The following is a 57,671-nucleotide window of genomic DNA, read 5'->3' on the forward strand; positions in this document are numbered from 1 at the left end:
GGTCTGGTTGGGGTGGAGGAGCTGGGCGAGGCGGTGTGCCATGCCTGGTCGATCAACGCCGGTCAGCTGGACCGGGTGGTGCAGTGGTTCACCGCCCCCCGGGTGGAGTTCGTGGGCAAGCACTGCAGCGAACTGATCCGGGCCGGTCGCATCGGTCCGGTGCTGACCATGGCCCGCGAACACGCCTTGCTGCGCCATCGCTGAGCGCCAGCAGACCCGAATCTGGCCGGGCGCTTTACGCTGGACGGCGTAGCGGCAATACTCGTTGACCCGCCCAACCTTAGTTTCGTCAATGCGCCAGGTTCCGCCAGCGTCACCCTCTGCCGCCGCCAAAGCCCAACTGCTGGAAGAGCTGCGCAAGCTTGAGCAGGAAGAAGCGCAGCTCAAATATGCCCAGACCCTGGAAGCGTTCGACCAGATCGTCGAAGCGCTCACCCAGTTCGGTAGCCGGTTCAACGCGAAGCAGAAGTCCCAGATCGCCTCGCTTGCCATGACCGGCAAGACCAAGGGGCCACTGTCGTCCACCGGCGAGGTGGTCGCCAAGTACTGGCTTCCCCATTCCGGAGAGACCTGGTCCGGGCGTGGCCGCACGCCGCGCGCATTCAAGGCGTGGGAAGGCACCAGCTCCTATAAGGAATGGAAGTCCAAGCATCCGGACAAGCGTTTCCCGCTCTATCCGGGGTGAGGTGTCGCCGGTTTGGCGTGTGCGTGGGGTTTCCCGAATTCGAGGTGTGTTGAGTAGGCACGTGGTCACATAAGTCATGCGTGCAGCGTTTCGCCCTGCGCGACCGTGCGTTCGTCTGCCTGTCAGCGTGGCGACAGTGGATGCCTGATTGCGGCCGGATCGTGATGCGCATTGCCCTGGCAGGAGTCGGTCGCGGAACCAAAATGTGGATGCGTCTGGCCAGTGTCGAGGCATTACGCCAACTGGCTGATCGCCAGGCGCCGATCACCAAACGTGTCGATGCGCCGCTTGTAGCGTGGCTTGGGTGCCTGCCGGCTGCTAAGAGATGCGTAAAAAAACTCAACCGAATGCAGCTCTCGCCTGCTTGGCGCATTGGCGAAGAAACGTTTTAACGTTGCCTTCCTGAGTGATGTCGGCAGCCACAATGCGCGAGTACCCGGCATCTGATCAACGCATCACGCATGCCGTTGCCCAGCGAGCATCCCGGCACCGCATGACAAAACTCGCTGCCCGCCGTGGCGGTGGACAGCGAGCCTATCGACCGCTCAAACGTTACTGATCGCTCTTGCACTCGAACACCGACACGCTACGCGGCGGTGCCAGGAATTCACTGGCGCCAGCAGGCATCATGTCCACTTCCAGCGCCTCGTCGGTCGATAGCACCAGCTTCCAATGCACCGGCTCATCGGTGGTGGGAAGAGTGAAGCTCACGCCCTCGTGATAGGCATTGATGACGATCAACAAGGTAGCGTCGTTGGCCAACTCCTTGACGCCCGAGGTCTGCGCCTTGCCTTCCAGCAACAGCCCCACCGAGCGCGCGCCTGCATCGGTCCAATGCGCATCCTCCATTTCGCTGCCACCGGGGTTGAGCCAGGTGAGGTCACGCACGCCCGCCTCCTCGTTGTATTGCCCGTTGAGGAAGCGGCCACGCGACAGGATCGGGTAACGCTTGCGCAGCGCTGTCAGTGACTTGACGAAGTCAGTCAGGCGGCCGTCGGTGGGATCGTTTTCCCAATCGAGCCAGGTGATCTCGTTGTCCTGACAATACGTGTTGTTGTTGCCCCCCTGGGTCTGCGCGCGTTCGTCACCGCTCAGCAGCATCGGCGTGCCTTGCGAGAGCAGGAGCGTGGCAAGCAGGTTCTTCATCTGCCGCTCACGGATCTGCAGGATGTCGGCGTTGTCGGTATCGCCTTCTTCGCCGTAATTGCACGACCCATCGTTGGACGAGCCGTCGCGATTGTCTTCGCCGTTGTCGATGTTGTGCTTCTCGTTGTAGCTCACCAGATCGCGCAGGGTGAAGCCGTCATGTGCGGTGATGAAGTTGACCGAGGCCCACGGTCGACGGCCGCGGCGGTCGAATAGATCCGCAGAGCCGGTAAAGCGCGTGGCGAATTCGGCCAGTTTGCCGTCCTCGCCTTTCCAGAACTCGCGCGCGTTGTCGCGGAACTTGTCGTTCCACTCCGACCAGCCCGGCGGGAAGTGACCCACCTGATAGCCGCCCGGGCCGCAGTCCCAGGGTTCGGCGATGAGTTTGACTTCCGACAACAACGGATCCTGGTTACAGGCGTCCAGAAAACCGCCGCGCTGGTCGAAACCGCTCGGCTCACGCCCCAGGATGGTGGCCAGATCGAAGCGGAAACCATCTACATGCATTTCGCCGGCCCAGTAGCGCAGCGAATCGTTGACGAACTGGATCACCCGCGAGTTGCTCAGGTTGAGCGTATTGCCGGTGCCGGTATCGTTGATGTAATAGCGTTTGTCCTCGGCTAAACGGTAGTAGCTGGCGTTGTCGATGCCCTTGAACGACAGGGTTGGCCCCAACTCGCTGCCTTCGGCGGTGTGGTTGTAGACCACGTCCAGGATCACTTCCAGCCCTTGCTTATGCATGGCCTTGACCATGTCGCGGAACTCGTCGCGATGGCCGCTGGAGAGATAGCGCGACTTCAGCGCAAAGAAGCCGATGGTGTTGTAGCCCCAGTAATTGCGCAGCCCCTTATCCAGCAGATGCTGATCATCCAGGTACGCGTGTACCGGCAAGAGCTCGACGGCAGTGATGCCCAGATCCTTGATGTACTGCAGTACCTGCGGCTGGGCCAGACCTGCGAAGGTGCCGCGCTCGGCCTCGGGCACCTGCGGGTGACGCATGGTGTATCCACGCACATGGGTTTCGTAGACGACGGTTTCGTTCCAGGGCTTGAGCACGCGCACATCGTCGCCCCAATCGTAGGTGTCCTCGACCACCACGCATTTGGGCATGAAGGGCGCACTGTCGCGCTCATCGAAGCTCAGGTCGCCGTCCGGATGGCCGACGGTGTAGCCATACAGTTCGTCGGCCCAGATCAGATCGCCTTCCAGCTCGCGTGCATAGGGGTCCAGCAACAACTTGTTGTGGTTGAAGCGGTGGCCTTCGGTCGGCGCGTAGGGGCCATGCACGCGGTAGCCATACCGCTGCCCTGGCTTGGCGTCGGGCAGATAGCCGTGCCAGATCTCATTGGTGTACTCGGGAAGATCGACACGGGTTTCGTTGCCCTGCTCGTCGAACAGGCACAACTCCACACGCGTGGCATGCGCGGAAAATAGGGCAAAATTGGTGCCCTTGCCATCGAAGACGGCACCGCGGGGAAACGGGCGTCCCTGACGGATGCGGGAGGGGTTGGCATAGGCCGCGCTTGCTGGACGTCGCATGGAGAGTCTCGGGTGCGCCGGCATGCCGGCATTAAGGGGGCTCAAGCATCGCGGTTTCATCTGTGCAAAACGCGTTACGGCAATCCCGGTGCGGCGTGAGGGAGTGACGCCGCGACGCTGGTTCGCGCTGGCAGTGGCGCTCGCTTGCGGTAGCACCATGGCGGCACAGGACGCGCCAACGCCGCGATGCCCGGCCGAGGCAGGCGTATCTGCTCTCGCGGCTGCCGTCTTCGAAGCATCCGCTGTGTCTTGAGCGCCGCGCGGGCGCCCTGCTAGCATCGCTGGTGTTGAGGCTGGGTTGCGTGTGCGCTGTTGCAACACGTGCCGATGCGTCATCGCATCTTCGTCCTCGGGACCGTCGCACACCGGTTCGATCGTCGCGTACAGGGTCTGGCAGCCCTGACGCCCTGACGACCGGCAGACCTACGGACTTGGCTCACTCCGTCATCAGACTCCGACCATGTCCAGGCCGCGCCGTGTACCTGCCGCGATGAAAATCGCCATCCTTTCCCGCAACAGCAAGCTGTACTCGACGCGGAGACTGATCGAGGCCGGGCGCAAGCGCGGACACACCGTACGTATTCTCGACCCGCTGCGCTGCTACATGCGCATCGCCGCCGACGGTTTCAGCCTGCACTACAAGGGCAAGCCGATCACCGGTTTCGATGCGGTGATTCCACGCATCGGCGCATCGGTGACCCGCTATGCCACCGCGGTGCTGCGCCAGCTCGAATTCATGGGCACCTACACGCCCAATCCCTCCGACGCCATCCTGCGCTCGCGCGACAAGTTACGTGCGCACCAGTTGTTGGCCGCGCAAGGCATCGACATGCCGGTCACCGTGTTCGGCGACAACCCCGACGACACCCAGGACCTGCTCTCCATGCTCGGCCCGCCGCCACATGTGGTGAAATTGAACGAAGGCGCGCAGGGGGCCGGAGTGATCCTGACCGAGAAGGCCAGCGCCTCGCGCGGCGTGGTCGAAGCGCTGCGTGGGCTGTACGCCAACTTCATCGTGCAGGAGTTCATCGGCGAGGCCGAGGGCGCCGACCTGCGATGTTTCGTGGTCGGTGACCACGTCGTGGCGGCCATGCGCCGGCAGGCGGCCGAGGGCGATTTCCGTTCCAATCTGCATCTGGGGGGCAGCGCCGCGGTGGCCGAGGCGACCAGGCAGGAACAGGAGGTCGCGGTGCGCTCGGCACGTGCGCTTGGTCTGGCGGTCGCCGGCGTCGACCTCATCCGCTCCAAGCGTGGGCCGCTGGTGCTGGAGGTCAATTCCACCCCGGGCCTGGAAGGCGTTGAGGGGGTCTGTGGCGTCGATGTGGCCACCCACATCATCCAGCATCTGGAGCAGGCCGCCCGCCGATCGGATGGCTGAATGCCTTAGCGGAAAATTAACGAAAAAATAATCTCTAGCTCGCTAGCCTCTTCCGACCGTAGCTCCGCTCTCGGCAGTGACGGTGATCGGGATGAACTTTTGGCCCGGATGCTTCGCGGCATCCGGGCCTTTTTATGGCAGCTTGTTGGCGGCCTTGTTCAGGTCTACATTTCGGGCGTCAGGGCGAAGGAACGAGCGCGGCACGTGGAAGGATCAGGAACACATAGCCTGCGGAGTGCTACCACTTACATGGCGGCAGCGGCCGCCAAGCGCGGCGTCGGCGATCAGGGAGTGATCGGATCCACGACCGCCACGCCGGCACATGGGCCGGGCGGGCGGGCAGCTGTTGCCCACGCATTTGGACGCATCGATGTCCTGGTCTGTATGGGACGATGCAGCCAACTCACGTCCGATTTCAACGCTGCGGTGTTCAATGGCGCTCGACCGATCCCGGATAGGCCGGGTAGAGCGATTAGACACTTCAGCGGAACTGCCGACGTGCTTTGCGTGTCTACTGATGCCGGTCCAGCAAAACAACGTGCAGTGGCAGCCGTATGGCGCCAACACCAGTTTGATCAAAGCAACATCGCGCGGATGTGGTTGCCGTCTGGCAACGCCTCCGGGTACGTGACTCAACCATAGAGGTTCCAGTGCGCATCCTAGTAATTGAAGACAACAGCGACATCGCCGCCAATCTCGGCGACTACCTCGAAGACCGCGGCCATACCGTGGATTTCGCCGCCGATGGCGTGACCGGCCTGCACCTGGCAGTGGTGCACGAGTTTGACGCCATCGTGCTCGACCTCAACCTGCCCGGCATGGACGGCATCGAAGTCTGCCGCAAGTTGCGCAACGAAGCGCGCAAGCAGACCCCGGTGCTGATGCTGACCGCGCGCGACTCGCTGGACAACAAGCTGGCCGGCTTCGACTCCGGCGCCGACGACTACCTGATCAAGCCATTCGCCTTGCAGGAAGTGGAAGTACGCCTCAACGCACTGTCGCGTCGCGGCAAGGGCGTGCACACCCGCGTGCTGGAAACCGGTGACCTGGAATACAACCTGGACACGCTGGAAGTGCGTCGCCGCGGCAAGTTACTGCAGCTCAACCCCACCGCGCTGAAGATTCTGCAGGCGCTGATGGAGGCCTCGCCCGCCGTAGTGACGCGCCAGGAGCTGGAAACCCGCGTCTGGGGCGAAGAATTGCCGGATTCGGATTCGCTGCGCGTGCATATCCACGGCCTGCGCGCGGTGGTCGACAAGCCCTTCGATGTGCCGATGATCCAGACCCGTCACGGCATCGGCTACCGCATCGCCTCGCCCGATGCCTGAGAGTGCTGGCGGATCGCGGCCCGCCCGCAGGCGTGGCCGCTACCGGCGGCGCCTGCGTAGCCGCATCATTCTTTCGTTCGTGTTGTTGGGCTTCTGCCTGACGACATTGTTTGCCTTCGCCACCAACTGGGCGCGCGCGCGCGTGGAAAACCAATTGGTCGAAGATGTGATGAATCGCAACATCGATGCCTTCGCGCAGCGATTTTATTCCGACCCGCTCCGCAATCCCGATCTGCCGGTGCAGCAGATGCGTGGGCGCGTGGTCAAGCGCGACAAGTTCGAAGCACTGCGCCTCGAACAACCGGAGTGGTACCAGTTCCCGGACGGCATCCACACCATCTCCGGCGTGGACGAAAGCGGCAATGCGTACTCGTACAAGCTGGCGGTGCGCAAGACGCCCAGCGAGTGGTTCTTCCTTGCCTACGACATGACCCAGACGCTCAAGGGCGAGATCCAGCTCAAGCGCACCTTGATGTTGTCGGTGTTGGTGTTTAGCGGCTTCTCGCTGCTGATCGGCTGGTGGTCCGCCTCCAAGGTCATGCGCCCGGTCTCGGATCTGGCCGCGCGTCTGCGCGCCTACCGTGGCGGCACCAGCGAGCCCAAGCCCTTGGCCGCGCATTTCCCGGATGACGAAGTCGGCCAGCTGGCCGAAGCGCTGGACGATTACTCTGCGCGGCTCACCGAAGTGGTGCAGCGCGACCGCGAATTCAATGCCGACGTCAGCCATGAACTGCGAACTCCGTTGGCGGTGATCCGCGGCGCCACCGAGCTGCTGCTGACCAAGCCCAATCTCGACGAAAAGGTGCTGCAACGCCTGCAGCGCATCCAGCGCGCCGAGCAGCAATGTAGTGACTTGATCGGCTCGCTGCTGTTGCTCTCGCGCAACGAGCGCGGGCAGGGCAGTAGCAACGTGGCCAAGGTAGCCGAGCAACTGATCGACTCGCACCGCGCCCAGCTCGGCGGCAAACCGCTGGAGTTGCTGCTGGAGGGCGAGCGCGACCTGGTCATCGACGCGCCCGAATCTGCCTTGTCGGTGGCGCTGGGCAACCTGATCGGCAACGCGGTCAAGTACACCCAGGACGGCCAGGTACGCGTGCGCGTGCTGGGCGATGCGGTGGAAGTGATCGACTCCGGCCCCGGCCTGAGCGAGGAAGACGCCGCCAAACTGTTCCAGCGCGGCTACCGCGGCACCCACGCCGGCCACTCGCAAGGCGGCGGCATCGGCCTGTCGATCGTCAGCCGGCTGTGCGATTTGTATGGCTGGCGGGTTAGCGTGCGGCCAGGGCAGGAGCGGGGCGTGATCGCAACATTGGCCTTCCATCGCTAGTAGCGTTAGCGGTGGGCCGTGTGTTGGTATTCCTCAGCGCAGCGTGCAACAGACTGCGGAAACTACGAACCAATCGCGTTGGAGCGATACCGCGCATCGAGATTGTGAGCCGCGCGGACCAGATGCGCCGGTTGGTCATCGTTGACCACGACATCATCTGCGAGCGCCAGACGCTGTTCGCGCGACGCCTGCGCGGCAATCATCTGATCCGCCAACTCCGGCGTGCTTCCATCGCGTCGCATCAGTCTGGCGTGCTGCAATTCAACCGGCGCATCGACGACTAGAATTCGATCCAGCCACGGATAGATCGCGCGGCCGCCGGCTTCGGTGAGTAAGGGGATCGCAACGATGACATACGAGCTTTCAGTCGCCTGTGCGGCGCGCTGCAGCTCTGCACGGATAGCGGGATGGGTAATCCCTTCTAGCGCTTTGCGTTGCTGTGGATCGGCGAAGACCACTTTGCGTAAGGCCTGCCTGTCCAGGGTGCCATCCGGCAACAAAATGCTTGGCCCAAAGCAATCCACGATGGCATCAAGAATAGGGCCGGGCGCCACCACCTGCCTTGCAATGACGTCGGCATCGATGACCGGCACACCCAGCTTCTCGAACTCGGCGGCAAGGGCACTTTTGCCGGAAGCAATGCCGCCGGTGAGGCCGACGATGAAGTCGCTCATCGCCGTGCCCCGGTCAACGCAGGCCTGCGAAGTGCAGGTAGCCGTCCACCAGGTCGTTGCCCCAGAAGAACACCACCCAGCCGGCGATGGCCAGGTAGGGGCCGAACGGGATCGGGGTGGCTCGGTCGCGACCCTTGGCCACCAGCCAGATCGAGCCCAGGATGGCACCGACCAGCGAGGAGATCAGGATGATCGGCAGGATGCCTTTCAGCCCGCACCAGGCACCGAGCGCGGCCAACAGCTTGAAGTCGCCGTGGCCCATGCCTTCCTTGCCGGTGAGCTGCTTGAACAGCCACCACACCGTCCACAGCGAGACATAGCCAACCGCCGCGCCCAGCAGGGCGGGCTTGGCCGGCATGTAGAGGTTGTCCATCGAGCCGACCAGGCCCAGCCACATCAGCGGCAGGGTCAGCTGGTCCGGCAGCAGCTTGTGGCGCAGGTCGATGCCCGACATCGCCACCAGGAAGCAGCTCAGCACGATGGCGCCGAAGCCCTGCCAGCCGAAGCCGAAGCGCCAGACGCTGGCCGCGCACAGTATCGAGGTCAGCAACTCGACTAATGGGTATTGGATGGAGATCGGCTTGCCGCTATAGCGCGACTTGCCGCGCAGCATCAGCCAGCTGAAGAGCGGAATGTTCTCCCACCACTTGAGCTTGTCGCCGGTGACTGGGTCGTGCGATGGCTCCACCACGATGCCCGGCGGCGGCGGTTCATAGATGTCCGGCAGCTCCAGGATCTCGCGCGCGTCGCGCCGCCACTGCCACTCCATGCGCTTGGGCAAGCGCAGGATCACCACGTTCAGGAAGCTGCCGATCAGCAGTCCCAGTCCGGCCGCGGCGGGAAAGCCGAGACCGGGATGCTGGTCGAGAAATGCCATTACGTCTTATCCAACTACTGCGCCGAGTTTGAAGATCGGAAGATACATGCCGATGACCATGCCGCCTACGATGGTGCCGATGAACACCATGATCATTGGTTCAAGCAAGCTGCTCAGCGCATCCACGGCATTGTTGACCTCCTGTTCGAAGTACTCGGCAACCTTGAATAGCATGGCATCCAGTGCGCCAGCCTCCTCGCCGATTGCCGTCATCTGGATGACCATGTGCGGGAATAGATTTGTCTGCTTCATCGCTGTGTTGACGGGATAGCCGACTGATACGTCATCGCGCATCCGCAGAACTGATTTCTCGTAGACCGTGTTGCCTGTCGCACCCGCCACGATGTCAAGCGCCTCAACGAGCGGCACGCCAGCACGGAAAGTCACCGCCAACGTGCGCGAAAAACGCGCGATCGAGCTGTTATGCATGATTTGGCCAATGACCGGGACCTTCAAGATCAGCCGGTCCATGGCATGTTGCATCGAAGGAGATCGCTTGTAACTGAACACGAATCCCACCACGGCGCCAATTGCGGCCAGCAACATCAACCACCACCACGCCACCATGAAACGCGACGCGTTGACGATCAATTGAGTGAATGCGGGCAATTCGGCGCCAAAGCTCTTAAACACATCTTCAAATTGTGGAACAACCCAGACCAGCAGAATCCCGCTGACAAGAATAGCTACAGCCATCACCATCGCCGGATAGAAAAGTGCCTTTTTGATCTTGCCTTTCAGGGCCTCTATGTTTTCTTTGTAGGTCGCCACTGTTTCGAGAACCGTCTCAAGAACACCGGCACCTTCACCTGCCTTGACCAAGTTGCGGTAAAGTTCGTCGAACTGCACTGGATGCTTACTGATCGACTCGTACAGCGAAGAGCCGCCCTCGATATCGTTGCGGATCTGTTCGACCATCTTGCGCATGCGCGGGTTCTTGTGTCCGCTGCCAATGATTTCCAGTGCCCCAACAATGGGTACGCCGGACTTCATCATGGTTGCCATCTGGCGACTAAAGAACGCTATGTCCTTTGGTGTGATCTTGCTGCCTGCGGCTCCAAAGAGCGGCTTGGGCTTCACTTTCACCACTGATGGAGTGATGCCTTGGCGTCGCAACTCGGCTCGAAGCAGGTTTGCATTCTTGGCGGGCTGCTCACCCTTCATCTTGACGCCGCGCTTGTCCGTCCCCTCCCAAACAAACGCAACCGTTTGACTGATATTGCGGGCTGCCGGGCCCTTTTGAATTGTACTTCGCGTTGTGGACATATTGATCGCTCCCGTCCAGCCATCCCCAGGTGGACTGAACGCATTGTAGCGCTTTAGCGGGCACCGGACATCTATGGAATCGTGGCCATGGGTCGCAAGCGGGACAGCGGTACGGGAGATGCGAAGGTGACAGTTGTTGTCACTTTCTGACCCAGTTTGGCGGGACTGAAATTTCATCGCAAATTTGCATTTCCGCGCTTTCTTCCTGTCTGCGATGCGGCATGATGTCGATGGGGAGTATGGAGGCGCGTCGGGAGACTTGGCACGTATCCTGCTTGTACACCCATTACGCGGCAGTCGCCGCGCAAGCGTTGAAGATATCAACGTGATCCAATTTCTCTCTCGTCTCTAGGGGATTCACAATGAAAAAGCAGCAGGGCTTCACTCTTATCGAATTGATGATTGTCATCGCGATCATCGCGATTCTGGCGGCAATCGCTATTCCGCAGTACAACGACTATACGGCTCGCGCGCAGTTGGCCGAGGCTTTTACGCTGGCTAGCGGCCTGAAGACGCCCATTGCTGAGGCGTATTCGCAGGATAATACTGACGCTAATTCTTGCGTTAAGCCAGCCGGCACGATTAGCACTGGCAAGTATGTAGCCAGTCTTGAAGTGGCAACAAGTGGTACTGGTTGTACTATCACTGCCACGATGAAGGCTGCAGGTGTGAATGAGAAAGTCAACGGCAAAGCTGTTGCGCTCGCTTATAACAAGACCACGGGCGCTTTTACCTGCAGTAGCACTGCTAACTCAGAGGTCACGCCAAAGGCTTGTAAGTAACTTCTCTTAAAGCAAGAGCCCCATCCGGGGCTCTTGCTTTTTTGGGGCGGGTAGAGGCTATGAACAGAAACTCAGGCTTCACGCTTGTAGAGTTGATGATCGTGATCGCTCTGATTGCGATTCTTGCAGCTATTGCAATCCCGCAATATAGCGACTACACGGCCCGTGCCCAATTGTCGGAGGCTGTTGTACTTTTAGGTGGCTTGAAAACGCCCATAGGTGAGCAATTTGCTGACGACAACGCTGCTTCTTCGTGCTCGATTCCTGCGAATTCTGTAACCACTGGAAGGTATGTTTCCAGCGTCACCGCTACTCCTGCTACTCCCTGCGTTCTTGTGGCTCGTATCCCCTTCGATAATGTAAGTAAGCAAGTAGCGGGCGCCACTTTGACTGTTACGTATACTCCAGCAACCGGCGAATGGGCTTGCGTAACAAGTGCACCTGTGCAAGTTGCGCCGAAGGCTTGTCCTCACCGTTGAGTTGAGTGTCGCCTGAAGTATTTCAAGTAGGAGTTTTGCAATGAGCTCAGTAATGACAGTCAACCTTGTCGGTATTACTGGCATTGCCCGTAGGTTGGTTCAGGATGGTGCGCTCGACGAACTAGCTGCGCGAAATGCGATGGAGCAGGCATCGTCAGCTAGAATTCCTTTACCGCAGTGGTTTGCCGACAAAAAGCTGGTTTCGGCGTCTCAACTCGCCGCCGCCAATGCGGTCGAGTTCGGTATGCCACTGATGGATGTGTCGGTATTCGACGCTAGCCAGAACGCCATCAAGCTGGTCAGCGAGGAGTTGCTCCAGAAGTACCAGGTGCTGCCGCTGTTCAAGCGCGGCAACCGGCTGTTTGTGGGGGTGAGCAATCCGACCCAGACCCGGGCGCTAGACGATATCAAATTCCATACGAACCTGGTGGTCGAGCCTATCCTCGTTGACGAGGACCAGATCCGGCGCACTCTGGAACAGTGGCAGGCAAGCAATGCGGCACTTGGTTCGTCGTTGGGGAGCGACGATGACGAGATGGGCGACCTGGACGTCTCGGCCGGGGACGAGGACATGGGCGCCGGCGGGGATTCCGGGGTCGATGCCAAGGGCGACGACACGCCGGTGGTGAAGTTCGTCAACAAGGTGCTGGTGGATGCGATCCGGCGGGGAGCCTCCGACATCCATTTCGAGCCGTATGAAGACGACTACCGGGTGCGCCTGCGGATCGACGGCCTGCTGAAGAACGTGGCCAAGGCGCCGGTGAAGCTGAGCCAGCGCATCGCGGCGCGCCTGAAGGTGATGTCGCAGCTGGATATTGCCGAGAAGCGGGTGCCGCAGGACGGGCGCATCAAGCTCAACCTGTCAAAGACCAAGCAGATCGACTTCCGCGTGAGCACCTTGCCGACCCTGTTCGGCGAGAAGGTGGTGCTGCGTATCCTGGACGGCAGCGCGGCCAAGCTGGGCATCGAGAAGCTGGGCTACGAGGCGGACCAGCAGAAGCTGTTCCTGGATGCGATCCACAAGCCTTATGGCATGGTGCTGGTGACCGGCCCGACAGGTTCGGGCAAGACGGTGTCGTTGTATACGGCGTTGGGCATCCTCAACGATGAGACGCGCAACATTTCAACCGCCGAGGATCCGGTCGAAATCCGCCTGCCCGGCGTCAACCAGGTGCAGCAGAACAACAAGCGCGGCATGACCTTCGCAGCGGCCCTGCGCTCGTTCCTGCGCCAGGATCCGGACATCATCATGGTCGGCGAAATCCGCGACCTGGAGACGGCCGAGATCGCGATCAAGGCGGCGCAGACCGGCCACATGGTGTTGTCGACGCTGCATACCAACGATGCGCCACAGACCATTGCACGTCTGATGAACATGGGCATCGCGCCGTACAACATCACTTCGTCGGTGACCCTGGTGATCGCGCAGCGTCTGGCACGTCGGTTGTGCAACAACTGCAAGCGCAAGGCGACCTTGCCCGAGCATGCGTTGCTGGCCGAAGGCTTCACACCGGCGCAGATTGCTGCCGGTATCGAGCTGTATGAGGCGGTCGGTTGCGACGAATGCACCGAAGGCTACAAGGGCCGTACCGGTATCTATCAGGTGATGCCGATGACCGACGAGATCGGTGCGATCGTTCTGGAAGGCGGTAATGCGATGCAGATCGCCGAGGCGGCGCAGAGTATCGGCATCCGCGATCTGCGTCAGTCGGCGTTGGTCAAGGCGGCGCATGGGGTGACCAGCCTGGCCGAGATCAATCGGGTGACCAAGGACTAGGGGCCGGGAATCGGGAATCGGGAATCGGGATTGGGGAATCGGAACAGCTTGGGGCCCGTACGTTACAGGCTGTTTTGTTGGACAACGGCGTCAAGCATTGCGGCCGACTGCCGGAAACTGACGCATGAGCCAGTCCATCGCGGTGTCTCCCACGAAGGCCATCGAGCCCGCGACAGCGCTTTTTACAATTCCCGATTCCCCACTCCCGATTCCCGGCTCTTCTACTCCATCCCCAGCTTCTTCAACTTGTAACGCAACGCCCGAAACGTGATGCCCAGCTGCGCGGCGGTCTTGGTCTTGTTCCAGCGGTTTTCTTCCAGCGCTTTCTGGATCGCGGCACGTTCCAGTTGTTCGATGTAGGAGGGCAGGGCGGCCGAGGCGGGGTCGATATCGACCACGGCTTCGCGCGGTTCAACGGCGGCGCTGCCGGGTGTGGCGGCCAAACGGTGGCCGCCGTGGGCGGGCAGGCGCAGGTCGCTGGCGCTGATCTGGTCGTCTTCGGCCAGGGCCAGGGCGCGTTCGAGGATGTTTTCCAGCTCGCGGACGTTGCCCGGAAACCCATAGGTATCGAGCGCGTCCAGGGCTGACTGGGTCAGCAGCGGAATCGGCCGGCCGTGGCTGCGCGCCAGCCGCGCGATGATGGCGGCCGCCAGTTGCGGCAGGTCGCCGCCGCGCTCGCGCAACGGCGGCACGCGCAGCTCGATCACGTTGATGCGGTAGTACAAGTCGTGCCGAAAGCGCCCATCGGAGACCAGGTCGCCCAGGTCCTTGTGGGTGGCCGACAGGATGCGCACATCCACCAGGGTTTCGCCGGAGGCGCCGACCGGGCGCACCGATTTTTCCTGGATCGCGCGCAACAGCTTGACCTGCATCTGCAGCGGCAGTTCGGCGACCTCGTCCAGGAACAGGGTGCCGCCATGCGCAGCCTGGAACAGGCCAGGCTTGTCGGCATGCGCGCCGGTGAAGCTGCCTTTCTTGTGGCCGAAAAACTCGCTTTCCATCAATTCTGCAGGAATGGCGCCGCAGTTGACCGGCACGAAGGGGCCGGCAGCGCGGGCGCCCTGCTCGTGGATGGTGCGCGCAACCAGCTCCTTGCCCACGCCAGATTCGCCCACGATGTAGACCGGTGCCTGGCTACGTGCGACCTTGCCGATGGTAGTGCGCAGGCCTTCCATCGCGATTGAATCGCCGAGCAGGCGGCTGGCCTGTTCCGGCGGAGGTGGCGGAGGGGCGGGGCGGTCGCGGTTGTTCAATTCCAGCGCATGCTTGACCAGGCCACGCAGCACGCCGATGTCCACCGGCTTGCTGACGAAGTCGAAAGCGCCAGCCTTCAGGGCCTCTACCGCCAGGTCCATGCTGCCGAACGCGGTAATCATCGCCACCGGGGTCTGCGGGTAGTGCCTGGCGATTTCGGTGACCAGTTCGATGCCGTTGCCATCGGGCAGGCGCATGTCGGTCAGGCACAGATCGTAGGGATTGTTGGCCAGCAGCTCGCGCGCTTCGGCCAGGTTGGCGGCAGTGCTGATGCGCAGGCCCATGCGGCCCAGGGTGAGAACAAGCAACTCGCGGATATCACGCTCGTCATCGACAACCAGGGCGCTTTTGGGTTCGTTCATGCTGCGCACGATAGCCCAGCGTGATGACACTCGACAATTACCGCTTGGGTCCAGGCCCAATGGTTCACCCGCGGCGCAGGCGCATCAACGCGGCTTTCCACCGGTCTGCAAGGGCGGTTGGTGGCGGGAAAAAAGGAAGTGCCGAGGTGCTGCGCACACGCGTATTTGCCTAAGGCAGGCTGACATCTAGGTGTCCAGCGCACTGAGCAAACTGCGTGTCCTACGACAAGTATGCGTTCGGCTATCGCGACGTGCTGCGTTCGGCCCTGTCGTGTTGCTCACCTGATGGGCCGCATTCCCGATCCGCGCCAGCGGCCGCGCACTTATTTCCCGAGTAAGCCGTTTGGCCCCTGCAGCGAGATCCGGAAACACGCGCCGCCGCCGGGAACCGACACATATTCCAGTTGTGCCTGGTTGGCACGGCACAGCTCCTGGGCGATGTACAGGCCGAGCCCGGTGCCGTGTTCGGAGGTGGTGTAGAAGGGGCGGAACAGCTGCGCAGCAACGGTGTCGGGGATGCCGGGGCCGCGGTCGATCACATCGATGACGGCCATGCGGTGCTGCCGCTCGACCCGCAGCTTCACCCGCGCTGGCTCGTCCATGACCCGGCCGTACTTCAGGGCGTTGTGGACCAGCGCGGTGAGGATCTGGTGCAGGTGTTTCGGGTCGATCAGGGCATTGACGGCGCTGCCCTGGATGCTGGCCTCCAGGATGTCGGTCTCCATCGACAGGGTCTGCCGATACTCGACCACGAAGCGGCGCACGAAAGCGGCCAGATCCAGGTTTTCGGGGTTTGCGCGTTCGCGGCGGGCCAGGCCCAGCACGCTCTCGACGATGCCGTTGGTACGCTGGCACTGTTGGTTGATGATCTGCAACAGGCGGCGGTCGGCATCGCCGATGTCCGGTGATTCTTCCAGCAACTGCGAGGCGTAGCTGATCGCGGCCAGTGGGTTACGGATTTCATGCGCCAGGCTGGCCGAGAAACGGCCCATGGCCGACAGGGTCAGCGACTCGGCACGGCGCGACACCACCGTGGCATCGTCCAGAAAGACCAGCACCAGGTCGCTGTCGGCCAGCAGACGCACAAAACGCGGCTGCACTTCCGGGCGGTCCGCACCGAGTTGCAGCGGGGCTTCTTCCTGGCGCCATCCACTGCGCCAGCGCTGCAGCCGGCGCGCCAGTTCCGGGGTGAGCGCCACTAGCGAGAGGTCCACCGGCGCATTGCGCTGGTCGCCATCGCCCAGCAGGGCCAGGGCCGCTTCGTTGGCCAGCGAAATGCGGTTGTGCGCATCCACCACCAGTACGCCGGTGCGCATGCGCCGGATGATCAGCTCGTTGATCTCGTACAGATTGGCAACCTGCGCGCCACGCTCTTCCGCCAGCACCTGGTTGCGCCGCGCGCGCGAGGCGATCTGTTCGCAGATGAAGGCCACCGCGATATAGCTGGTGGCGAACATCGCCAGTTCCGCCACCGGCCGGGTAGCGCCGCCGCCTTCCAGCAGCGTCCACAGGTACTCCAGCACGATGGCGGCGCTGGCCAGCAGCGCGATGCTCATGCCGTAGCGCAGCCGCAACAGGATCGAGGCGGCGGCGACGTTGAACAACAGCATCATCGCGATGCCGGCGCTGGCGCCGGGCAGGGCGTGCGTGGCCAGGGTTGCGGCCAGGATGTCGGCGACCACGGCGCACAGCACGGTGGCGGTGAGCCGGCGCTCGCTGCGTCCCCAGAACAGCAGCGGGATGGCCATGCACAGGTAGCCGATCGCCACTGCGGCAGCCAGCCGCGGGTAGCGCGGCTCGGGAATGGCATCGGACAAGGGGCTGAACACCAGGGCCGCGATCAGGCCTGCCACCAGCACCCGGTACAGCGAAAAAAAGTACAGCTCGCGCTGCGGCGCGGACTGGACCCGGGCAATGAGCGATGCGATGGATGTCAAGCCGATTTCCCGCCGGAACAAGCCGCGAGTATAGGCAGGTGCGGTGCCGCGCATAGTGCGTGCGCACAGTGTCGGGCGGCGCGCAAGCCTGGCGACGGGGCGGCCAATCCCGGCCAATTTTGCGCCGCGGGGCGTGGTCGGCCACAATAGGCGGCCCGTTCGCGTCCCATGACGTGCCGCCCCGGCGGTCTGCGTTGCACGCAGCGGTCGTTTCCTTTTCCCACGGTGACGCATGAATTTCCACGAATACCAGTCAAAACAGCTGCTTGCCGAGTACGGCATCCCCGTTCCGGCCGGCAAGGTCGCGGCGACCCCGGACGAAGCGGTTGAAGTCGCCAATTCCCTGGGCAAGGGCCCCTGGATGGTGAAAGCGCAGATCCACGCGGGCGGCCGCGGCAAGGCTGGCGGCGTCAAGTTCTGCAAGACCACCGACGACGTGAAGGCCGCAGCGGCCAAGATGCTCGGCACCAAGATGTCCACCTACCAGACCGCCGGCGTCGAGCTGCCGATCAACCTGGTGCTGGTGACCACGGCCGGTGAGATCGTCAAGGAACTGTACCTGTCGATCCTGGTCGACCGCGGCACCAAGACCATCACCTATATCGCCTCGTCCGAAGGCGGCGTGGAGATCGAGCAGGTTGCCGCCGAAACGCCGGAGCTGATCCACTCGCTCAACGTTGATTTCGTCGAAGGCGTGCAGGGCTACCACGGTCGCGATTTCGGCTTCAAGCTCGGCCTCAATGCCAAGCAGGCCGGCCAGTTCGCCAGCATCATGGTGAACCTGTACCGCCTGTTCAACGAAAAGGACCTGGCGCTGGTTGAAATCAACCCGCTGGCGATCCTGGACGACGGCAACCTGTATGCGCTGGACGGCAAGTTCGACAGCGACGACAACGCCGCGTTCCGTCAGAAGCAGCTGGTCGCCATGCGCGACAAGACGCAGGAAGACGAGACCGAAGTGACCGCGTCGGAGCTGGACATCAACTACGTCACCATGGACGGCAACATCGGTTGCATGGTCAACGGCGCCGGCCTGGCCATGGCCACCATGGACGTCATCAAGCTCAATGGCGGCGAGCCGGCGAACTTCCTGGACGTGGGCGGCGGTGCGAACAAGCAGCGCGTCATCGAAGCGTTCAAGCTGATCCTGTCCTCGGACAAGGTCGAAGGCATCTTCGTCAACATCTTCGGCGGCATCGTTCGCTGCGACATGATCGCCGAGGGCATCATTGCCGCGGTCAAGGAAGTGGGCGTCAAGGTTCCGGTCGTGGTGCGCCTGGAAGGCACCAATGTGGAAGAAGGCAAGCAGCTGCTGCGCGACAGCGGCATGGCCATCATCCCGGCCGACAACATCAACGACGGTGCCAAGAAGGTCGTCGAAGCTGTCAAGAACGCCGCCTGATCCACGACACCGAAGGAACTATCCATGTCCGTTTTGATTAACAAGAACACCAAGGTGATCGTGCAGGGCTTCACCGGCCAGCAGGGCACCTTCCACGCCACTCAGATGATCGAGTACGGCACCCAGGTCGTCGGCGGCGTGACGCCGGGCAAGGGCGGCACCACGCATATCGATCTGCCGGTGTTCAACACCGTGGCCGATGCCGTGCAGAGCACCGGCGCCGATGCGTCGGTGATCTACGTGCCGCCGCCGTATGCGGCCGACGCGATCCTGGAAGCGGCTGCGGCCGGCATCAAGGTCATCGTCTGCATCACCGAAGGCATCCCGGTGCTGGACATGCTGCGCGTCAAGAACGTGCTGACCCGTTCGCATCCGGACACCGTGCTGATCGGGCCGAACTGCCCCGGCGTGATCACCCCGGGCGAGTGCAAGATCGGCATCATGCCGGGCCACATCCACAAGCCGGGCAAGATCGGCATCGTGTCGCGTTCGGGCACCCTGACCTATGAAGCGGTCAAGCAGACCACCGAAGTGGGCCTGGGCCAGAGCACCTGCATCGGTATCGGTGGCGACCCGATCAACGGCCTGAACTTCGTCGACTGCCTCAAGCTGTTCAACGAAGACCCGCAGACCGAAGGCATCATCATGGTCGGCGAAATCGGTGGCGACGCCGAGGAAGCCGGCGCCGAGTACATCAAGAACCACGTCAAGAAGCCGGTGGTCGGCTTCATCGCCGGTGCCTCGGCTCCGGCCGGCAAGCGCATGGGCCACGCCGGTGCGATCGCATCGGGCGGCAAGGGCACCGCCGAAGGCAAGTTCGCGGCGATGGAAGCTGCCGGCGTCAAGACCGTCCGTTCGCCGGGCGATCTGGGTGCGGCGATTGCTGCGCTGGTGAAGTAAGTACGCCGCGCGCGCAAGCGTGCAAGCGTCCAGAGAGGCCGCCTTCGGGCGGCCTTTTTTGTTGGTGCTTGGGAGCTTGCCCTCATCCGCCCTTCGGGCACCTTCTCCCGCAGGCGGGAGAAGGGAGTGGTAAGTGGAGGTGTGAGTGTCGTAGTGATAGGAGCTGCAGCTGTGCAGCATCAGGAGCATCAGGAGCATCAGAAGCATCAGAAGCAGCAGAAGCAGCAGAAGCAGCAGAAGCAGCAGAAGCAGCAGAAGCAGCAGAAGCAGCAGAAGCAGCAGAAGCAGCAGAAGCAGCAGAAGCAGCAGAAGCAGCAGAAGCAGCAGAAGCAGCAGGAGCAGCAGGAGCAGCAGGAGCAGCAGGAGCAGCAGGAGCAGCAGGAGCAGCAGGAACAGCAGGAGCAGGAGCAGGAGCAGGAGCAGGAGCAGCAGTAGCAGGAGGGGCAACAGAAGCGGGAGCAGAAGCAGAGGATCAGACGCACACTGATCCACCGTCTGCCTTTCGCCTTGGATTCCCCCTCTCCCGCTTGCGGGAGAGGGGCAGGGGTGAGGGTAGCTTTCCTTACACCCCGCAACGGCCGCAGCCGATAGCGGGCAGCGGCCCGCCACACCAAGCTGTGAGCTCCCCAGACCTGGGAGCTCCCGATGCGCACCGGTGAAAAGATCCGTTTTGCAAAAATCCTGCGGCGCGAGATGACTGCCGCCGAGCGTTTGCTTTGGTCTCGCCTGCGTGATCGGCGCTTGCTGGGCTTCAAGTTCCGCAGGCAGTGTCCGGTCGGCCCGTATGTCGCCGATTTTGCTTGCCTGGAATGCACGCTGATCGTGGAACTAGACGGTAGCCAACATCTGGATGCGCCCTCCGATGCCACGCGCGAGGCTTTCCTGCACCGCAAGGGCTTCCAGTTGCTGCGCTTCTGGAATAATGAGGTGCTGGTGCGCACCGACGCTGTCTGCGACGCGATTGCGCAACGGCTGTGCGTTGCCCGCTTGTCTCTTCCTCCTTCCGGCGTTCGGTAGGAATCTGCAAAAGGTTGCCGATATGTCCCAGACCCTCCGCATCGCCATGGCCCAGTTCGACTTCCCGGTTGGGGCGGTGGCAAAAAATACCGATCGCATCATCGCGTTCATTGCGGCTGCGCGCGACGAGTTCGATGCCGACATCGTGCTGTTTCCCGAGCTGACGATCAGCGGTTATCCGCCGGAAGACCTGTTGCTGCGGCCGGGTTTTCTGGCCCATTGCGAGCAGGCGCTGGCGCGGATCGCGGCGGCCACGCGCGGCATCGTGGCGGTGGTGGGTTGGCCACAGAGCGCCGGCAGCGTGGTGTACAACGCCGCCAGCGTGCTGCGTGATGGCCGGATCGAGGCCACCTACCGCAAGCGCGAGCTGCCCAATTACGCGGTCTTCGACGAGCGCCGCTATTTCGACGTGGATCCGGATGGCGACAACTGCGTGGTCACGGTCAAGGGCGTGCAGGTGGGCGTGGTGATCTGCGAGGACCTGTGGTTCGCCGAGCCGCTGGCCAAGACCGTGCAGGCCGGCGCCGCGCTGGTGCTGGTCCCCAATGCCTCGCCGTACGAGCGCGGCAAGCATGCGCAGCGCGATGCATTGCTGGCCGAGCGTACCCGCGAAAGCGGAGCGGCGATCGCCTATCTCAATGTGGTTGGGGGCCAGGACGCGCTGGTGTTCGACGGCGCCTCGGTGGTGGCCGACGGCAATGGCACCGTGCATCCGGCTGCCGCCGCCTTCGTGGACCAGTGGCTGGTGGTGGACTATGCCGCTGACGAGCGCAGCTTCACCCCGGTGGTGTGGGTGGACGATGGCGACGAAAGCATGGATGCGCTGGCCTGGCGTGCAGTCGTGCGCGGCCTGCAGGACTATTGCCGCAAGAATGGCTTCGGCAAGGTCTGGCTGGGGCTGTCGGGCGGGATCGACTCGGCGCTGGTGCTGGCGATGGCGGTAGACGCGCTGGGCGCGGAGAACGTCACTGCAGTGCGGCTGCCCTCGCGCTACACGGCGAACCTGTCCAACGATCTGGCCGATGAGCAGTGCCGCGCATTGGGAGTGAAGCTGGAAACGGTCGCGATCGCGCCGGTGTTCGAGGGGCTGCTCGCCGCGCTGGGGCCGATGTTCGAAGGAACCCAGCCGGACATCACCGAGGAAAACCTGCAGTCGCGCAGCCGCGGCGTAATTTTGATGGCGCTGTCCAACAAGTTCGGCGGGCTGTTGCTGACCACCGGCAACAAGAGCGAATACGCGGTGGGCTACGCCACCATTTACGGCGATATGTGCGGTGGCTACGCCCCGCTCAAGGATCTTTACAAGACCGAAGTGTTCGGCCTGGCGAAATGGCGCAACACCGTCGGCGGTGCGCCGGTGATTCCGCCGGCAGTGATTTCGCGCCCGCCGTCGGCCGAGCTGCGCGACAACCAGACCGACCAGGATTCGCTGCCGCCCTACGACGTGCTCGACGGCATCCTGTACCGCTATGTCGATCAGGAGCAGTCGCGCGACGACATCGTCGCTGCCGGATACGCGGCCGACACGGTGGAGCACGTGCTGCGGCTGGTGCGGCTGAACGAATGGAAGCGTCACCAGGCTGCGCCGGGCCCCAAGGTGTCGCGGCGCGCGTTCGGGCGCGAGCGGCGCTACCCGATCACCAATGGCTATTCGGGCCAGTAAGCCGGCTGATCGTGCGGCATGCCGGCCGACGCCGGCGGCTGCGCAAAGCCGGTGAGCAGGTCCAGCGTCGGCTTGGGCCGTGTCAGGTCGTACATCAGGCCGAAGTGGCCTTCGACGCCGGGAATGGTGGTCTGGTCCAGCAGCTCGTAGACGTTCACCTCGGCCACCACGTCGGCATAGTGGTCGCGCACGGTGCGTAACAGCTGGGCCAGGCTGTCGTAACAGCCGCGGTCGCCTTCTGTGCCGCCGCTGACCGTGCCGGTGTAGACCTCGGCGCAATTGAGTTCGTTGAAGAACACCGGCGTGCGGTAGGTCTGCGCGGCTGCGCGCAGCTGGCCCAGATACAGGTCTGTCCAGTAGCCCGCATCGTGATGGAAGGCGTAGTAGTGGAAGCTGATGTGGTCGAAGGCGAAGCCGGCCGCCCGTGCCCTGGCCAGAAACCAGAGCGAGCCATTGCGATCGCCGGGGCAGCGCGCGGTGGCGCTGTGATCGTCGCTGTTGCAGGCGGTGATGTTGATGGTAAAGCGCAAGCCGGCGCCCAGCTCGTTGGATGCCTGCCGCATGCCCTGGTACATCGTGGTCATCGCCGCGATTCTGGCATCGGCGTCGGCACGCACCAGATCCTGCTCGTTGCCGATCTCCCAGACCTTGATGTCGGCAGCATAACGGCGGGCCAACTGATAGCCGATCTCGCGCGACATCGGGTACACCATCGGGCGCAGGGTGATGCCATACCTGCGCGCGAGCGGAACCAGGGCGTCGAGGGTGGCGTTAATCGCGCGGGTCCACATCAAGGCGGTAGCTGGGCAGGTTGCGCGCGGCCAAGAGTTTGAAGCGGGCCTCGGCCTGCGTCATGGCGTAGGCGGGCCGGTTGTCGTGGGCATTGACGCCGTAGACGATGGGGGCGGCGTGGGTGGTCACCATCGCCACCAGCAGGCTGAGCGCAAACAGGACCCTATAAGCAGACATGCAGCCTCCTTGGCATACATCGGCAGGATGTCGAAGCGTCTTCGAGCCAGGAGTATAGGAAGCCTTGCCACACCGTTCGGTGACCTGGCGCCGGATACGGATACGCGCCATGAAGCCGGCCCGGTCCGGCCCGGACGACGCCGCGCCACTGCGCACCTGGTGCGCACGAGGCTTTCCATTCCCGCGCATGGTGTGCACGGCGACTGCCATGCAGAGCGATCCCGGCCATGAGAGGCCGATCAGGCCCGCGCGTTGCGCCGCCTGCCGGCGCTGCGGCAATAAAAAGGGGCCTTGCGGCCCCTTTCATGACATCGACGGCTGATGGCTCAATCGCGATTCATCTGCGCATTGCGCTGCCCGGTGGCGGCGGACTTTTCGCCGGCAAACGGGTTGAGCTTGCGGATGGCCCAGGGGTACTTCGGCCAGTTGCCGCTCAGCCACGGGTGCTGCGGGCTGTTGAGTTCGAGCACGCGGCGCGCGTCGGCGGCCAGGGTCTTGTTGCCCAGATGCGTGTAGGCCTCGGCCAGCACCGCTACCGCGTCGTACTGGTAGGCGCTCTGCGGATAGGTTTCCAGCAGGTAGTTGGCGCGGCCGGCAGCCGACACCCAGGCATTGCGGCGCAGGTAGTACAGCGCGTTGTCCAGCTCGTGCTGGGCGAAGATGTCGCGCAGCTCGATCATCCGCTTGCGCGCATCGGCGGCGTAGCGGCTGTTCGGGTAGCGGTCGGTGACGGTGTTGAAGTCGTTGTAGGCCTGCTGTGGCGACGACAGGTCGCGACGGCTCGGGTCCAGCGACCACACCCGGCGCAGGAACACCGTGTCGCGGTTGCTGTTGGCCAGCCCACGCAGGTAGTACAGGTAGGCGATGTTGCGATGGGTCGGGTAGGTCCGGATGAAGCGGTCGACGCTGGACACGGTATCGTCGTGCTTGCCGGCCTTGTACTGCGCGTAGGCGCTTTCGATCATCGCCTGCTCGGTGTACGGCCCGTACGGGTACTGGGCCTGCAGGCGCTTGAAGCTGGCTTCGGCGCCAGCCCAGTTGCCTTTCTCCATCAGCTCATGGGCCTTGCCGTAGAGCTGCTCGACCGGCATGCCCTCGTCGGGATTCTTGTCCTTGGCGCCGCGGTGGCAGCCGGTGACGACGAACGCCATGACCAGCATGAGGGCAATCAGGCGCGCAGGCGCGGAAAACGTGGACCGTCGGATCATGGGTCTGGGCAGGACGCATCAGGAAAACGAAAGGGCGATGATAGCCTAGTGGCCTGTCCGGCGACTGACTCCTGCTGCCCGGACCCTCAAATTCCCGTTTTTGCCCGAGTACCTGTGTCCATGTCCGACCCTTCTGCCGACCCCACCGACCCGTCCATCCGTCAGGCCGTCGTGCCCGACAGCGCCGCAGGACGGCGTTTCGACGCGGTGCTGGCCGAACTGTTCCCCGAATTCTCGCGCTCGCGGCTGTCGGAGTGGATCAAGTCCGGCGACGCGCTGCTGGACGGCGAAATGGCGCGCCCGCGCGACACCTTGCGCGGCGGAGAGAGCGTGCAGCTGCAGGTGGTGCTGGAAACCCAGACCCATGCCGCGCCGCAGGACATTCCGCTGAACGTGTTGTACGAAGACGAGCAGGTGCTGGTGATCGACAAGCCGGCCGGTCTGGTGGTGCATCCGGGTGCCGGCAATCCAGACGGCACCCTGGTCAACGCGCTGCTGTTCCGCGATCCGGCGCTGTCGGCGGTGCCGCGCGCCGGCGTGGTGCATCGGCTGGACAAGGACACCAGCGGCGTGATGGTGGTTGCCCGCACCGTGCAGGCGCAGACCGCGCTGGTGGAACAGCTGTCCGCGCGCGACGTGCATCGCCAGTATCTGGCGGTGGTGGTCGGGGCGCTGGTGTCCGGCGGCACCGCCAATGCGCCGATCGACCGCCATCCGCGCGATCGCCTGAAGATGGCGGTACGCGACGACGGCCGCGATGCGGTCACCCATTACCGCCTGCGCGAACGCTTTCGCGCGCATACCGCGCTGGAATGCCGCCTGGAAACCGGGCGTACCCACCAGATCCGCGTGCACATGGCGCATCTGAAGTCGCCGATCGTCGGCGACCCGCTGTACGGCGGCGCGCTCAAGCTGCCCAAGGGCGCCACCGACGAACTGGTGCATGAGCTGCGCACCTTCAAGCGCCAGGCGCTGCACGCCGAGACGCTGGAATTCCTGCATCCGGTCAGTGGCGAGCCGGTGCGTGCGAGCGCGCCGGTGCCGGCGGATCTGCAGCGGCTGATGACCGCGCTGCGCGAGGACAGCGCACGCGCGGCCGAATTGGCGCGCCGCTGACATGGCAGTGGCTGCACCGTTCGTGCTGCCGGCCGACTGGCCGGCGCCGCCGCGCATCCGGGCGCTGACCACGCTTCGGCATGGCCTGGGCGTGTCGCAGGCACCGTTCGACACACTCAATCTTGGCAACCGCAGCAGCCCGGAGGGCGATACGCCGGAACGGGTGCAGCGTAACCGCGCGTTGCTGGTGCAGGCGCTGGCCTTGCCCGGTCCGCCGCAGTGGCTGCGGCAGGTGCATGGGGTGGATGTCGTGCGGCTGGAGGCGCTGTCGGCAGCCGCCGGCGCACAGGTGGACACTGCGGGCGATGGTGTGCGGGGCTCGCATGAACCCACCGCTGATGCCGCCGTGACCGACGTGCCGGGGCGGGTCCTGGCGATCCTGACCGCCGATTGCCTGCCGGTCGTGCTCGCTGCGGTCGATGGCAGCGAGATCGCGGCCGCACATGCCGGTTGGCGCGGTCTGGCCGATGGCGTGCTGGAGCGCAGCGTGGCGGCGATGCAGACACCGGCGCCGCAGCTGATGGCCTGGCTTGGCCCGGCCGCGGGACCGCAGGCCTATGAAATCGGCCAGGACGTCTTCGATGCCTTCGTCGACGAGGACGTACAGGCGCAGCACGCATTCGTGGCCACGCGAGTGGGGCACTGGCGCGTGGATCTTTACGCATTGGCGCGGCTGCGCCTGCAGCGTGCGGGTCTGCGGGCCGATGCGATCCACGGCGGTGGCCTGTGCACCATTTCCGACCCGGCGCGCTTTTTCTCGCATCGCCGCGACCGCCGTAGCGGACGCATGGCTACGCTGGCGTGGATCGCGCCCTGAGCACGCCCTTGTTCGCGCAGGTGCTGGGGCAGCAGGCGTTTGCACAATTGCCGGCGCCGGTGCGCGCGCTGCATTCGGTACAGCAGCGGCAGACCTTTGCCGGGCAGGCGCAGATCCGGCGCGGCCGGCATGTGCTGGTGCCCTTGCTGGCGCTGCTGAGCCGGTTGCCGCGCAGTGGCACGGTGGCGGTAGAAGTGGAGTTCCTGGTCGATGCGCAGGGCGAGCGCTGGCACCGACGCTTTGCCGGTCTGCCGATGTATTCGCGGCTGTGGCGCGATGGAGCGGCCTTGCGCGAACACCTGGGCGCGGTACGGTTCGAGTTTGCGTTGCGTGCCGATGCCCGCTCCCTCTATTGGCAGGCCACACGCGTGTGGGCGTTCGGCTGGATTCCACTGCCTGCGCGCTGGTTCGAACAGGTGCGTTGCCGCGAGCATGCCGATGCCGGCCGCTACGGGTTTCTGGTCGACGTGCACCTGCCGCTGGTGGGGCCGTTCATTCGCTACGAGGGATGGCTTGAGCCACGCTGACAAATCCACTGCCGGGAGACGCACCGCGCCGGCCACCATCGTGTTCGATGGGGTGTGCCTGCTGTGCAATGGCTGGGTCAAGTTCCTGCTGCGCCACGATCGACGCGGGCGTTATCGCTTTGCCGCGATGCAGGGCCGGGCCGGGCGCGCGCTGTTGCAGCAGCATGGGCTGGACCCGGACGACCCGTTGTCGTTCCTGCTGGTGGACCACAGCGGCGCATGGACCGACAGCGATGCCATCGTGCGCGTACTGGCGGGCCTGGGCGGCCTGTGGCGGCTGGCGGCGGTATTGCGCGTGATACCGCGTGGTTTGCGCGATATCGGATATCGCCTGATCGCACGCAATCGCTATCGCTGGTTCGGCCGCAGCGACCACTGCATGCTGCCCACACCCGAGCAGCACGCGCGGTTTCTGGACTGACGCACGGCGGCGTGGATGGGGGGAGTTTCCGTCTTGATGTGCGGACGGCGCGATCGGGCACGCCGATGCGCTGTTCGCAGGAGCGCGCCCGAGCGCGATGGGCGTAACCGGAAAGCCTCATCGCGCCCGTGGGTGCTCCTGACACGGGTGCGGGTATTGCGATGGCTGCGTCGGTATCGCTGGCGCATGTAGCGAATTCGAAACGCGTTCACCACGCCGTGCGTTGCCGGCCGTGCAAGGTGGCGATTGCCCAGCGCGATCGGGCGCACCGATGCGCTGTTCATAGGAGCGCGCCTGAGCTAGACGGGCATTACCGGGAAAGCCCGTCGCGCCCTGGTGCGCCCCTACAAGTCGCGCAATTTCCCGGGCCTACGCTGCGTTGTGGAAGCTGGCGCGCACGACGGTGGAGGGGCGGGCGTCGGATTGCAGGCGGAAGATCGACACCGCATCGGCCAATTCCACCGCCTGTTCTTCCAGGCTGCGTGCGGCGGCGGTGGCTTCTTCCACCAGCGCGGCATTGCGCTGGGTGACTTCGTCAAGCTGCGCCACGGTACGGTTGACCTGCTCGATGCCGCTGGATTGCTCGGCGCTGGCGGAGGTGATCTCGCTCATGATGTCGGTGACATGCTTCACCGAGCCAACGATCTCGCGCATGGTCGCGCCGGCGCGGTGCACCAGGCCCGAGCCCAGTTCGACCTTGTCGGTGGAGTCGGCGATCAGCGTCTTGATCTCCTTGGCGGCGTCGGCCGAGCGGCGCGCCAGTGCGCGCACTTCCGAGGCCACCACCGCAAAGCCGCGGCCCTGTTCGCCGGCGCGCGCCGCTTCCACCGCGGCGTTGAGCGCCAGGATGTTGGTCTGGAACGCGATGCCATCGATGACGCCGATGATCTCGCCGATCTTGCGCGAGGCGGTGCTGATCTGGCCCATGGTGGCAACCACATCGTCCATCACCTGGCCGCCGTTCTGGGCGACTTCGCCGGTGCCCACCACCAGGCGGTTGGCCTGCAATGCGCTATCGGCATTCTGCTTCACGGTGGATGTCAGTTCCTCCATGGAACTGGCGGTTTCTTCCAGGTTGGCGGCCTGCTGTTCGGTGCGCTCGGACAGGTCGGTGTTGCCGGCGGCGATTTCCACCGCGGCCTGGCGAATGGTGTCGGAGGCGGTCTGGATGCCGCCGATGATTTCGGTCAGACGCGCGACGGTCTGGTTGGTGTCATCGCGCAGACGCGCAAAGATGCCGTGCGCATCGCCGTCCACGCGCTGGGTGAGGTCGCCCTCGGCCATCGCGGCGATCACGCGCGCCAACGCGGCCAGATGCGTTTCCACCGAGTCGTAGATGCGGTTGATGCCTTGCGCCAACGACAGCAGTACGCCGTCCATGCCGTCGACCTGCATGCGGCGGCTGAAGTCGCCGGCCGATGCGGCGTCGATGATCTGGATCAGCGCCTGCTCGGCGTTGACCTGCGCGGTGACATCCATCCACTGTGCGATGGTGCCCAGCTTGGTGCCGTCGGCGGCGATGATCGGGCTGTAGACGAAGTCGATCTGGCGGCCGAAGAACGGCGCACGTACCGCCTTGGACGCGTTCAACGCGCGCATGCGGTCGATCGCGGCCTGGCTGTCGGGATAGATGTCGCCGATGCTGCCACCGACGAAGCCTTCGGCATGGAAGCTGGGGCGGAAGCTCTGCACATCCGGCTCAATCAGCTTGAGCATCGCGAGCAGCTTGCGGTTGGCGAACAGCACCTGGCCGTCGTCGTCGGCGATGCGGATCATGGTGTCCAGATCGTCGAGCGCCTTGATCACGAATTGCCCGTGGCGCAGACCCTGTTCCATCACATCGATACGGATGGCCAGCTTGTCCTGGGTGTCCTGCAAGGCACGCAGCAGTGGCGCAAGTTCGCCGGCCGCGGTGCGCAGGTCCAGGCGCTGGAAGCGACCTTCGCCGATCGCGGTGACGGCAGTCACCGCCTGCTGCAGCTGTGTGCTGTGACGGCGGCGCATCCACCACCAGAGGCCGGCGCTCGCTGCGGCCAGCACCAGCAGCGCGGGAAACAAGCTGGCGAAAGCGCCGGCAACTCCGCCGGGCACCAGCGTGGCGGCATAGACCGTCAGCAAGGCCAGCAGCCCGATCTGGCCGGCGGCGGGCAGCCATGCGGTCCAGGCGCTACGCGCAACGTTTGCGCCCGGCGGCGGGCGGGAAACAGGGGCGGCATCGTGTGAAGGCAACATAGGCTGAGTCCAACTGGTGTTCTGGAGGGGAGATCGCTGCGCCGTAGGGGTGGGCTGCAATGGGGTATCGGCGGCTGAGGCCGAATCATGATGGTGTGAATGCACCGTTTATCGGAACGTGGCAGGCGGGCTGGCAAAAAAGCGGATGTAGTTGATTTGGAAGCGGTTTCAGTGCGCGCGCCGGCGTGTTCGCCATGCATGCCATTCATCAAACAGTGGCGATAAATGTAAATTCCATGTGATGAAAGGCGGGCGCGCGACCACTGTGCAGGTCGAGCCGCATCGGCGTCCCTTTGCTCCAGGCAGCACGGCCATGGTCATCCGGGCAGCGGCCATGACGGTGCGTGTGAATCCAGGAAAGGGTGTCGTTGCGCCATCTGTGCCAGCTCGCATCGAGGCTGGCCGCTGCACGACGAGCGCGGCTCTGAACGGGGCAGCCAGAAACCGGCGGGTGCAGTCAGGTATTGCGGCCGCGCTCGCTGTGCGCGGCATGGAGGTGATTCGGTTTAACCAGCGCAAGCGAAGATAGCGTGCGTTAGGGAGAGGTCTTTCGACGGAGCGGGGGAACTGCAACTGCTCCCGGTAGGTCATTGCCGCGCGCATCAATGTGTGGTGCCGCCGGCATCGGCCTGCTGTCAGCAGCGCGCCGTATGGCTGCGGCTCCGCGGACGCTGGGGCAGCGCTGTCAGGTGGCCAGGCGTCGCCCAGTACTTACCCCCTTGCTGCAGCCACAAAAAAAACCGGCCGTCTCGCGACGACCGGTTTGATCGGTTACTTCACTGGCCGGGCAGCATTATTTCGCCGGCGTCGCCTGTGCGTCATCCGGCAACGTCCATGCGATCACGCTGTCGCCCGACTTGGTTTCCATGCGGTCATGCCCACCGACGGCAGCCACGATGTACTGCTTGCCATCGATGGTGTAGCTCATCGGCGCGGCCTGCGGGCCTGCGGGGACGCGGGTCTCCCAGACCTGCTTGCCGGTGCGGGTGTCGAAGCCGCGCATGAAGTCGTCCAGGCTCGCGCCGATGAAGGTCACGCCGCCGGCGGTGGCCAGCGAGCCGCTATTGTTGGGCGTGCCGATCTCGAACTTGGTCTTGGACGGGATGCCCATCGGACCCTGGTCGTAGCCGGTGCCCAGCGGACGGCGCCACAGCACCTGCTGGGTGCGCAGATCCACGCCGGAGATGTAGCCCCACGGCGGTGCCACGCACGGCGTATTGAGCGGCGACATCCACGGCTCCTTGCGGGCGCCGTAGGCCAGGCCCTTCTGCGCCATGTAGCCGGGGGTCTTGCTCTTGCCGTCGAATACCGAGACCACGCCCAGCTCGTTCATTTTCTCGCGGGTATAGACCTGCAAGGTGTAGGGCAGGCGATTGCTGTTCATCACCATGATGCCGCGTTGCAGGTCGACCGACACGCCGCCCCAGTTGATGCCGCCATGGTTGCCGGTGAAGGCCAGCGAGCCCTGCAGCGTCGGCGGGGTGAACATGCCTTCGTAGCGCAGCTGCTTGAACTGGATGCGGCAGGCCAGCTGGTCGAACGGGGTCATGCCCCAGGCATCGGATTCGATGATGGTCTCCACTTCGCGGCTCGGCGCGCCCACGGTATTTGGCATGCCCGGCGAGACCGGCTGGGTGGCCGCAGTCCAGTCGCCATGATCGGTGCCCTGCGGCACCGGGATCTGCTTGACCGGCATCAAGGGTGCGCCGGTGGCGCGATCCAGCACGAATACCTGGCCGGACTTGGTGGCCTGGATCACGGCAGGGCGGGTGCCGCCACCGGCCACCGGCCAATCGACCAGGTTCGGCTGCGGACCGATGTCGTAATCCCACAGGTCGTGGTTGACGGTGCGGAAGTGCCAACGCTCCTTGCCGGTGGCCGCATCCACGGCAACGAGCGATGCGGTGTATTCCTCGTCCTGCGGGGTACGGCCCTTGCCGAAGAAATCGCCGGAGGCATTGCCGGTGGGCAGATAGACCAGGCCCAGCTCATCGTCGGCGGCCATCAGCGACCACACGTTCGGGGTGGAGCGGGTATAGGTCTGGCCGGCCGGCGGCTCGGCGGTGATCGCCGGGTTGCCCAGGTCCCAGGCCCAGCGCAGCTGGCCGGTGAGCGCATCGAAGCCGCGCACTACGCCCGACGGCGCATCGCCTTCCTGACCATCGCGCACCTGGCCGGTCGGCTGGATCACCACACCACGCATCACCACCGGCGGCGAGGTCGGGCCGACGAAGCCCGGCTTGGTATTGCCGGTGCCGGCATTGAGGTCCACATAGCCGTTGTTGCCGAAGCTGGTGCACAGCTTGCCGGTCTGCGCGTCCAGCGCGCCGAGGCGGCCATCGACCATCGGCCAGAAGATCCGCGTCGGGCACTCGGCGGTGCCTTCCGGCGCCTGGTAGTACGACACGCCACGGCAGGTGGTGGCGGCCACACCGGCCATTGCCTTGGGGTTGGTCTGCGGGTCGAAGCGCCAGCGCTCCTTGCCGTTGGCCGCTTCCACCGCGATCACTTTCTGGGTGGGCGTGCAGATGTAGAGCAGGTCGCCGACCTTGAGCGGGGTGTTCTGGAAGGCGTAGCCCAGCTTGGAGCCAGCCGGCTTCAAGTCACCGGTGTGGAATTCCCAGGCGATCTTCAGGTTCTTCACGTTCTCCGGGGTGATCTGCGCGCCCGGGGTGTAGTGGTTGGACAGGTTGGAGCCGGCATACGCAGTCCAGTTACTGGCATCGTGGTTGGCCGCCATGTTGCCGTCCGGGCTGGGCACGATGGCGCGGCTGAAGGCGGCGGGAGTGACGGCCTGCTTGGACGCATCCGCCAGTTCGACATTGCGTGGCACGAACAACGGCCACAGGATCAAGGCTGCGCCCAGCACCGGCAGCACGCCGGCGACCACCACATAGCCGGCACCGGACAGGGGCTGCATGCGGCGACGCGCCACGCCCCAGAACGGCAGCAGCACCAGGCCCAGTACCGAGATCCAGGCCAGACGCGGGACCAGACCCCAGCCATCCAGGCCTACTTCCCACAGTGCCCAGGCAATGGTGGCGGCCAGGGTGGCGCCGAACAGCCACAGGCCCGCGCGCTTGCCCGCCGCGAGCAGCACGCCCGCCAGCAGCAACGCGATACCGGCCAGCAGGTAGTACCAGGAACCACCGACGGCCACCAGGCGCCCACCTTCGTAGGCGAGCACCGCACCGAGCACGGCGATCACCACTGCATAGGCCACCAGCAACCAGGTGCCTAGCCCACGTTTTGAGGATTGATCAGTCATTTTGAGATGTCAGGAAGGACTTGGGGCCGCAGCGGGCGACAAGTCGTGGAGGGAGAAAGGTCGTTCGGTGGCAAAGACTGCCGGCGACCTGGATATGAACGCGCAGCCCCTCCCAGGGTCCTCAGCGCTAATCATGGCGATATTTTAGACCCTTCCTCCTGTCGCGTCCGTGATGGAGTAGGAACCACCGTTCCAGGCGGCTCGTTCCGGGCACGCAAAACACGCAGGACTGAACGGCTAACAGCGCACGCCAGCGGTTAAGCGTCACTGCGCCCAGGACGGGGCGGGGCTCAAGGCGCAGTCTTTCAGCCAGGGCAGGGGGCTGTGGCGCTGTTACAAGCCCTTGAAATGTCGTTCCAAGGTGATCTGCGAGCCGGCTGCTCTCTTTTATCCCGCAACATCGTCTTCAAACGAACACGGGGAAGGGCTGCTGCAAGCGTGACTTGCACTTTGGCTCAGAGATCGGCGAGTGCCTGCAGATACCGCTGGCGCCAGTGACCGATCGTGTTCTTGCGCAGGTGGTCCATCATGGCGTGCCAGCGTTCGATGCGGCTGGCCAATGGCATGCTGGCTGCGGTTGCGATTGCATCGGCCACGCCGTCCAGATCGTGCGGATTGACCAGCAGTGCTTCCTTCATTTCGTCGGCCGCGCCGGCCAGCAACGACAGCACCAGCACGCCGGGATTTTCCGGGTCCTGCGCAGCCACGAATTCCTTGGCCACCAGATTCATGCCATCGCGCAGTGGCGTCACCAGGCCCACCGATGCGGCACGATAGAAACCGGTCAACGTTGCGTGGCTGAAGTTCTGGTTGACGTAGCGCAGCGGGGTCCAGTCCGGCCCCGCATGCCCGCCATTGATATGGCCGGCGATCTGTTCCAGCTGGCCGCGCAATTGCCGATATTCGGTGACATCGCCGCGCGACACCGGCGCGATCTGCAGATAGGTCAGGCTGCCGGATTGATCCGGATAGCGCTCCAGATAGCGCTCGAAGCCCTGGAAGCGTTCCGGCAGGCCCTTGGAATAATCCAGCCGATCAACACCGATGGCGAGCTGCCGTCCGCGCAGACTCTCGCGCAAGTCGCGCACCGCCTGCTTGCTGACGGCGGCCTTTGCCTGGTTGGCAATCAGATCGGTGTCGATACCGATGGGGAACGATGCCGCAGTAAACCGCCGCCCGCCCGGCCCTTCAACCTGATCGCCTTCCAGAATGCGGCCGCCGCCGAACAGGCGCACATAGGCCTTGAAGCGTTCGGCATCGCGCTGGGTCTGGAAGCCCACCAGGTCATACGCATAGAACGTGCTGAACAAGCGCGCGTGATCGGGCATTGCCTGCACCAGATCGGCCGAAGGCATCGGCACGTGCAGGAAGAAACCCATCTTGCAGCCCACGCCCAACTCGCGCAGCATCGCGCCCAGTGGAATCATGTGGTAGTCGTGGATCCACAAGGTATCGCTGTCTTTCAGCAGCGGCGCGAGTTTTTCTGCGAACAGGCGATTGACGCGCAGATAGCCTTCGCGCTTGGCGCGGTCGTAATCGACCAGATCCAGTCGGAAGTGCAGCAGTGGCCACAACGTGCGGTTGGCAAAACCGTTGTAGTACGAATCGATGTCGCGCTTGTTGAGGTCCATGGTGACGAAGGTGATGTCGCCTTCGGTTTGTTCGTGCATGCTGCCGCTGTCGCCGCGTGCGGTCTTGCCGCTCCAGCCGAACCACATGCCGCCGCGCTCCTTGAGCGCGGCCAGCAACCCCACCGCCAGGCCGCCGGCCCGGGTTTCGCCCGGCACTGCGACGCGATTGGATACCACCACCAAACGACTCATGATGCCTCCTGCCAGCTCCGCGACAAGCGCATCGCTGCGATGATCAAACCGACGTGCGAATAGGTCTGCGGGAAATTGCCCCAGGCTTCGCCGTCCTCGAACGATAGGTCTTCGGACAGCAAGCCCAGGTGATTGCGGCGCGAGAGAATGCGCTCGAACAATTCACGCGCCTCGTCCTTGCGGCCGATGGACGCCAGCGCATCGATGTACCAGAACGTGCAGATGGTGAAGCTGGTCTCCGGCTCGCCGAAGTCGTCTGGCGCGATGTAGCGGTAGAGCGCATCGCCATGCTTGAGTACGCGGCCCACCGCTTCGACCGTGCGCACGAAGCGGCTGTCGTCGGCATCCACGATGCCGATATCGGCCAGCAGCAACAGCGAGGCATCCAGGCGGTGACCGCCCAGCGTGTCGGTGAAGTGGCCGTGTTGTTCGCTCCAGGCCTCGTTCAACACGCGCTCGCGGATGCTGTCGGCACGCTCGCGCCAGTAGCTGCTGCGCTCGGGCAACACCAGCCGCTCGGCGATCTTTGACAGGCGGTCGCAGGCCGCCCAGCACATCGCCGCGGTATAGGTATGCACCTCGGCGCGGCCGCGGAATTCCCACAGGCCGGCATCGGGCACGTTGTGCAGCGCGTAGGCGCGTTCGCCCAGCGGCTCCAGGCGACGGAAGGTGTCTGCGTCACCCTGATCCTTCAGGCGCAGGTCGAAGAACAGCTGTGTGGATGCCAGCACCACGCTGCCGTAGACATCGTGCTGTTGCTGGATCCAGGCCAGGTTGCCGCGCCGCACCGGACCCATGCCGCGGTAGCCGGCCATGGTGTCGACTTCGTGTTCTTCCAGCTGCGATTCGAAACCGATGCCGTACAGCGGCTGCATGGTGCCGTCGGTGGTGGCGATGTTGAAGATGTAGCCGATGAACTGCTCCATCGTGCGCGTGGCGCCCAGGCGATTGAGCGCGCGCACCACGAAGGCCGCATCGCGCAGCCAGCAATAGCGGTAATCCCAGTTGCGCGGGGTGTTGGGCGCTTCCGGAATCGAGGTGGTCATCGCGGCAATAATCGCGCCACTGTCTTCGTACTGGCACAGCTTGAGCGTGATCGCGCTGCGGATCACCGCTTCCTGCCAGTCCAGCGGGATCGACAGATACCGCACCCACTCGCGCCAGTATTCTTCGGTGCGCTCCTGCGCTTCCTGCACATAGCCGGTGAGCGAGCGGGTCAGCGATTCGTCCACGCCCAGCACCAGGCTGACCGGGTGGCTGAGCACGAACGGCAGACCGTCGCGCACGAAGCGCACCGGCACGTCGGTGGTCAGGCGCAGGGTGAATTCCGGCAACACCCAGCGGATGTGGTTGCTGCCCCAGGTAGTCTCAGGTGTGCGGCCACCCCAGTCGGCCAGCGGGCGCGCACGCACGATGATGCGCGGGTTGCCGGCCAACGGGCGGATCTGGCGGATGATGCTCACCGGCCGGTAGAAGCGGCCGTTATTGCGCCAGCGCGGTGCGAAATCGATCACCTCGACTTCGCCGCCCTTGCTGTCGCGCAGGACCGTGCGCAGCACCGCGGTATTGGGCAGGTAGTGCTGCTCGCTGCTGACGAAATCCTCCAGTTCCACGGCGAAGTCGCCGCCCTCGGTCTTGGGCGACAGCAGCGAACAAAAGGCGGGGTCGCCATCGAAGGCGGGCAGGCAGCTCCACACCACGCGTGCCTGCCGATCCACCAATGCGCCGAAGCTGCAGTTGCCGATGACGCCCAGATCCAGGTTTGGCTCGGTCATGAAGTACCAACAATCCTATGCGATGACAAAAAGGGGAGGGAGGGCGCTCAGGCGCCGCGCGCGTTCTGTTGCAGCCACGCATGCACGGCGGCCGTGCCTGGTACGCGATAGCGCGCGCTGGTCTGGGCACGGTCGCCCACCAGCACGCTCCAGCCGCCGAGCCGGTTGGCAGCCTCGAAACCGAATTCGTCTGTGAGATCGTCGCCCACGAACACCGGGGTACGGCCGGCGAAGGCGCCGTGCTGCATCAGCTGTTCTACCGCCAGGCCCTTGTTGCTGCCTTCGGGCACGAACTCCACGACATGATCGCCCGGCTGCAGGCGGTAACCGGAGAGCTGGGCGATTTCGTCCTGCGCGAAGGCCAGCACGTCGGGGCCCGCCAGCGGCTGCGCGCGCCAATGCAGCGCCACGCTGACGCCCTTGTCTTCGACCAGCACGCCGGGATGCCGATGAGTGAGCGCGGCAGCGCGTTGATGCAGGCCATGCAGCCACTCGGACGTGTCCTGCGGCATCGCTGTGCGCGCCGCGGTGTCGCTGCGCAGCTCGTGGCCGTGCAGGCCGGCGGCCGGGAGGATCAGCGGAGCGAACAGGGCGTCCAGCTGTGCCAGCGGCCGCCCGCTGACCAGGGCGATGGCGCCATCGAGGCGCACGCTGAGGCGGCCGATGGCCGCACGCACCTCAGGCAGTAGCCGCACCGCCTCGGGGCTGTCGGCAAAGTCGATCAGGGTGCCGTCCACGTCCAGGAACAATGCGCAGGCATCGTCCAGCAATGGCGGCGACGGAAGGGGGGAGTGCACGTCTGCCATCAGGGCAGTGTGCGCAAAGCGGTGTGAGATTCAGGTTATGGAACGGCGGGGACTGGGAAGCCGGGATTGGGGATTGGTGGCAACGCAGGGCGTGCTATCCCCAACCCCGAACCCTTTGCTGGCATGCGCCATGGCCCTGGCAGTCAGTTCCACTACTGCCTTGGGCACCGGGTATGCATGGCAGGGCCACACCTGCCAATCTCGAATCTCCAATCCCGACAACTGTCGATTGCCTGGACGATGTCGTCGTGCCGGCAAGGCGAATCTAGTATTCGGGATTCGGGATTCGGGATTGGGGGTGGTGGGTCGGGGATTCGCAGTAATGCTGCTCTGCCAATCCCGAATCCCGAATCCCGGCTCAAAACGTATACCGCACCCGCCCATACCAGTAAGCGCCGTTGCTGCCGATCGGCGACAGCACGTCGTAGGGCAGGTTGCCGAAGTAGGCAATGTCGTCGATGGAGCGGTCCGAGTAGTTGTCCAGGATGTTCTGCCCGCCGATGGCCAGCGTCCACTGCGTGCCCAGGTGGTATTCGGCTTCCAGGTCCAGCTGCCATTCGGCGCTGTAGGTCTGGCGCGGCACGAAGCCGCCGCCGAAGTCGAACACGCGGGTAGCGCTGCCATAGCGGTTCACGCGGGTCTGCAGATTCCAGCGTTGGTTGCTCCAGTTGGCCGCCAGCGCGGCGCGCGTGCGCGGTGCGGCATCGGTGAGCGTATTGCTCTCTTCCACGCCGAACAGCACGTAGTCGGGGTTCAGTGCGAGCACCTGCGCCGGCGTTGCGATGATGTTTTCCAGCTCGGTCTTGGCGTAGCTGTAAGTGCCGGTCAGCAGCAGGTCGCCGCCGAAGGCGTACTGGCGCCAGTTGGCCACCAGCTCGGCGCCGCGGGTACGGGTGTCGGCAGCGTTGAGGAAGTAGCTGGCGCTCTGCACGCCGGCCACGCCGAAGTTCTGCTGCACGAAACTGGTCAATGCATCGCCGGTGATGTCTTCGGACAACGCAATGCGGTCGTCGATGTCGATCTGGAAGAAATCCAGCGACAGGTCGAAGTGGTCGCCCAACTGGCTGGTGAAGCCCAGGCTGTAATTGACCGACTTTTCCGGCTTCAGGTCGGTGGCGCCAAGCGCGCGTGCGATCGCGTTGTTGACCGACAGCAGGCGGCCCTGGGTCAGCCGGCCGGCGGCGTCGTAACCGGTGGAGGTGGCTTCGTAGCCGATCTGGCTGAGCGAGGGCGCGCGTACGTTGTTGGAGATGGCGCCACGCAGTGCGAACGCCGGGGCGAACGCGTAGCGCGCGGCCAGCTTGCCGGTCCATTGGCTGCCGAAGTCCTGGTAATGCTCGTAGCGGCCGGCCAGGTCGGTGGAGAATTTGTCGCCGAACTGGCTGGAAACGTTGGCGTAGGCGCTGGCGACATTGCGCGACAGGTCGGCCTCGTCCTGCGGGGTGAGCCCGCCGCCGGCCTGCGAGCCGGTGGGGCGGTCGGTGAACGGGCCGGCCGCGTAGCTGGCCGGGTCGCCGGCGTGGGTGCGGTACTGCTCGCGGCGGAATTCGGCACCGGTGCCAAAGGTGTGGCTGGCACCGGCGGCAGCGAAGACGCGGGTCAGATCAATGTTGCCCACGGTCTGCGCGAAGGCAAAATCGCCGGTCTTGAAGCGCGTGGTGCTGGTCGGCCCCAGCGAGGCGTTGAGCGAATTGCGCAGCCGATAGGTGAAGTCGTTGCGGCCATAGTTGACGCTGGCGTCGTAATCCCAATTACCCCATTGCCCGCGTGCGCCGGCCACTGCCTGCAGGTCACGGTTCTCGCCTTCGGAAATCGGCCGGTAGCCGTTGGGGTAGAGCTCGCGCCAGTTGGCGCTGCTGTCCGGGTAACGGAAGTAGTTGGCGCCCTCGGTATCGCGCTGGTTGTAGGTGGCGAAGGCGTAGAACTCGCCGGTGGCGCTGAAAGGAATCTTGGTGTTGAGCCAGGCGTTCAAGCCCTTGGTGGCGCCATCGCCGAGCACGTAGTTGCGCCGGCCGGCCAAGGCGAGGTTGGCCGGGGTCTGCTCTTCGAATGGCGGAATCTGGTCGAAGCCGGCGCGGTTGGTCGCTTCGCGGTTCTTCAGCTCCAGGCCCACCTTGAAGAAGCCGCCGTCGTCGCCGAGCAGCGTGCCGACCTTGGCGCTGGCGTAGCTGGTCTGGCCATCGGTGACGCGGCGATTGATCGGCTCTACATCGGTGTTGTAGGCGCCGAAGCTGGCTTCCAGCTCGCCGCGCTCGGGGTTGTCGTCCAGGATCACGTTGATGACGCCGGCAATGGCATCGGAGCCGTATTGCGCGCCCGCGCCGTCGCGCAGCACTTCGATGCGCTTGATCGCGTTGATCGGGATGGAATTGAAGTCCACCGGCGTGGTGCCCTTGCCGATCTTGCTGTCGGTATTGACCAGCGCCGAGGTGTGGCGGCGCTTGCCGTTGACCAGCACCAGCACCTGGTCGGGCGAGAGCCCGCGCAGCTGCGCGGCGCGGATATGGTCGGCGCCGCCGGAGTTGGATTGGCGCGGGAAATTGAACGAGGGCAGCAGCGCCTGCAGCGCGCTGCCCAGCTCACCATTGACCACCCCGGCCTTGCGGATGTCTTCAGCGGTGAGCACGTCCACCGGCACGGTCGATTCCAGCACGGTACGGTCGCTGGCACGGGTGCCGGTGACGATGACGGTGTCCAGGGTGGTGGCGCCGGCATCGGCTTGCTGGGCCTGTGCGCCGGCGCTCAACACCGTGGCCACGGCCAGGCCGATCACCGAAAGGGTGGGGCGGGTCATGCTGTTTCTCCTGCACTGCAACTGCGAGGCGCCACTTGCCCGGGATCCGGCCGGGCTAGGCGCTGGGGGCGGATTGTCCACATTCATCCGGATGGAGAGATATTATCGCGTTGTTCAGGCCTGTGCGAGATGGCACAGTGCGCGCACACCGGCATCAGCTGATGTCCGGAACGCATGAGCCTGCCCCCGAACCTGTTGTGGAGAAGTCGATGAAGTTGCTGCCGTCCTGCCTGTTTGCCGCCATGCTGGCCCTGAGCGCCTGCGCGACCACGCCTGCCAGTGCACCGGCCTCGACCACCGCCAGTCTGCAGGGCGATGCGGCGCGGCCGGCGGCGGCGCACGGCTGGGTGCGTAGCGAACTGTACTTCGGCGTAGGCGAGGAAACCGGCCCGGCGGATCGCCCGCAGACCCGCACCATCGGCGAAGCGCAGTGGCGCGCGTTCCTTGACAAGGAGGTGACCCCGCGCTTCCCCGATGGGCTGACCGTGTTCGATGCCTACGGCCAGTGGCTGTTTCGCGGCGCCAAGGAGCCGAACCGGCTGGGCACCAAGGTGTTGGTGATCCTGCATGAAGACACTCCGCAGCGGCGCAACGATATCGAGGCGATCCGGCTGGCCTGGAAGCAGGCCACCGGGCACCAGTCGGTCCTGTGGTCGCGGCAGCCGGTGGAAGTGTCGTTCTGAGCACGGTTCCGGCAGGCCGCGCCGTCCGTACCGTGTTGCGCCGCCGGCAGGCTTGGCGCATGCGCACGATGGCGTTCGGCCTTGCGATGGCAGCGGGATTGCTGCCAGGTGCGGCAGCGGCGGCTGCAGTTGGCGAGGACGTGATGCTGGACGCACACACCCGGGCGCGCGCCACACTGGAGGGCACTCGCCTGCATGTGGTGGTGCAGCCCGGCAGCCAGGAGCAATGGCTGGATGCGGACCTGGACGACGGCAATGCCACCGGCAGCGTGCACAGCGACGATTACAACTTCGACGGCTATCCGGATCTGGCGGTGACCGCGATGCTCGGACAGGTCAACGAGGCCACGCGTGTGTTTCTGTACGACTCGGCGCAGCGACGGTTTCGCCTGCTGACGGCGCCCGCGCGGCCTGCAGTGCAGTGTGAGGGGTTCTGGAACCTGACTCCGGACCTGCAGCAGCGCAGCCTGAGCAGTTCCTGTCGTAGCGGCCCGATGTGGTACAGCGATGTCTATCGCTATGCCCCCGATGGGCGCTTGTACGTGTATACGACCCAGCAGCGCATCGAGTCGCCTGCCATCCAGGAAGTGCTGGGCCCAGGCACCGAGGACGGCATGCCGTTCTCGGTGTGGCCGCGCTTCGATGCGCACGGTGCGGTGATCGACAAGGCGATCGGGCAGAGTCTGGATGCGCCCAGGCCGGCCACGTTCCAGGTGCAGGTGCCGCGGCTGCCGTTGTATGCCACAGCCACTGCGGCGGCCACGCGGCGGTATCTGATCAAGGGCGATCGCCTGCAGGCACTGGACGTGAGCGCGGACCAATCACGGGTGCTGGTGCGTTATCGCAGTGCCAGCCACGGCGTGATCGAGGGCTGGATCCGCGCCGACGAGGCGATGCCATGACGCAGTGCTGGTCCGTCGCCGCGGCAAGCGCCCGGCGCCAGCGTGGCCACTGCGGCATGCTCTGATCCACCGCAGCGCTGTCGCGCCCGGGAGGCAGCGGCTACCATCGCTCGACCCCCACGCTCCCTGGTTCTCATGTCGGTTCCCTCTTCGCGTCCTGCGGCATCGCCGCGCTGGTTCGTCGCCGGCGACCTCAATGGCTTCTTCGGCCTGGTGGTCGACAACCTTTCCATCCTGGGCTTCATTGCGATGGCGCTGGTGGGCATCTTCCAGTTTCCCGCCGAGGTGGTGTTCGGGCGGATGTTCCCCGGCACTGCGTTCGGGGTGCTGGTGGGCAACCTGCTCTACACCTTGATGGCGCGGCGGCTGGCTGCACGCACCGGGCGCGACGATGTCACCGCGATGCCCCTGGGCCTGGATGCGCCCACCAGCATCGGCATGGCGCTGCTGGTGCTGGGCCCGGCGTTTGCGGGCTTCAAGGCACAGGGGCTGGACCCGCAGGCCGCCGCACTGGCCACCTGGAAACTCGGCATGGCCGCACTGGTGGTGATGGGCCTGCTCAAGCTGGTGCTGTCGTTCGTGGGCGAGGCGGTGACGCGCGCGCTGCCGCGTGCGGCCTTGCTCGGCTCCATCGCCGGCATTGCGCTGGTACTGATGGGTCTGCTGCCGTTGCTGGAAACCCTGCGCTCGCCGGTGGCCGGCTTCGTTACGTTGGGCCTGCTGCTGTACGTGTTGCTGGCCAAGGGCCGCCTGCCGACCAAATTGCCGGGCGTGCTGGTGGCGTTCGTGATCGGCACTGCGTTGTACTACGGGCTCGGCCTGGCCGGGCTGGGCGCGCCGGGCTTCGCCGTGCCGGCCTGGACGCCGCCGCAGATCGTGCTGCCGCTGCCGAACCTGGGATTCATCGATGGATTGCCGGCCACGGTGGCGTATCTGCCATTGCTGCTGCCATTCGGCCTGTTGATGGTGGTGGGCGGCATCAACGTCAGCGAGAGCGCACGCGCAGCCGGCGACGATTACCGCACCCGCGACATCCTGCTGGTGGAAGCCTTCGCCACATTGGTGGCCGGTGTCTGCGGCGGCGTGGCGCAGACCACGCCCTACATCGGCCAGCCCGCGTACAAGCACATGGGCGCGCGCACCGGCTATACGTTGCTGACAGGGTTGTTTGTCGGCCTCGGCGGCATGTTGGGCGTGATCAGCGGGTTGGTGCAGTGGCTGCCGCTGGCGGTGCTGGCACCGATCATCGTGTACGTGTCGATCGACATCACCACGCAGGCGTTCCAGGCCACGCCCAAACAGCATGCCGGCGCCATGGTGCTGGGGTTCCTGCCATCGGTGGCTTACCTGCTGACCATCAAGGCGCCGGGCTGGATCGCGCAGGATCAACTGGTGGCGCTGACCACGCAGGTGGATGGACATGGCCTGCCGGAACTGGCAGTGATCTTTGCGCTGGGCAACGGCTTCATCATCACTGCGATGCTGTGGATCGCCACGGTGGCGGCGATGATCGATGGCAGGTTGCGGCGCGGCGCAGTGTTTTTGTTGGTCGCCGCGGGGCTGACCCTGTTCGGGTTGATCCACTCGGTAGACCCGCGTGGCGGCATCTATCTGCCCTGGTCGCTGCAGGGGCTGGCGCGGGTGATCAGCTGGCAGTTCGTCGGCGCCTATGTCGCGCTGGCAGTGACCTTGTTATTGCTGTCGCTGCTGCCGGCGCGCAAGCAGGCTGTGCAATGACACGCCGATCATGCGCGCTGCAGTGGTTGCTTGGCGCTGCGTTGGTACTGGGTGCCAGCCATGCGTGGGCAGCCTCGTTCGACTGCAAGCGGGCGAGCACACCGGTAGAAAAACGCCTGTGCGCGGTGCCGGCGCTTGACCTGCTGGACGAGCAGCTGGACGAGAGCTACCAGGAGCTGGTGCAGACCACGCCGCGCACCGCAGTGGCCGGCGTGCGTGATCAGCAACGCGCCTGGCTGCGGCAGCGCAATGCCTGCGCGCAGGATGCCAAGCCGGACGACTGTCTGCAGCGCAGCCTCACCACCAGGGCCGATGTGCTGACCAAGGCCCTCACCGCCCAGCAACAGGTGTTGGACCGCAGCATTGCCGGCATTCCCGCCAAGCCTGCCGAGGCGGCGCGCCAGTTGCAGGCTTACGACGCTCCGCTGGCGTCGGCGTGGCTGGCGTATTTGCATCAGTTCGTGCCGGCTGCCGGCGTGGATGACGCACTGGCGACGGCGCGCTTCGATAGCGCGCGTAAGGCCTTGCGCAAGGTCGACGATTTTGCTGTTTCGCTGCTGGACGATGCCGCGGCAGGCCCTGATGCGCAGGATCCCAACAAGGTGCTCCTGCTGCTGCGCATGTGGATCGAGCGCGATGGCAGCGGCAACCGCCCCTACGTGCATTGCTTCATCTTCGCGGCGTTGGGCGAGCCGGCGTACGAGGCATTCGGGCCGTTGTACGGATCCACGCGCGACTCGTTCGCCCCGGTCTGCGAGGCGCCGGGCGGGCTGTTTGCGCTGCCCAGCTGGAAGCAGCTGGACGATGGTTTCGATTCCTTGATCGAAGCCTTGAGCAAGGACGCCGGCACCATCCGCTATGCCAGTTACGCCGAGTGGCGGGTAATTGCGCTGCGTGCATCGGTGTCGCCGCTGCTGTATCTGCAACCGGCCTTGCGCAAGCGCTACGGAGATGACCCCGACAAGGCGATTGCCGCCTGGAGGGGCGATGACGGTGATTGGCCCGCCGCAGATCGCAAGGCGGTGCGCGCGCTGCTGCCGAACGTGCGCGCAGATACCGCCGCATGGCTGGTGCGCGAAAAGCGCTTGCCGGAAAAACAGGCCCATGAGGCGGCTGCTGCGATCGTCGCGGCCTGGGTGAATGCGCGGCTGAACTTCGCCGGTTGAAGGCAGGGCGAATGGCCTGGTGCTTCGCCTCGTGCGCCATTGCTTCGGATTGCACGGTAGAGCATGTGTTGGGATGCCTGCCTAAGAGCGGGCGTTCCGCGCGTTCGGATGGAGCGCCCCTGCGGAATTGGCGAGACGTTTACGGCGCTCATGCGCGCCGCGTTGCCATGCTCGCGACGATGAATGCGCTGCGGCGGCAGATCGATGGAACCCTTGCAACATCCGATGGTCATACCCTGGATGTTGTCGATGCAAGGAGTTCCATGATGCAAACCAATCCGTCGCGCTGGCCGTGGCTATTGGCCGTGCCATTGATTGCCGGCGCCGCCTGGTGGCTGTTCAGCGGGCCACGCGAGACATCGGGCGCGCTGCCTGCACCCATCAGCCAAACTGCCAACGCCGTGGCTGCTGCGGTCGCTCCATCGCCTCCCACCCCCGCCGCGCCGCGACATCCGGTGCAGGCGCCATCGGCCGATGCCGCCGACGCTGCAATTCCCGCATTGGCGCAGAGCGATGACGCCGCATGGCAGGCACTGCAGGATCTGGTATCCGACGACGCAGCACTGTCGCTCGTGTTGCGGCCGCACCTGATCGAACGCGTGGTTGTCATGATCGACAACCTCACCCAGCCCAGCATCAGCCGCCGCGCCTTGGTGCTGCAGCCGGTCCCGGGTGAGCTGCAGGTGACCCCTGCTGCCGATCGCAGCGTCATCGATCACGCCAATGCCAGCCGCTACGCACCGTATGTCGCTGCATTCACCAGCGTGGATGCGCAGGCGATGGTGCGCAGCTATGTGCGCTTCTACCCACTGTTTCAGCAGGCCTACGCCAACCTGGGCGCACCGGACCGTTATTTCAACGACCGCGTGATCGACGTGATCGACCACCTGTTGCGCACGCCGGACCCAACGCAGCCGGTTGCGGTGGTGCGCGATGAACGTGGCCGCTATCGCTTCGTGGACCCGGCGTTGGAAGGATTGTCGGTCGGGCAGAAGGCCATCGTGCGGCTGGGGCCACAGCAGGCGTCGGCAGTGAAGGCGCAACTGCAGCGCATTCGTGCGGCCTTGTTGCGGACGCGCTGATCCAGCGTCCGGCCGTGGGTTCGATCTGCGCGCCTGCGGTCATGCAGGCGCGTCTGTGGCCGCACGTGACATCGGCCGCATCGCTACAGGCAGGCGACGCCCGATGGATCAGCTGGGCACGCGATTCGCAGGAGCGCAGCCTTTCAGGCGCGTCGCGCAAGCCGCTGCTTGGCCGGTGACGCTGCGGCCGAACGCTGCCGCATGTTCCCATGCCAGTGCCTACGCAGCATCAAGCTCCGGATAGTGGCGGAAGATGCCGTTGGTGTTGAACGCCACGCGCCGTTCGGAGGCGAGGTAGGCGGTGATCCGTGGGCGTGCTGCCACACGCTGTTGTACTCCACGCAGACCCGGGATGTCTGTCGCCAACGTCGCCATCCGCTTCGGGAACATGTAGCCCAGCCCGCTGAGCAGCTGAAACAGCGACAGATCCACGTACGAGTGCACGCCCAACGCAGAGGTCCCGCCAGCCTGCTGCACCACCTGCTCGAAATAGCCGAGAAACTTTGGCAGACGCTTGTTGCGCAGATCTTCGGCACGTTTGGCGGCTTCGGCTTTCTGGTCCTCGTAGTACAGGCCGGTGGCGATCGGATGATGGGTGTCGTGTACCTCTGCCACCAGATCGGCGATGGTCATTTGCAGTTGCAGCGCCTGCAGGCGCTGCGCGTCGCCATCGGGGACCAGCTGCAGCGACGGACCCAGAAAATGCAGGATCGCTGCCACCTGCGCCACCACGACATCGCCTGCCTGCAGGAAGGGCGGGGCAAACGGCTGCGCGCCGGGCTGCTTGCCCTCCATGAAGGGAGTCATGACGTCGTCGCCCTCGACACGCGCCACATCGGTGTAGGCAGCACCGGCATCTTCCAGGGCCAGGCGCACGAATTCGCCGCGGCCCTGCAGGCCGGTCCAGTAATAGAGCTGATAGTGCATGCGCGACTCCGCGGTGGGGGTCGCTGCAGCGTAGGGAAGACGTGGCTAGGCGGGCGTGATCGAGGTGTCAGCAGCCTGTGACCCAGCGATGGCGTGCGGCTGCGTCAACAGCCAATCCAGCTTGCGCGCGCGCGGCTGCCGCTTGAGTGTGCACTCGGCGCGCGAGGCGCTGGCACGGTCCGGATACGGGTGGCTGGCCAGCAATTGCAATGGCGGGTTGGCGCGTGTGTAACGCGCACCGGTGCCACGCAGATGCGCCTGAAAGCGCCGCTCCAGGTCATTGGTGATTCCGGCGTAATAGCTGCCATTGCGACACAGCAGCAGATAGAGATACCAGGGCTTGGGTGCATCCATCCGCGCATTATCGCCCTTCGGTGAAGCATGCGCTGGGTTCGCGGCGGTGACTGCCCGGCGGCGCCTGCGGTCAACTCCGCACTGCCGGGGTGAATAAGCACCCAAACATTGGTTATTTGACGCTTGCAGCGTGTGCAAACAGCATGCCGTAGCACCACGCACGCTTGAGATGGCTTCGCCGTTGCCGGCCATCTCAGGGTGCTGGATCGGCCTGCAGCTTCGCCTCCCATACCGGCCACCGCCAGACAAAAGGACCTACATGCCCGTGCACCACCGGCTTCCTGCAAGGAGCGCCTCTGCATCGATGGTGTTTGGAAAGCCGCAGGTGCTGGCGTGGAGCCTGGCCCTGGCATGTGCACCGGCCTTCGCCGATGACGTAGGCGAGGCCGCTGCTGCACCGAAGGGAGCCGCACAGACCTTGGGTGCGGTGAAGGTCACCGCCACGCGCCGCGAAACCACCTTGCAGCAGGTGCCGGTGGCGGTTTCGGTCGTGCAGGGCCAGAGTCTGGAGCGCGAGAATCGCAACAGCGTGGCCGATCTGCCGGCCCTGGTGCCCAGCCTGACGTTCCGCACCGGTGCCTCCAACAAGGACACCTCGCTGTTCCTGCGTGGCGTGGGCACCATCTCCACCTCCCCGGGCGTGGAGCCCAGCGTGGCCACGGTGATCGATGGCGTGGTGCTGGGCCGTCCCGGCCAGGCCACCCTGGATCTGCTGGATGTCGAACGCATCGAAGTCCTGCGCGGGCCGCAGGGCACCCTGTTCGGCAAGAACGCATCGGCCGGCGTGCTCAATATCGTCAGCAAGCCGGCCCCGGACGTGGTTGGTGGCTACGTCGACTACGCGCACTTCGGTGGCGGCGGCGAGGACCGCGTCCGCGCCAGCGTCGGTGGCGCCCTGGTGCCGGAAATGCTGAAGGCGAACGTTTCCGCGTTGTGGGCCGACTACGGCGGCAACGTGCGTAACGTGGCCGATGGCCAGGCCGTCAACGGCTACCGGCGTGCCGGTGCGCGGCTGCGCCTGGACCTGACCCCGACGCCGGACGTCAGCGCCACCTTGCTTGCCGACTACCTGCGCTCTCACGGCGATGCGCCCAGCGGCGTGGTGGTGGCCAGCACGCGCGCCGATTTTGCCGCCGCGCTCGCGCCGGTGCGTGCCAGTGCAGACAACCGGCAGATCAACAGTGATTACCGCACATTCCTGGACGACACCAACAAGGGCGCCTCGCTGCAGCTGGACCAGCACATTGGCGAGGTGCTGCTGACCTCGATCAGCGCGTGGCGGCAATGGGACAACACCCAGTTCCAGGATGGCGACCGCACTGCCCAGCGCAGCGCCGCGTTTCCGTCTTCGCATGACCGTGGCGACCTCGGATACACGCAGTATTCGCAGGAGCTGCGTGTGCAGACCCCGCGCGACCGTGCGGTGGAAGCCGTGGCCGGCCTGTACTACCTGCACGCGCGCAACGACGAAACCTATCGCCGCACCGTGACGACGCCAACCGCCAGCAACGTGGGCGTGGCCGATTACGCCACGCGGGCAGCCACCTATGCGGCATTCGGCGAGGCGACCTGGCATTGGCGGCCGGACCTGCGCGCCTTGCTGGGCGCGCGTGTCACCCGCGATACGCTGGAGTACCGGCACCAGCGCGTATCCAGCTCCGCCACGGCGGTCACCGGGATCCAGCCGGCGACCGCCAGCGCCGGCAGTACTACCGAAGATGGCGTGTCCGGGCGTGCCGGCCTGCAGTACGACATCGATGCGCACACCACTGGGTATCTCACCTATTCGCGCGGCTACAAGGGCCCGGCCTACAACGTATTCTTCAACATGCAGCCGCGCGATACGCCGGCGTTGAAGCCGGAAACCTCCAACGCCTGGGAGCTGGGCCTGAAGGCGCGTGCGCTGGACGACCGGCTTAGCGCGAACGTGGCGCTGTTCCATACCGACTACGCCAATTACCAGGCCAATTTCTTCGACACCGTGGCGGGGCAGGTGGTGACCCGGCTGATCAACGCCGGGCAGGTCCGCACGCAGGGCCTGGAGCTGGATCTGGAGTATCGGCCCACCGAGCGGCTGAGCCTGGCGTCGTCACTGGCCTATACGCAGGCCCGCATCCAGCGCTTTGCGTGCCCGGCAGCGGCGGCGGCCAACTGCAACGTCGACGGCCGGCCGCTGCCGTTTTCGCCGGACTGGAAGGGCAACCTGCGCGCGGCGTATCGCGTGCCGCTGCGTGGCAGCCTGGCGCTGGAGTTGAACGGCGATGTGAGCTGGCAGGACAGCGTGCAGTACGACCTCAGCCAGACTCCCCAGACCGTCCAGGGGCCGTACGCGATCTGGAACGCCAGCATCGCGCTGGCCGACGACGCACATGGCTGGCGGGTGGCGGTACTGGGCCGCAATTTGGGCGACCGGGCGTATGCGCCGCTTCTGGCCAATGCCACCGGCAATGTCTACCGGCTGGTGCCGCGCGATGACCGGCGCTATGTCGGCCTGCAAGTGCACAAGGATTTCTGAGGATGCAGTGGATGGAGTGGCAAGACGTGTTCGATCACAGTACTTACGTGGCCTGCGGTGAGTGGCGATGAGCGGGCAGCGTCAGTTGTCGCTGGGGGCCTTTCTGATGGCCACTGGCCATCACGTGGCGGCGTGGCGTCACCCGCAGGTGAGCGCAGACACGCTGGATTTTGCGCAGTACCGCGAGATGGTGCGCATCGCCGAAGCCGCGAAGTTCGATGCGGTGTTCGTCGCCGACAGCCTGGCCGCCGCTGGCGGGCCGATCGCGCCACGCATGGCGCGTTCCAGCCTGTTCGAGCCGCTGACGCTGCTCAGCGCGCTGGCCGCGGTGACCGAGCGTATCGGGCTGATCGCCACCATGACCACCAGCTACAACGAGCCATATCACGTGGCGCGCAAGTTCGCCTCGCTGGATCATCTGTCCGGCGGGCGCGCAGGCTGGAATCTGGTCACCTCCGATGCCGCCGACGAAGCGCTCAACTTCAATCGCGATGCGCATTACGTGCATGCCGAGCGCTATGCGCGGGCGCGCGAATTCCAGCACGTGGTGGCCGGCCTGTGGGACAGTTGGGATGACGACGCGTTCATCGCCGACAAGGCGGCCGGCCGGCATCACGACCCGGCGCGTGCGCACGTGCTCGACCACCGCGGCGCGCATTTCCAGGTGCGTGGGCCACTCAATATCGCGCGCGCTCCGCAGGGCCATCCGGTGCTGGTGCAGGCCGGCTCGTCCGAGCCGGGGCGCGCATTGGCGGCAGAGACTGCCGAGGTGGTGTTCACCGCGCAATCGTCGCTGGCCAAGGCACAGGCGTTCTATGCCGACATCAAGGGGCGGCTGGAGCAGTTCGGCCGGCCGCGCGACGCGTTGAAGGTGCTGCCCGGCGTGTTCATCGTGGTGGGACAGAGCCAGGCCGAAGCGCAGGAAAAGTTCGAGCAGTTTCAGCAGTTGGTGGAGCCGGAGGTGGGCATCGCCCTGCTGTCGCGCATGTTGGGCAACTTCGATCTATCCGGCTATCCGCCCGATGGCCCGCTGCCGGAATTGCCGCTGACCGAAACCGGCCAGCGCAGCCGCCAGCAGCTGTTCACCGAGCTGGCCGGACAGGAGCAATTGAGCATTGCCCAGCTCGGTCGGCGTATCGCCGGCGGGCGCGGGCACTACAGCCTGATCGGCACACCCACGCAGATTGCCGACGAGCTGCAGGCCTGGTTCGAAGGCGAGGCCGCGGATGGCTTCAACGTGCTGGTGCCGCATCTGCCTGCAGGCCTGGCCGATGTGGCTGCGCACGTGGTACCGGAGCTGCAGCGGCGCGGCCTGTTCCGGCGTGACTATGCAGGGCGTACCTTGCGCGATCATCTGGGGCTGGCACGCCCCGCCAATCGCTTCAGCGCACGCTGATCTACCGGACACTCTGATGACCTATCTCGCACATCCCGATCGTTACGACCGCATCGCCTACCGCCGTGTCGGCCGCAGCGGTCTTGTCCTGCCTGCGCTGTCGCTGGGCCTGTGGCACAACTTCGGCGACAGCACACCGATCGACACCCAGCGTGCGTTGCTGCGCACGGCATTCGATCTGGGCATCACCCATTTCGACCTGGCCAACAACTACGGCCCGCCGTATGGCAGCGCGGAAATCAACTTCGGCCGCCTGCTGCGCGAGGATTTCAGGCCGTATCGCGATGAATTGATCATTTCCACCAAGGCCGGCTGGGACATGTGGCCGGGCCCGTACGGGCAGGGCGGCGGTTCGCGCAAATACCTGCTGTCCAGCCTGGACCAGAGCCTGCAACGGCTGGGCGTGGACTATGTGGACATTTTCTATTCGCACCGTTTCGATGCGGATACGCCGCTGGAAGAAACCGCAGGTGCACTGGCCAGTGCGGTGCAACAGGGCAAGGCACTGTATGTGGGCGTGTCGTCGTATTCGTCGGCGCGCACGCGCGACATTGCAGCGTTGCTGCGCGAGTGGAAGGTGCCGCTGCTGATCCATCAACCGGCCTACAACCTGTTCAACCGTTGGCCGGAGCAGGACCTGCTGGACACCACCGCCGACCTCGGCGCCGGCGTGATCGCCTTTACGCCGCTGGCGCAGGGCCTGCTCACCGGCAAGTACCTGCAGGGCGTGCCGGCCGATGCGCGGGTCAACCGCCCGGGCGGTCAGTCGCTGCGCCCGGAGCACCTGTCCGACGACAATCTGCGGCGTGCGCGTGGCCTGGACGGCATCGCGCGCCAGCGCGGGCAGAGCCTTGCCCAGCTGGCGCTGGCCTGGGTGTTGCGCGATGCGCGCGTGAGCTCGGCGCTGCTGGGTGCCAGCCGCCCGGAGCAACTGGTGGAGAACGTGGCGGCGCTGCAGAACCTGCATTTCAGCCCGGAAGAGTTGGCCGAGATCGACCGCTACGCGGTCGAGGGCGGTATCAACCTCTGGGAAAAACCGTCCACCGATTGGCAATGAGGAGGGTATCGATGCGCCATGAGGTTGCAGCAATGCGTAGACACGCGATGGCAAGGCCGCCGGTCGATGCGGCAAGGCCCTCGGGAGCGGTCAGTGCTGCAGTTGACGCCGGGCTGGCGCGCAGGGGTGCGGCGGCGTTTGCCAGGCGCATCGCCGCGCTGGTGTTGCTGAGCCTTGTGTGGATGCAGGTGGCTGCGGCGGCAGAACCGGCGCAATTGCGCATTGGCTACCAGAAGGCGGTCTCCAGCCTGGTGCTGGCCAGACAGCATCGGCTGCTGGAGCAGCGTTTTCCGCGCACCAGGATCACCTGGGTGGAATTTCCGGCCGGCCCGCAGTTGCTGGAGGCGTTGAACGTGGGCAGCATCGATCTGGGCGGTGCCGGCGATATCCCGCCGCTGTTCGCACAGGCGGCCGGCGCGGATCTGCTGTACGTGGGCTGGGTGCCGCCCACGCCGAAAGCCGAGACCATTCTGGTGCCGGCCAAGAGCACGCTGCGGCGTGTGGCCGACCTGAAGGGCAAGCGCGTTGCCTTCCAGAAGGGCTCCAGTGCGCACAACCTGCTGCTGCGGCTGTTGGCCAGGTCCGGGCTGAGCATGCGCGACATCACGCCGCTGTACCTGTCGCCGGCCAACGCGCGCGCCGCATTCGCGGCCGGGCAGGTGGATGCCTGGGCGATCTGGGACCCGTGGTATTCGGCCTTGACGCTGGACGGCAGCGCGCGTCTGCTCGCCAATGGCGAGGGGCTGGGACTGACCGGCGGGTTCTTCCTGTCCTCGCGCCGCTATGCCACGGCATGGGGCCCGTTCGTGCAGCAGGTGCTGGGCACGCTCAACCAGGCCGATGGGTTGCTGGAACGCGACCGCGCCGGCAGCATCAAGGTGCTGGCACAGGTGAGCGGGCTGTCGCCTGCGGTGGTGGAGCGCACCTTGGCGCATCGCCCGCCGGCCAGCGTGCAGCCGCTGAGCGAGCAGGTGATCAAGGCGCAGCAGGCCACCGCCGATCTGTTCTTCGCACAGCGCCTGTTGCCCAAACGCGTGCTGGTGGCACCGGCGGTCTGGCGTGCGCCCGCCAGCGTTACCGCACAGGCTGCACGAAAGTGATGCGCACACCGACCTCGATCCAGCGCTGCAGCCGGCCGGTGCGCGCATGAGTACGCCGCTGCGCCAGTGGAGCAGCCGGCTGGTGCCATGGCTGCTGCCGTTGGCGGTGGTGACGGCCTGGCAGATCGCCGCGTCCACCGGGTGGCTGCCCGAGCGCATCCTGCCGGCGCCGGATGCGGTACTGCGCGCAGCGGCCACGCTGGTGCAAAGCGGGGAGCTGTGGCAGCACCTGGCCATCAGCAGTTGGCGTGCGGCGCTGGGGCTGGCCATCGGCGGCAGTATCGGGCTGGCGCTGGGCCTGCTGACCGGCGTGTCGCGGGTGGCTGAGCGGCTGCTCGACAGCAGCCTGCAGATGCTGCGCAACGTGCCGCATCTGGCGCTGATTCCGCTGGTGATCCTGTGGTTCGGCATCGATGAAGGCGCCAAGCTGTTTCTGGTGGCGCTGGGCACGTTCTTCCCGATCTATCTCAATACCTATCACGGCATCCGCAGCGTGGACCCGGCACTGATCGAGATGGCACGCAACTACGGCCTGCGCGGGCCACAGTTGTTCGTCGACGTGCTGTTACCCGGCGCGCTGCCGTCGATTCTGGTCGGGCTGCGCTTCGCATTGGGGCTGATGTGGCTGACCTTGATCGTGGCCGAAACCATCTCGGCCAGCTCCGGCATCGGTTACCTGGCAATGAACGCACGCGAATTCCTGCAGACCGATATCGTGGTGGTGGCGATCGTGTTGTACGCGCTGCTCGGCAAGCTGGCCGACCTGGCCGCGCGCGGACTGGAAGCCTGGTGGCTGGGCTGGCATCCAGCGCAGCAACAGCGCACCCAGGTGCAGCGATGACCACCCACCAGAACGGCCTGCCGCTGCGCCTGCGCGGGATCGGCAAGCGCTATGGTCAGGCCGATGTGTTGCGCGGGATCGATCTGGACATCGCGCCTGGCGCCTGCCTGGCGGTGGTCGGGCGCAGTGGCTGCGGCAAGAGCACCTTGCTGCGGGTGATCGCCGGACTTGAGGCGGCCGATACCGGTAGCGTCGACAGCGCTGATGCACCGCTGGCGGCGCAGCGCGATGCGGTGCGGCTGATGTTCCAGGATGCGCGCCTGCTGCCGTGGAAGCGCGTGATCGACAACGTGGCGCTCGGGCTGGGCCGCGCCGGGCGCACACAGGCACAGGCCGCACTGAATGCGGTGGGACTGGGCGCGCGTGCAGGCGATTGGCCGGCGGCGCTGTCGGGCGGCCAGCGGCAGCGGGTGGCACTGGCACGTGCGCTGGTGCATCGGCCGCGGCTGTTGCTGCTGGACGAGCCGCTGGGCGCACTGGATGCGCTCACCCGCATCGAGATGCAGCAGCTGATCGTGCAGCTGTGGCGTCAGTACGGTTTCACCCTGGTACTGGTCACCCATGACGTGGCCGAGGCCTGTGCACTGGCCGATCGCATCGTGGTGATCGAGCACGGCCAGGTCGGCCTGGAGGTGGACGTGCCGGTGGCGCACCCGCGCACGCCAGGCATGCCGGCGCTGGCGGCGACCCAGGCCCAGGTGCTCTCGCGCCTGCTGGGAGGTGGGCCGGTGGAGGCATCGGTGGCTGCCGGAGAGGTCGATGCCGGTCGGGGTGGCGCCGTGCGTACCGCTCCGGCGCGGCCAGGAGGGACACTGCGTCGGATCGTCTAGGGCGCCCGGCCGCCGGTCGCCACGGCACGGGCGTCGGGCGCCGCATGCCTGGTGCCGCTGGGCGCCTAGGTAGGCTGATTGGCGTCCGCCACGCTTTCGTGTCGCAGCGCATCTTGAAACGCCGCCTGGAAACCGCATCTGCTCGGTATCGCCGGACTTGCCGGCCACCCGTTCAGAGGAATCCCCATGCGGATGGACAAACTCACCTCGCGGTTCCAGCAGGCACTGGCCGACGCACAGTCGCTGGCCGTGGGACGCGACCACAACATCATCGAACCGGTGCACGTGCTGGCCGCGCTGCTCGACCAGAGCGGCGGCAGCACGCGCCCCTTGCTGTCGCAGGCCGGCGTCAATGTGCCGCTGCTGCGCGAGCGCCTCGGCGAGGCGCTGGATACGCTGCCCAAGGTGTCCGGCCAGGAAGGCAATCTGTCGATCGGCAACGATCTCAATCGCCTGCTCAACCAGACCGACAAACTCGCCCAGCAGCATGGCGATGCCTTCATCGCCAGTGAGTGGTTCGTGCTGGCCGCTGCCGACGATGCCAGCCCGCTGGGCGTGGCCTTGCGCGCGGCCGGTGGCGACAAGAAGAAGATCGAAGCGGCCATCGACAAGCTGCGCGGCGGCGAGACCGTGCAGTCGGAAAACGCCGAAGAACAGCGCCAGGCGCTGGAGAAGTACACCATCGACCTGACCGCGCGTGCCGAAAGCGGCAAGCTCGATCCGGTGATCGGCCGCGACGAGGAAATCCGCCGCACCATCCAGGTGTTGCAGCGGCGTACCAAGAACAACCCGGTGCTGATCGGCGAGCCCGGCGTGGGCAAGACCGCCATTGTCGAAGGCCTGGCCCAGCGCATCATCAACGGCGAAGTCCCCGAAGGCCTCCGCGGCAAGCGCGTGCTGTCGCTGGACATGGGCGCGCTGATCGCAGGCGCCAAATTCCGCGGCGAATTTGAAGAACGCCTCAAGGCGGTGCTCAGCGACCTGTCCAAGAACGAAGGCCAGATCATCCTGTTCATCGACGAGCTGCACACCATGGTGGGTGCGGGCAAGGCCGATGGCGCGATGGACGCCGGCAACATGCTCAAGCCGGCGCTGGCGCGCGGCGAGCTGCATTGCATCGGCGCCACCACGCTGGACGAATATCGCAAGTACATCGAAAAGGATGCCGCGCTGGAGCGCCGCTTCCAGAAGGTGTTCGTGGGCGAGCCGACGGTGGAGGACACCATCGCGATCCTGCGTGGGTTGAAGGAACGCTATGCCGTGCATCACGGCGTGGAGATCACCGACCCGGCGATCGTTGCGGCGGCTACGCTATCCAACCGCTACATCACCGACCGCCAGCTGCCGGACAAGGCCATCGACCTGATGGACGAAGCCGCATCGCGCATCCGCATGGAGATCGACTCCAAGCCGGAGGAACTCGATCGCCTGGAGCGCCGCCTGATCCAGCTCAAGATCCAGCGCGAGATGCTGAAGAAGGAAAAGGACGAGGCCTCGCGCCAGCGCCTGGCCGACCTGGAAAGCGACATCGACAAGCTCGAACGCGAGTTCTCCGATCTCAACGAGGTGTGGAAGTCCGAGAAGGCCGCGCTGCAGGGCACCACCAAGATCAAGGAGCAGATCGAGCACGCCAAGCTGGAGCTGGAAGCGGCGCAGCGCCGGCAGGACTACGCCAAGATGAGCGAGATCCAGTACGGCGTATTGCCGCAGCTAGAAAAGCAGATGCTGCTGGCCAACGAAGTGGAGCACCACGACTTCAAGCTGGTGCAGGACCGCGTGACCGCCGAGGAAATCGCCGAGGTGGTGTCGCGCTGGACCGGCATTCCGGTCAACAAGATGCTCGAGGGCGAGCGCGACAAACTGCTGCGCATGGAAGACGAGCTGCATCAGCGCGTGGTCGGCCAGAACGAGGCGATCAAGGTGGTGTCCGATGCCGTGCGGCGTTCGCGCGCCGGCCTGTCCGATCCCAATCGCCCGAGTGGTTCGTTCCTGTTCTTAGGTCCCACCGGCGTGGGCAAGACCGAGTTGTGCAAGGCGCTGGCGGACTTCCTGTTCGACAGCACCGAAGCGATGATCCGCATCGACATGAGCGAGTTCATGGAGAAGCATTCGGTGTCGCGCCTGATCGGTGCGCCTCCGGGCTACGTGGGCTATGAAGAGGGCGGTTATCTCACCGAGGCGGTGCGTCGTCGTCCGTATTCGTTGATCCTGCTGGACGAGGTCGAAAAGGCGCATGCCGATGTCTTCAATATCCTGTTGCAGGTGCTCGACGATGGCCGTTTGACCGATGGCCAGGGACGCACGGTGGATTTCCGCAATACCGTCATTGTGATGACCTCCAACCTGGGCTCGCACCAGATCCAGGAACTGTCCGGCGACGGCAGTGCCGAGGCCTATACGCAGATGAAGGCAGCAGTGATGGGCGTGGTGCAGGCGCACTTCCGCCCCGAGTTCATCAACCGGCTGGACGACATCGTGGTGTTCCATCCGCTGGACAAGGCGCAGATCAAATCGATCGCGCGCATCCAACTGCAGGGGTTGGAGAAACGACTGGGCGAGCGCGGGCTCAAGCTGGACCTGGACGATGCGGCGCTGGAGCTGCTTGGCAATGTCGGCTTCGACCCGGTGTATGGCGCGCGCCCGCTCAAGCGCGCCATCCAGTCGCAGGTGGAAAACCCGTTGGCCCAGCAAATATTGTCTGGCCATTATCTCAGCGGCGACACCGTGCGTGTGCGCAGCGACGGCGGGCGGCTGGCGTTTATGAAAGGCTGAGAATTGGTCATGGGCGCGCGTCGCATCGGCGCAGATGGTTGATGTATCAAACGGGCACTGCGCAGGTAGTGCCCGTTTGCGTTATGCGGACTGGCGCGGCGCATCAGTTGTGCTTACAACGCGGTGGCATGAGGTCATCACCACTGATTTGGGAAGGAATCAGGGGTCGCGGCTATCGTCGGCGTTCTTTCCGAGAGCGAGCCGTGCCATGACCGATCCGCAGTGGAAACCCGAAACCATCGCCGTGCATGGGGGCTATCGCCCCGACCCGACTACGCGCGCGGTGGCGGTGCCGATCTACCAGACCGTGGCGTATGCCTTCGACGACACCCAGCATGGTGCGGACCTGTTCGACCTGAAGGTGCAGGGCAATATCTACAGCCGCATCATGAACCCCACCAACGACGTGCTGGAGCAGCGTGTCGCTGCGCTGGAAGGCGGCATCGGGGCGCTGGCGCTGGCATCGGGGCAGGCGGCGGTGACCTATGCGATCCAGACCATCGCCGAGGCGGGCGACAATATCGTCTCGTCCAGTGCGCTATATGGCGGCACCTACAATCTGTTCGCGCATACGCTGCCGCAGTTCGGCATCAGTACGCGGTTTGCCGACTACCGCGATCCGCAGGCGTTCGCCGGCCTGATCGACGACCGCACCAAGGCGGTGTTCGTCGAGTCGATCGGCAACCCGCGCGGCAATATTACCGACATCGAAGCCGTTGCCGCGGTAGCGCATGCGCACGGCGTGCCGCTGATCGTGGAC

45 protein-coding genes and 2 pseudogenes (2 of these 47 cut by a window edge) are annotated in these 57,671 nt (G+C 65.0%); 31 read left to right on the plus strand and 16 right to left on the minus strand.

The features are described from left to right. The 3 genes from A7D17_RS21880 to A7D17_RS24365 form a co-directional block, all read left to right on the plus strand. Positions 1–204 carry the 3' portion of a hypothetical protein gene (locus tag A7D17_RS21880; RefSeq protein WP_064511048.1) on the plus strand. The gene continues 189 nt to the left of window position 1, outside the view, so 204 of the gene's 393 nt are visible here — the last part of the coding sequence; its start codon lies off the left edge, out of view; it ends in the stop codon at positions 202–204. A gap of 88 nt (positions 205–292) precedes the next feature. Next, entirely contained in the window at positions 293–685 is a 393-nt protein-coding gene (locus A7D17_RS21885; RefSeq protein WP_064511049.1) for an H-NS histone family protein, read from the plus strand. 80 nt (positions 686–765) lie between these two features. Next, the gene (locus A7D17_RS24365) at positions 766–1,077 is read left to right on the plus strand and encodes a hypothetical protein (protein WP_153042021.1); all 312 of its coding nucleotides are present in this window, start codon (positions 766–768) and stop codon (positions 1,075–1,077) included. Positions 1,078–1,237: 160 nt separating this feature from the next. Here the strand turns inward: A7D17_RS24365 and glgX are convergent, their stop codons facing one another. Further along, positions 1,238–3,370 carry a glycogen debranching protein GlgX gene (glgX, locus tag A7D17_RS21890; protein WP_064511050.1) on the minus strand — a complete coding sequence of 711 codons (2,133 nt, stop codon included), beginning with the start codon at positions 3,368–3,370 and terminating at the stop codon, positions 1,238–1,240. Between the two features lie 490 nt (positions 3,371–3,860). On the opposite strand from glgX, the gene rimK reads away from it, so the two are divergent. The 3 genes from rimK to A7D17_RS21905 all read left to right on the plus strand — a co-directional run bounded on the left by rimK (position 3,861) and on the right by A7D17_RS21905 (position 7,403). Next, the gene (gene rimK / locus A7D17_RS21895; protein WP_064511051.1) at positions 3,861–4,748 is read left to right on the plus strand and encodes a 30S ribosomal protein S6--L-glutamate ligase; all 888 of its coding nucleotides are present in this window, start codon (positions 3,861–3,863) and stop codon (positions 4,746–4,748) included. A gap of 650 nt (positions 4,749–5,398) precedes the next feature. Continuing rightward, positions 5,399–6,076, plus strand: coding sequence for a response regulator transcription factor (locus tag A7D17_RS21900; protein ID WP_003490678.1), 678 nt, complete (start codon positions 5,399–5,401; stop codon positions 6,074–6,076). Beyond that, on the plus strand, positions 6,069–7,403 hold the full coding sequence (locus tag A7D17_RS21905) for a sensor histidine kinase (protein WP_064511052.1): 1,335 nt from the start codon (positions 6,069–6,071) through the stop codon (positions 7,401–7,403). The genes A7D17_RS21900 and A7D17_RS21905 overlap by 8 nt, the downstream gene beginning before the upstream one ends. A 62-nt stretch (positions 7,404–7,465) precedes the next feature. Here A7D17_RS21905 and coaE read toward each other — a convergent pair whose 3' ends face one another. From coaE to A7D17_RS21920, 3 genes are read right to left on the minus strand one after another with little or no spacing between them, the layout of a single operon-like run. Beyond that, complete coding sequence (coaE, locus tag A7D17_RS21910; protein WP_064511053.1) at positions 7,466–8,077, minus strand: dephospho-CoA kinase; 612 nt, start codon at positions 8,075–8,077, stop codon at positions 7,466–7,468. A 13-nt stretch (positions 8,078–8,090) separates the two neighbouring features. After that, positions 8,091–8,954, minus strand: a complete 864-nt coding sequence (locus A7D17_RS21915) for a prepilin peptidase (protein WP_064511054.1) — start codon at positions 8,952–8,954, stop codon at positions 8,091–8,093. 6 nt (positions 8,955–8,960) lie between these two features. Further along, the gene (locus A7D17_RS21920; RefSeq protein WP_064511055.1) at positions 8,961–10,220 is read right to left on the minus strand and encodes a type II secretion system F family protein; all 1,260 of its coding nucleotides are present in this window, start codon (positions 10,218–10,220) and stop codon (positions 8,961–8,963) included. Between the two features lie 362 nt (positions 10,221–10,582). Here A7D17_RS21920 and A7D17_RS21925 point away from each other — a divergent pair, with 362 nt between their 5' ends. Genes A7D17_RS21925 through pilB form a run of 3 tightly spaced genes read left to right on the plus strand, consistent with a single transcriptional unit; the run spans position 10,583 to position 13,258 of the window. Next, positions 10,583–11,002, plus strand: coding sequence for a pilin (locus A7D17_RS21925; RefSeq protein WP_064511056.1), 420 nt, complete (start codon positions 10,583–10,585; stop codon positions 11,000–11,002). A 59-nt stretch (positions 11,003–11,061) separates the two neighbouring features. After that, complete coding sequence (locus A7D17_RS23540) at positions 11,062–11,481, plus strand: pilin (protein ID WP_082862232.1); 420 nt, start codon at positions 11,062–11,064, stop codon at positions 11,479–11,481. A gap of 40 nt (positions 11,482–11,521) precedes the next feature. Further along, positions 11,522–13,258, plus strand: a complete 1,737-nt coding sequence (gene pilB, locus A7D17_RS21930) for a type IV-A pilus assembly ATPase PilB (RefSeq protein ID WP_064511057.1) — start codon at positions 11,522–11,524, stop codon at positions 13,256–13,258. Between the two features lie 221 nt (positions 13,259–13,479). On the opposite strand, the gene A7D17_RS21935 is transcribed toward pilB, so the two are convergent. Both A7D17_RS21935 and A7D17_RS21940 read right to left on the minus strand, forming a co-directional pair. Beyond that, a complete protein-coding gene (locus A7D17_RS21935; RefSeq protein WP_064511058.1) occupies positions 13,480–14,874 on the minus strand; it encodes a sigma-54-dependent transcriptional regulator in 1,395 nt (464 codons plus the stop codon). A 323-nt stretch (positions 14,875–15,197) separates the two neighbouring features. Continuing rightward, entirely contained in the window at positions 15,198–16,811 is a 1,614-nt protein-coding gene (locus tag A7D17_RS21940) for a sensor histidine kinase (protein WP_064511120.1), read from the minus strand. Positions 16,812–17,043: 232 nt separating this feature from the next. Here A7D17_RS21940 and sucC point away from each other — a divergent pair, with 232 nt between their 5' ends. From sucC to A7D17_RS21965, 5 genes and pseudogenes are all read left to right on the plus strand, one after another. Next, on the plus strand, positions 17,044–18,213 hold the full coding sequence (gene sucC / locus A7D17_RS21945; RefSeq protein ID WP_064511059.1) for an ADP-forming succinate--CoA ligase subunit beta: 1,170 nt from the start codon (positions 17,044–17,046) through the stop codon (positions 18,211–18,213). Between the two features lie 24 nt (positions 18,214–18,237). Beyond that, positions 18,238–19,113: a succinate--CoA ligase subunit alpha gene (sucD, locus tag A7D17_RS21950; protein WP_029220455.1), complete on the plus strand. Its 876-nt coding sequence runs from the start codon at positions 18,238–18,240 to the stop codon at positions 19,111–19,113. Between the two features lie 297 nt (positions 19,114–19,410). Then, positions 19,411–19,694, plus strand: a pseudogene (locus A7D17_RS24685) (hypothetical protein); the annotation flags it as partial. A gap of 64 nt (positions 19,695–19,758) precedes the next feature. After that, positions 19,759–20,130: an endonuclease domain-containing protein gene (locus A7D17_RS21960; protein WP_064511061.1), complete on the plus strand. Its 372-nt coding sequence runs from the start codon at positions 19,759–19,761 to the stop codon at positions 20,128–20,130. 22 nt (positions 20,131–20,152) lie between these two features. Continuing rightward, the gene (locus A7D17_RS21965; protein WP_064511062.1) at positions 20,153–21,793 is read left to right on the plus strand and encodes an NAD+ synthase; all 1,641 of its coding nucleotides are present in this window, start codon (positions 20,153–20,155) and stop codon (positions 21,791–21,793) included. On the opposite strand, the pseudogene A7D17_RS21970 reads toward A7D17_RS21965, so the two are convergent. Next, positions 21,778–22,762, minus strand: a pseudogene (locus A7D17_RS21970) (hypothetical protein). The gene A7D17_RS21965 and the pseudogene A7D17_RS21970 overlap by 16 nt on opposite strands. Positions 22,763–23,088: 326 nt before the next feature. Continuing rightward, positions 23,089–23,970 carry an outer membrane protein assembly factor BamD gene (locus tag A7D17_RS21975; RefSeq protein WP_064511063.1) on the minus strand — a complete coding sequence of 294 codons (882 nt, stop codon included), beginning with the start codon at positions 23,968–23,970 and terminating at the stop codon, positions 23,089–23,091. Between the two features lie 120 nt (positions 23,971–24,090). On the opposite strand from A7D17_RS21975, the gene rluD reads away from it, so the two are divergent. Genes rluD through A7D17_RS21995 form a run of 4 tightly spaced genes read left to right on the plus strand, consistent with a single transcriptional unit; the run spans position 24,091 to position 26,851 of the window. After that, entirely contained in the window at positions 24,091–25,086 is a 996-nt protein-coding gene (gene rluD / locus A7D17_RS21980; RefSeq protein ID WP_064511064.1) for a 23S rRNA pseudouridine(1911/1915/1917) synthase RluD, read from the plus strand. A 1-nt stretch (position 25,087) separates the two neighbouring features. Further along, positions 25,088–25,903, plus strand: coding sequence for a peptidoglycan editing factor PgeF (gene pgeF / locus A7D17_RS21985; RefSeq protein WP_064511065.1), 816 nt, complete (start codon positions 25,088–25,090; stop codon positions 25,901–25,903). Between the two features lie 20 nt (positions 25,904–25,923). Beyond that, positions 25,924–26,430, plus strand: coding sequence for a DUF4166 domain-containing protein (locus tag A7D17_RS21990; RefSeq protein WP_064511121.1), 507 nt, complete (start codon positions 25,924–25,926; stop codon positions 26,428–26,430). After that, positions 26,417–26,851, plus strand: coding sequence for a thiol-disulfide oxidoreductase DCC family protein (locus A7D17_RS21995; RefSeq protein WP_064511066.1), 435 nt, complete (start codon positions 26,417–26,419; stop codon positions 26,849–26,851). Before A7D17_RS21990 ends, A7D17_RS21995 begins: the two co-directional genes overlap by 14 nt. Before the next feature lie 369 nt (positions 26,852–27,220). Here the strand turns inward: A7D17_RS21995 and A7D17_RS22000 are convergent, their stop codons facing one another. The 6 genes from A7D17_RS22000 to A7D17_RS22025 all read right to left on the minus strand — a co-directional run bounded on the left by A7D17_RS22000 (position 27,221) and on the right by A7D17_RS22025 (position 39,549). Then, positions 27,221–29,083 carry a methyl-accepting chemotaxis protein gene (locus A7D17_RS22000; protein ID WP_064511067.1) on the minus strand — a complete coding sequence of 621 codons (1,863 nt, stop codon included), beginning with the start codon at positions 29,081–29,083 and terminating at the stop codon, positions 27,221–27,223. Positions 29,084–29,876: 793 nt separating this feature from the next. Beyond that, entirely contained in the window at positions 29,877–32,312 is a 2,436-nt protein-coding gene (locus A7D17_RS22005; protein WP_193395387.1) for a membrane-bound PQQ-dependent dehydrogenase, glucose/quinate/shikimate family, read from the minus strand. A 494-nt stretch (positions 32,313–32,806) separates the two neighbouring features. Beyond that, positions 32,807–34,174: an alpha,alpha-trehalose-phosphate synthase (UDP-forming) gene (gene otsA, locus A7D17_RS22010; RefSeq protein ID WP_064511069.1), complete on the minus strand. Its 1,368-nt coding sequence runs from the start codon at positions 34,172–34,174 to the stop codon at positions 32,807–32,809. After that, positions 34,171–35,949, minus strand: a complete 1,779-nt coding sequence (locus A7D17_RS22015) for a glycoside hydrolase family 15 protein (protein WP_064511070.1) — start codon at positions 35,947–35,949, stop codon at positions 34,171–34,173. Before A7D17_RS22015 ends, otsA begins: the two co-directional genes overlap by 4 nt. A 47-nt stretch (positions 35,950–35,996) precedes the next feature. Beyond that, the gene (otsB, locus tag A7D17_RS22020; protein ID WP_064511071.1) at positions 35,997–36,755 is read right to left on the minus strand and encodes a trehalose-phosphatase; all 759 of its coding nucleotides are present in this window, start codon (positions 36,753–36,755) and stop codon (positions 35,997–35,999) included. A gap of 358 nt (positions 36,756–37,113) precedes the next feature. Then, positions 37,114–39,549, minus strand: coding sequence for a TonB-dependent receptor plug domain-containing protein (locus tag A7D17_RS22025; RefSeq protein ID WP_064511072.1), 2,436 nt, complete (start codon positions 39,547–39,549; stop codon positions 37,114–37,116). 209 nt (positions 39,550–39,758) lie between these two features. Here A7D17_RS22025 and A7D17_RS22030 point away from each other — a divergent pair, with 209 nt between their 5' ends. The 5 genes from A7D17_RS22030 to A7D17_RS22050 all read left to right on the plus strand — a co-directional run bounded on the left by A7D17_RS22030 (position 39,759) and on the right by A7D17_RS22050 (position 45,119). Beyond that, positions 39,759–40,232 carry a DUF3574 domain-containing protein gene (locus A7D17_RS22030; RefSeq protein WP_064511073.1) on the plus strand — a complete coding sequence of 158 codons (474 nt, stop codon included), beginning with the start codon at positions 39,759–39,761 and terminating at the stop codon, positions 40,230–40,232. Then, the gene (locus tag A7D17_RS22035) at positions 40,199–41,134 is read left to right on the plus strand and encodes an FG-GAP repeat protein (RefSeq protein ID WP_064511074.1); all 936 of its coding nucleotides are present in this window, start codon (positions 40,199–40,201) and stop codon (positions 41,132–41,134) included. Before A7D17_RS22030 ends, A7D17_RS22035 begins: the two co-directional genes overlap by 34 nt. Positions 41,135–41,269: 135 nt before the next feature. After that, a complete protein-coding gene (locus A7D17_RS22040) occupies positions 41,270–42,871 on the plus strand; it encodes a SulP family inorganic anion transporter (RefSeq protein WP_064511075.1) in 1,602 nt (533 codons plus the stop codon). After that, positions 42,868–44,037, plus strand: a complete 1,170-nt coding sequence (locus A7D17_RS22045) for a lysozyme inhibitor LprI family protein (RefSeq protein WP_064511076.1) — start codon at positions 42,868–42,870, stop codon at positions 44,035–44,037. The genes A7D17_RS22040 and A7D17_RS22045 overlap by 4 nt, the downstream gene beginning before the upstream one ends. Positions 44,038–44,303: 266 nt before the next feature. Next, positions 44,304–45,119 (plus strand): DUF3014 domain-containing protein, encoded by an 816-nt coding sequence (locus tag A7D17_RS22050; protein ID WP_064511122.1) that lies wholly within the window; start codon positions 44,304–44,306, stop codon positions 45,117–45,119. A 219-nt stretch (positions 45,120–45,338) separates the two neighbouring features. Here A7D17_RS22050 and A7D17_RS22055 read toward each other — a convergent pair whose 3' ends face one another. Continuing rightward, the gene (locus A7D17_RS22055) at positions 45,339–46,046 is read right to left on the minus strand and encodes a glutathione S-transferase (protein ID WP_064511077.1); all 708 of its coding nucleotides are present in this window, start codon (positions 46,044–46,046) and stop codon (positions 45,339–45,341) included. A gap of 45 nt (positions 46,047–46,091) precedes the next feature. Beyond that, a complete protein-coding gene (locus A7D17_RS22060; protein WP_064511078.1) occupies positions 46,092–46,400 on the minus strand; it encodes a GIY-YIG nuclease family protein in 309 nt (102 codons plus the stop codon). Between the two features lie 304 nt (positions 46,401–46,704). Here A7D17_RS22060 and A7D17_RS22065 point away from each other — a divergent pair, with 304 nt between their 5' ends. From A7D17_RS22065 to A7D17_RS22100, 8 genes are all read left to right on the plus strand, one after another. Beyond that, a complete protein-coding gene (locus A7D17_RS22065; RefSeq protein WP_064511079.1) occupies positions 46,705–48,915 on the plus strand; it encodes a TonB-dependent receptor in 2,211 nt (736 codons plus the stop codon). A 67-nt stretch (positions 48,916–48,982) separates the two neighbouring features. Then, entirely contained in the window at positions 48,983–50,311 is a 1,329-nt protein-coding gene (locus tag A7D17_RS22070; protein WP_064511080.1) for an LLM class flavin-dependent oxidoreductase, read from the plus strand. A 16-nt stretch (positions 50,312–50,327) separates the two neighbouring features. Continuing rightward, positions 50,328–51,368 carry an L-glyceraldehyde 3-phosphate reductase gene (gene mgrA, locus A7D17_RS22075; protein ID WP_064511081.1) on the plus strand — a complete coding sequence of 347 codons (1,041 nt, stop codon included), beginning with the start codon at positions 50,328–50,330 and terminating at the stop codon, positions 51,366–51,368. A gap of 182 nt (positions 51,369–51,550) precedes the next feature. Continuing rightward, entirely contained in the window at positions 51,551–52,468 is a 918-nt protein-coding gene (locus A7D17_RS22080; RefSeq protein ID WP_239692273.1) for an aliphatic sulfonate ABC transporter substrate-binding protein, read from the plus strand. A 46-nt stretch (positions 52,469–52,514) separates the two neighbouring features. Next, positions 52,515–53,309: an aliphatic sulfonate ABC transporter permease SsuC gene (gene ssuC / locus A7D17_RS22085; protein WP_064511123.1), complete on the plus strand. Its 795-nt coding sequence runs from the start codon at positions 52,515–52,517 to the stop codon at positions 53,307–53,309. Continuing rightward, positions 53,306–54,139, plus strand: coding sequence for an ATP-binding cassette domain-containing protein (locus A7D17_RS22090; protein ID WP_064511083.1), 834 nt, complete (start codon positions 53,306–53,308; stop codon positions 54,137–54,139). Before ssuC ends, A7D17_RS22090 begins: the two co-directional genes overlap by 4 nt. Positions 54,140–54,325: 186 nt before the next feature. After that, positions 54,326–56,911 carry an ATP-dependent chaperone ClpB gene (clpB, locus tag A7D17_RS22095; RefSeq protein ID WP_064511084.1) on the plus strand — a complete coding sequence of 862 codons (2,586 nt, stop codon included), beginning with the start codon at positions 54,326–54,328 and terminating at the stop codon, positions 56,909–56,911. Between the two features lie 208 nt (positions 56,912–57,119). Further along, positions 57,120–57,671, plus strand: partial view of an O-acetylhomoserine aminocarboxypropyltransferase/cysteine synthase family protein gene (locus A7D17_RS22100; RefSeq protein ID WP_064511085.1) — the 5' end (the start) only. 735 nt of this gene lie beyond the right edge of the window; 552 of the gene's 1,287 nt are visible here — the first part of the coding sequence; its start codon is at positions 57,120–57,122; the stop codon falls past the right edge of the window.

It is taken from the genome of Xanthomonas floridensis, from assembly GCF_001642575.1.
In the GTDB taxonomy this organism is placed as follows: domain Bacteria; phylum Pseudomonadota; class Gammaproteobacteria; order Xanthomonadales; family Xanthomonadaceae; genus Xanthomonas; species Xanthomonas floridensis.

Excerpts from the sequence above, each read along its gene's own strand:
- A7D17_RS21885 (WP_064511049.1), top strand. The coding sequence starts at position 293 with ATGCGCCAGGTTCCGCCAGCGTCACCCTCTGCCGCCGCCAAAGCCCAA.
- glgX (WP_064511050.1), bottom strand. The coding sequence starts at position 3,370 with ATGCGACGTCCAGCAAGCGCGGCCTATGCCAACCCCTCCCGCATCCGT.
- rimK (WP_064511051.1), top strand. The coding sequence starts at position 3,861 with ATGAAAATCGCCATCCTTTCCCGCAACAGCAAGCTGTACTCGACGCGG.
- A7D17_RS21905 (WP_064511052.1), top strand. The coding sequence starts at position 6,069 with ATGCCTGAGAGTGCTGGCGGATCGCGGCCCGCCCGCAGGCGTGGCCGC.
- coaE (WP_064511053.1), bottom strand. The coding sequence starts at position 8,077 with ATGAGCGACTTCATCGTCGGCCTCACCGGCGGCATTGCTTCCGGCAAA.
- A7D17_RS21915 (WP_064511054.1), bottom strand. The coding sequence starts at position 8,954 with ATGGCATTTCTCGACCAGCATCCCGGTCTCGGCTTTCCCGCCGCGGCC.
- A7D17_RS21920 (WP_064511055.1), bottom strand. The coding sequence starts at position 10,220 with ATGTCCACAACGCGAAGTACAATTCAAAAGGGCCCGGCAGCCCGCAAT.
- A7D17_RS21925 (WP_064511056.1), top strand. The coding sequence starts at position 10,583 with ATGAAAAAGCAGCAGGGCTTCACTCTTATCGAATTGATGATTGTCATC.
- A7D17_RS23540 (WP_082862232.1), top strand. The coding sequence starts at position 11,062 with ATGAACAGAAACTCAGGCTTCACGCTTGTAGAGTTGATGATCGTGATC.
- pilB (WP_064511057.1), top strand. The coding sequence starts at position 11,522 with ATGAGCTCAGTAATGACAGTCAACCTTGTCGGTATTACTGGCATTGCC.
- A7D17_RS21935 (WP_064511058.1), bottom strand. The coding sequence starts at position 14,874 with ATGAACGAACCCAAAAGCGCCCTGGTTGTCGATGACGAGCGTGATATC.
- sucC (WP_064511059.1), top strand. The coding sequence starts at position 17,044 with ATGAATTTCCACGAATACCAGTCAAAACAGCTGCTTGCCGAGTACGGC.
- sucD (WP_029220455.1), top strand. The coding sequence starts at position 18,238 with ATGTCCGTTTTGATTAACAAGAACACCAAGGTGATCGTGCAGGGCTTC.
- A7D17_RS21960 (WP_064511061.1), top strand. The coding sequence starts at position 19,759 with ATGCGCACCGGTGAAAAGATCCGTTTTGCAAAAATCCTGCGGCGCGAG.
- A7D17_RS21965 (WP_064511062.1), top strand. The coding sequence starts at position 20,153 with ATGTCCCAGACCCTCCGCATCGCCATGGCCCAGTTCGACTTCCCGGTT.
- A7D17_RS21975 (WP_064511063.1), bottom strand. The coding sequence starts at position 23,970 with ATGATCCGACGGTCCACGTTTTCCGCGCCTGCGCGCCTGATTGCCCTC.
- rluD (WP_064511064.1), top strand. The coding sequence starts at position 24,091 with ATGTCCGACCCTTCTGCCGACCCCACCGACCCGTCCATCCGTCAGGCC.
- pgeF (WP_064511065.1), top strand. The coding sequence starts at position 25,088 with ATGGCAGTGGCTGCACCGTTCGTGCTGCCGGCCGACTGGCCGGCGCCG.
- A7D17_RS22000 (WP_064511067.1), bottom strand. The coding sequence starts at position 29,083 with ATGTTGCCTTCACACGATGCCGCCCCTGTTTCCCGCCCGCCGCCGGGC.
- otsA (WP_064511069.1), bottom strand. The coding sequence starts at position 34,174 with ATGAGTCGTTTGGTGGTGGTATCCAATCGCGTCGCAGTGCCGGGCGAA.
- A7D17_RS22015 (WP_064511070.1), bottom strand. The coding sequence starts at position 35,949 with ATGACCGAGCCAAACCTGGATCTGGGCGTCATCGGCAACTGCAGCTTC.
- otsB (WP_064511071.1), bottom strand. The coding sequence starts at position 36,755 with ATGGCAGACGTGCACTCCCCCCTTCCGTCGCCGCCATTGCTGGACGAT.
- A7D17_RS22025 (WP_064511072.1), bottom strand. The coding sequence starts at position 39,549 with ATGACCCGCCCCACCCTTTCGGTGATCGGCCTGGCCGTGGCCACGGTG.
- A7D17_RS22030 (WP_064511073.1), top strand. The coding sequence starts at position 39,759 with ATGAAGTTGCTGCCGTCCTGCCTGTTTGCCGCCATGCTGGCCCTGAGC.
- A7D17_RS22040 (WP_064511075.1), top strand. The coding sequence starts at position 41,270 with ATGTCGGTTCCCTCTTCGCGTCCTGCGGCATCGCCGCGCTGGTTCGTC.
- A7D17_RS22045 (WP_064511076.1), top strand. The coding sequence starts at position 42,868 with ATGACACGCCGATCATGCGCGCTGCAGTGGTTGCTTGGCGCTGCGTTG.
- A7D17_RS22050 (WP_064511122.1), top strand. The coding sequence starts at position 44,304 with ATGCAAACCAATCCGTCGCGCTGGCCGTGGCTATTGGCCGTGCCATTG.
- A7D17_RS22055 (WP_064511077.1), bottom strand. The coding sequence starts at position 46,046 with ATGCACTATCAGCTCTATTACTGGACCGGCCTGCAGGGCCGCGGCGAA.
- A7D17_RS22060 (WP_064511078.1), bottom strand. The coding sequence starts at position 46,400 with ATGGATGCACCCAAGCCCTGGTATCTCTATCTGCTGCTGTGTCGCAAT.
- A7D17_RS22065 (WP_064511079.1), top strand. The coding sequence starts at position 46,705 with ATGGTGTTTGGAAAGCCGCAGGTGCTGGCGTGGAGCCTGGCCCTGGCA.
- A7D17_RS22070 (WP_064511080.1), top strand. The coding sequence starts at position 48,983 with ATGAGCGGGCAGCGTCAGTTGTCGCTGGGGGCCTTTCTGATGGCCACT.
- mgrA (WP_064511081.1), top strand. The coding sequence starts at position 50,328 with ATGACCTATCTCGCACATCCCGATCGTTACGACCGCATCGCCTACCGC.
- A7D17_RS22080 (WP_239692273.1), top strand. The coding sequence starts at position 51,551 with ATGCAGGTGGCTGCGGCGGCAGAACCGGCGCAATTGCGCATTGGCTAC.
- ssuC (WP_064511123.1), top strand. The coding sequence starts at position 52,515 with ATGAGTACGCCGCTGCGCCAGTGGAGCAGCCGGCTGGTGCCATGGCTG.
- A7D17_RS22090 (WP_064511083.1), top strand. The coding sequence starts at position 53,306 with ATGACCACCCACCAGAACGGCCTGCCGCTGCGCCTGCGCGGGATCGGC.
- clpB (WP_064511084.1), top strand. The coding sequence starts at position 54,326 with ATGCGGATGGACAAACTCACCTCGCGGTTCCAGCAGGCACTGGCCGAC.